This window comes from Streptantibioticus cattleyicolor NRRL 8057 = DSM 46488, assembly GCF_000240165.1.
GTDB lineage: Bacteria > Actinomycetota > Actinomycetes > Streptomycetales > Streptomycetaceae > Streptantibioticus > Streptantibioticus cattleyicolor.
On record NC_017586.1, the window covers coordinates 964,730 to 1,021,106 of the forward strand.

The 56,377-nt window shown below is 73.5% G+C and carries 53 protein-coding genes and 2 pseudogenes (2 of these 55 cut by a window edge); 23 read left to right on the plus strand and 32 right to left on the minus strand.

The window, feature by feature from the left end:
- Positions 1-213: the 5' end (the start) of a nitrate- and nitrite sensing domain-containing protein gene (locus SCATT_RS03975; protein WP_014141646.1), read on the minus strand. Its footprint begins 2,520 nt before the window's first position; only the first 213 of its 2,733 coding nucleotides appear in the window; the start codon lies at positions 211-213; the stop codon falls past the left edge of the window.
- A gap of 864 nt (positions 214-1,077) precedes the next feature.
- On the opposite strand from SCATT_RS03975, the gene SCATT_RS03980 reads away from it, so the two are divergent.
- The gene (locus SCATT_RS03980) at positions 1,078-1,506 is read left to right on the plus strand and encodes a PPOX class F420-dependent oxidoreductase (RefSeq protein ID WP_041824409.1); all 429 of its coding nucleotides are present in this window, start codon (positions 1,078-1,080) and stop codon (positions 1,504-1,506) included.
- Positions 1,507-1,587: 81 nt separating this feature from the next.
- Here the strand turns inward: SCATT_RS03980 and SCATT_RS03985 are convergent, their stop codons facing one another.
- Positions 1,588-1,923 (minus strand): YnfA family protein, encoded by a 336-nt coding sequence (locus SCATT_RS03985; RefSeq protein ID WP_014141648.1) that lies wholly within the window; start codon positions 1,921-1,923, stop codon positions 1,588-1,590.
- A 72-nt stretch (positions 1,924-1,995) separates the two neighbouring features.
- Here SCATT_RS03985 and SCATT_RS03990 point away from each other — a divergent pair, with 72 nt between their 5' ends.
- A complete protein-coding gene (locus SCATT_RS03990) occupies positions 1,996-2,601 on the plus strand; it encodes a class I SAM-dependent methyltransferase (RefSeq protein WP_014141649.1) in 606 nt (201 codons plus the stop codon).
- Here the strand turns inward: SCATT_RS03990 and SCATT_RS03995 are convergent.
- Positions 2,568-3,403 (minus strand): annotated as a pseudogene (locus SCATT_RS03995) (alpha/beta fold hydrolase). The gene SCATT_RS03990 and the pseudogene SCATT_RS03995 sit on opposite strands and share 34 nt — an antisense overlap.
- Before the next feature lie 191 nt (positions 3,404-3,594).
- On the opposite strand from SCATT_RS03995, the gene SCATT_RS04000 reads away from it, so the two are divergent.
- Positions 3,595-4,140 carry a PadR family transcriptional regulator gene (locus SCATT_RS04000; protein WP_173405622.1) on the plus strand — a complete coding sequence of 182 codons (546 nt, stop codon included), beginning with the start codon at positions 3,595-3,597 and terminating at the stop codon, positions 4,138-4,140.
- Positions 4,141-4,212: 72 nt separating this feature from the next.
- Here SCATT_RS04000 and SCATT_RS04005 read toward each other — a convergent pair whose 3' ends face one another.
- Positions 4,213-5,580: an FAD-dependent oxidoreductase gene (locus SCATT_RS04005; RefSeq protein ID WP_014141652.1), complete on the minus strand. Its 1,368-nt coding sequence runs from the start codon at positions 5,578-5,580 to the stop codon at positions 4,213-4,215.
- Between the two features lie 158 nt (positions 5,581-5,738).
- Here SCATT_RS04005 and SCATT_RS04010 point away from each other — a divergent pair, with 158 nt between their 5' ends.
- Positions 5,739-6,170, plus strand: coding sequence for a hypothetical protein (locus tag SCATT_RS04010; protein WP_014141653.1), 432 nt, complete (start codon positions 5,739-5,741; stop codon positions 6,168-6,170).
- Between the two features lie 206 nt (positions 6,171-6,376).
- A complete protein-coding gene (locus tag SCATT_RS04015) occupies positions 6,377-6,826 on the plus strand; it encodes a guanyl-specific ribonuclease (protein WP_202446603.1) in 450 nt (149 codons plus the stop codon).
- Positions 6,827-6,881: 55 nt separating this feature from the next.
- Here the strand turns inward: SCATT_RS04015 and dmpI are convergent, their stop codons facing one another.
- Together dmpI and SCATT_RS04025 are read right to left on the minus strand one after the other, a co-directional pair.
- Complete coding sequence (gene dmpI / locus SCATT_RS04020; RefSeq protein WP_014141655.1) at positions 6,882-7,064, minus strand: 4-oxalocrotonate tautomerase DmpI; 183 nt, start codon at positions 7,062-7,064, stop codon at positions 6,882-6,884.
- 113 nt (positions 7,065-7,177) lie between these two features.
- The gene (locus SCATT_RS04025) at positions 7,178-8,101 is read right to left on the minus strand and encodes a LysR family transcriptional regulator (protein ID WP_014141656.1); all 924 of its coding nucleotides are present in this window, start codon (positions 8,099-8,101) and stop codon (positions 7,178-7,180) included.
- A gap of 112 nt (positions 8,102-8,213) precedes the next feature.
- Between SCATT_RS04025 and SCATT_RS04030 the strand changes: the two genes are divergently transcribed.
- Positions 8,214-8,729 carry an NUDIX domain-containing protein gene (locus tag SCATT_RS04030; protein WP_014141657.1) on the plus strand — a complete coding sequence of 172 codons (516 nt, stop codon included), beginning with the start codon at positions 8,214-8,216 and terminating at the stop codon, positions 8,727-8,729.
- A gap of 42 nt (positions 8,730-8,771) precedes the next feature.
- On the opposite strand, the gene nicT is transcribed toward SCATT_RS04030, so the two are convergent.
- Both nicT and SCATT_RS04040 read right to left on the minus strand, forming a co-directional pair.
- Positions 8,772-9,899 carry a Nickel transporter NicT gene (gene nicT / locus SCATT_RS04035; protein WP_014141658.1) on the minus strand — a complete coding sequence of 376 codons (1,128 nt, stop codon included), beginning with the start codon at positions 9,897-9,899 and terminating at the stop codon, positions 8,772-8,774.
- 124 nt (positions 9,900-10,023) lie between these two features.
- A complete protein-coding gene (locus SCATT_RS04040) occupies positions 10,024-10,743 on the minus strand; it encodes a FadR/GntR family transcriptional regulator (RefSeq protein WP_014141659.1) in 720 nt (239 codons plus the stop codon).
- A gap of 115 nt (positions 10,744-10,858) precedes the next feature.
- Here SCATT_RS04040 and SCATT_RS04045 point away from each other — a divergent pair, with 115 nt between their 5' ends.
- Positions 10,859-11,419 (plus strand): gluconokinase, encoded by a 561-nt coding sequence (locus SCATT_RS04045; protein ID WP_014141660.1) that lies wholly within the window; start codon positions 10,859-10,861, stop codon positions 11,417-11,419.
- Positions 11,420-11,563: 144 nt separating this feature from the next.
- Positions 11,564-12,964 (plus strand): GntT/GntP/DsdX family permease, encoded by a 1,401-nt coding sequence (locus SCATT_RS04050; protein WP_014141661.1) that lies wholly within the window; start codon positions 11,564-11,566, stop codon positions 12,962-12,964.
- A 37-nt stretch (positions 12,965-13,001) separates the two neighbouring features.
- On the opposite strand, the gene SCATT_RS04055 is transcribed toward SCATT_RS04050, so the two are convergent.
- Positions 13,002-14,288, minus strand: coding sequence for an enolase C-terminal domain-like protein (locus tag SCATT_RS04055; protein WP_014141662.1), 1,287 nt, complete (start codon positions 14,286-14,288; stop codon positions 13,002-13,004).
- 32 nt (positions 14,289-14,320) lie between these two features.
- Complete coding sequence (locus SCATT_RS04060) at positions 14,321-15,085, minus strand: SDR family NAD(P)-dependent oxidoreductase (protein WP_041824412.1); 765 nt, start codon at positions 15,083-15,085, stop codon at positions 14,321-14,323.
- Between the two features lie 182 nt (positions 15,086-15,267).
- Between SCATT_RS04060 and SCATT_RS04065 the strand changes: the two genes are divergently transcribed.
- Complete coding sequence (locus SCATT_RS04065; RefSeq protein WP_014141664.1) at positions 15,268-16,341, plus strand: phosphotransferase family protein; 1,074 nt, start codon at positions 15,268-15,270, stop codon at positions 16,339-16,341.
- Between the two features lie 4 nt (positions 16,342-16,345).
- The gene (locus SCATT_RS04070) at positions 16,346-17,554 is read left to right on the plus strand and encodes an acyl-CoA dehydrogenase family protein (protein WP_014141665.1); all 1,209 of its coding nucleotides are present in this window, start codon (positions 16,346-16,348) and stop codon (positions 17,552-17,554) included.
- Between the two features lie 65 nt (positions 17,555-17,619).
- Here SCATT_RS04070 and SCATT_RS04075 read toward each other — a convergent pair whose 3' ends face one another.
- The 4 genes from SCATT_RS04075 to SCATT_RS04090 all read right to left on the minus strand — a co-directional run bounded on the left by SCATT_RS04075 (position 17,620) and on the right by SCATT_RS04090 (position 22,074).
- Positions 17,620-18,603, minus strand: coding sequence for an NADPH:quinone oxidoreductase family protein (locus SCATT_RS04075; protein ID WP_014627472.1), 984 nt, complete (start codon positions 18,601-18,603; stop codon positions 17,620-17,622).
- A 16-nt stretch (positions 18,604-18,619) separates the two neighbouring features.
- Positions 18,620-19,219 carry a TetR/AcrR family transcriptional regulator gene (locus SCATT_RS04080; RefSeq protein ID WP_014141667.1) on the minus strand — a complete coding sequence of 200 codons (600 nt, stop codon included), beginning with the start codon at positions 19,217-19,219 and terminating at the stop codon, positions 18,620-18,622.
- Positions 19,220-19,511: 292 nt separating this feature from the next.
- Positions 19,512-21,185: a long-chain-fatty-acid--CoA ligase gene (locus tag SCATT_RS04085; protein WP_014141668.1), complete on the minus strand. Its 1,674-nt coding sequence runs from the start codon at positions 21,183-21,185 to the stop codon at positions 19,512-19,514.
- A gap of 109 nt (positions 21,186-21,294) precedes the next feature.
- The gene (locus SCATT_RS04090) at positions 21,295-22,074 is read right to left on the minus strand and encodes an SDR family oxidoreductase (protein WP_014141669.1); all 780 of its coding nucleotides are present in this window, start codon (positions 22,072-22,074) and stop codon (positions 21,295-21,297) included.
- A gap of 224 nt (positions 22,075-22,298) precedes the next feature.
- Here SCATT_RS04090 and SCATT_RS04095 point away from each other — a divergent pair, with 224 nt between their 5' ends.
- The 4 genes from SCATT_RS04095 to cutA all read left to right on the plus strand — a co-directional run bounded on the left by SCATT_RS04095 (position 22,299) and on the right by cutA (position 26,602).
- Positions 22,299-23,633 (plus strand): alpha/beta hydrolase family protein, encoded by a 1,335-nt coding sequence (locus SCATT_RS04095; protein WP_014141670.1) that lies wholly within the window; start codon positions 22,299-22,301, stop codon positions 23,631-23,633.
- 384 nt (positions 23,634-24,017) lie between these two features.
- On the plus strand, positions 24,018-24,854 hold the full coding sequence (locus tag SCATT_RS04105; RefSeq protein WP_014141671.1) for a tRNA-dependent cyclodipeptide synthase: 837 nt from the start codon (positions 24,018-24,020) through the stop codon (positions 24,852-24,854).
- A gap of 70 nt (positions 24,855-24,924) precedes the next feature.
- Positions 24,925-26,226 carry an MFS transporter gene (locus tag SCATT_RS04110; RefSeq protein WP_014141672.1) on the plus strand — a complete coding sequence of 434 codons (1,302 nt, stop codon included), beginning with the start codon at positions 24,925-24,927 and terminating at the stop codon, positions 26,224-26,226.
- Between the two features lie 46 nt (positions 26,227-26,272).
- Complete coding sequence (gene cutA / locus SCATT_RS04115; RefSeq protein ID WP_014141673.1) at positions 26,273-26,602, plus strand: divalent-cation tolerance protein CutA; 330 nt, start codon at positions 26,273-26,275, stop codon at positions 26,600-26,602.
- A gap of 74 nt (positions 26,603-26,676) precedes the next feature.
- Here cutA and SCATT_RS04120 read toward each other — a convergent pair whose 3' ends face one another.
- The 3 genes from SCATT_RS04120 to SCATT_RS40565 form a co-directional block, all read right to left on the minus strand.
- Entirely contained in the window at positions 26,677-27,252 is a 576-nt protein-coding gene (locus tag SCATT_RS04120) for an HD domain-containing protein (protein WP_014141674.1), read from the minus strand.
- Positions 27,253-27,374: 122 nt separating this feature from the next.
- Entirely contained in the window at positions 27,375-28,151 is a 777-nt protein-coding gene (locus SCATT_RS40560; protein WP_014141675.1) for a hypothetical protein, read from the minus strand.
- 8 nt (positions 28,152-28,159) lie between these two features.
- Positions 28,160-28,717 carry a hypothetical protein gene (locus SCATT_RS40565; protein ID WP_322973105.1) on the minus strand — a complete coding sequence of 186 codons (558 nt, stop codon included), beginning with the start codon at positions 28,715-28,717 and terminating at the stop codon, positions 28,160-28,162.
- Positions 28,718-28,938: 221 nt separating this feature from the next.
- Between SCATT_RS40565 and SCATT_RS04130 the strand changes: the two genes are divergently transcribed.
- Positions 28,939-29,712, plus strand: a complete 774-nt coding sequence (locus tag SCATT_RS04130) for an ATP-binding protein (protein WP_014141677.1) — start codon at positions 28,939-28,941, stop codon at positions 29,710-29,712.
- Positions 29,713-29,758: 46 nt separating this feature from the next.
- On the opposite strand, the gene SCATT_RS04135 is transcribed toward SCATT_RS04130, so the two are convergent.
- Positions 29,759-32,572, minus strand: coding sequence for a penicillin acylase family protein (locus SCATT_RS04135; protein WP_014627476.1), 2,814 nt, complete (start codon positions 32,570-32,572; stop codon positions 29,759-29,761).
- 186 nt (positions 32,573-32,758) lie between these two features.
- Between SCATT_RS04135 and SCATT_RS04140 the strand changes: the two genes are divergently transcribed.
- Entirely contained in the window at positions 32,759-33,358 is a 600-nt protein-coding gene (locus SCATT_RS04140) for a hypothetical protein (RefSeq protein WP_014141679.1), read from the plus strand.
- A gap of 84 nt (positions 33,359-33,442) precedes the next feature.
- Positions 33,443-33,904: a MaoC family dehydratase gene (locus SCATT_RS04145; RefSeq protein WP_014141680.1), complete on the plus strand. Its 462-nt coding sequence runs from the start codon at positions 33,443-33,445 to the stop codon at positions 33,902-33,904.
- 9 nt (positions 33,905-33,913) lie between these two features.
- Here SCATT_RS04145 and SCATT_RS04150 read toward each other — a convergent pair whose 3' ends face one another.
- Both SCATT_RS04150 and SCATT_RS04155 read right to left on the minus strand, forming a co-directional pair.
- Positions 33,914-34,546, minus strand: coding sequence for a TetR/AcrR family transcriptional regulator (locus tag SCATT_RS04150; protein ID WP_014141681.1), 633 nt, complete (start codon positions 34,544-34,546; stop codon positions 33,914-33,916).
- Positions 34,547-34,601: 55 nt separating this feature from the next.
- Positions 34,602-35,753: an acyl-CoA dehydrogenase family protein gene (locus tag SCATT_RS04155; protein WP_014141682.1), complete on the minus strand. Its 1,152-nt coding sequence runs from the start codon at positions 35,751-35,753 to the stop codon at positions 34,602-34,604.
- A 71-nt stretch (positions 35,754-35,824) separates the two neighbouring features.
- On the opposite strand from SCATT_RS04155, the gene SCATT_RS04160 reads away from it, so the two are divergent.
- Both SCATT_RS04160 and SCATT_RS04165 read left to right on the plus strand, forming a co-directional pair.
- Complete coding sequence (locus SCATT_RS04160; RefSeq protein WP_014141683.1) at positions 35,825-36,487, plus strand: TetR/AcrR family transcriptional regulator; 663 nt, start codon at positions 35,825-35,827, stop codon at positions 36,485-36,487.
- 37 nt (positions 36,488-36,524) lie between these two features.
- Entirely contained in the window at positions 36,525-37,439 is a 915-nt protein-coding gene (locus SCATT_RS04165; protein ID WP_014141684.1) for an urea transporter, read from the plus strand.
- A gap of 12 nt (positions 37,440-37,451) precedes the next feature.
- Here the strand turns inward: SCATT_RS04165 and SCATT_RS04170 are convergent, their stop codons facing one another.
- Entirely contained in the window at positions 37,452-38,534 is a 1,083-nt protein-coding gene (locus SCATT_RS04170) for a zinc-binding dehydrogenase (RefSeq protein ID WP_014141685.1), read from the minus strand.
- A 53-nt stretch (positions 38,535-38,587) separates the two neighbouring features.
- A complete protein-coding gene (locus SCATT_RS04175) occupies positions 38,588-40,006 on the minus strand; it encodes an aldehyde dehydrogenase family protein (RefSeq protein WP_014141686.1) in 1,419 nt (472 codons plus the stop codon).
- A gap of 178 nt (positions 40,007-40,184) precedes the next feature.
- Between SCATT_RS04175 and hmgA the strand changes: the two genes are divergently transcribed.
- From hmgA to SCATT_RS04190, 3 genes are all read left to right on the plus strand, one after another.
- Positions 40,185-41,528 (plus strand): homogentisate 1,2-dioxygenase, encoded by a 1,344-nt coding sequence (gene hmgA / locus SCATT_RS04180; RefSeq protein WP_014141687.1) that lies wholly within the window; start codon positions 40,185-40,187, stop codon positions 41,526-41,528.
- Positions 41,529-41,589: 61 nt separating this feature from the next.
- Entirely contained in the window at positions 41,590-42,336 is a 747-nt protein-coding gene (locus tag SCATT_RS04185; RefSeq protein ID WP_014141688.1) for a GntR family transcriptional regulator, read from the plus strand.
- A gap of 239 nt (positions 42,337-42,575) precedes the next feature.
- On the plus strand, positions 42,576-43,763 hold the full coding sequence (locus tag SCATT_RS04190) for a type ISP restriction/modification enzyme (RefSeq protein ID WP_014141689.1): 1,188 nt from the start codon (positions 42,576-42,578) through the stop codon (positions 43,761-43,763).
- Positions 43,764-43,889: 126 nt separating this feature from the next.
- Here the strand turns inward: SCATT_RS04190 and SCATT_RS04195 are convergent, their stop codons facing one another.
- The gene (locus SCATT_RS04195; RefSeq protein ID WP_086010084.1) at positions 43,890-44,150 is read right to left on the minus strand and encodes a hypothetical protein; all 261 of its coding nucleotides are present in this window, start codon (positions 44,148-44,150) and stop codon (positions 43,890-43,892) included.
- 235 nt (positions 44,151-44,385) lie between these two features.
- Between SCATT_RS04195 and SCATT_RS39335 the strand changes: the two are divergent.
- Positions 44,386-45,165, plus strand: a pseudogene (locus tag SCATT_RS39335) (serine/threonine-protein kinase); the annotation flags it as partial.
- Positions 45,166-45,792: 627 nt separating this feature from the next.
- Here the strand turns inward: SCATT_RS39335 and SCATT_RS04210 are convergent.
- The 9 genes from SCATT_RS04210 to SCATT_RS04250 all read right to left on the minus strand — a co-directional run.
- Entirely contained in the window at positions 45,793-46,593 is an 801-nt protein-coding gene (locus tag SCATT_RS04210; protein WP_014141691.1) for an SGNH/GDSL hydrolase family protein, read from the minus strand.
- Between the two features lie 264 nt (positions 46,594-46,857).
- Positions 46,858-47,232, minus strand: coding sequence for a GntR family transcriptional regulator (locus tag SCATT_RS04215; RefSeq protein ID WP_014141692.1), 375 nt, complete (start codon positions 47,230-47,232; stop codon positions 46,858-46,860).
- Between the two features lie 151 nt (positions 47,233-47,383).
- The gene (locus tag SCATT_RS04220) at positions 47,384-48,259 is read right to left on the minus strand and encodes an esterase/lipase family protein (protein ID WP_014141693.1); all 876 of its coding nucleotides are present in this window, start codon (positions 48,257-48,259) and stop codon (positions 47,384-47,386) included.
- A 179-nt stretch (positions 48,260-48,438) separates the two neighbouring features.
- Positions 48,439-49,443 carry a DNA polymerase Y family protein gene (locus SCATT_RS04225; protein WP_014141694.1) on the minus strand — a complete coding sequence of 335 codons (1,005 nt, stop codon included), beginning with the start codon at positions 49,441-49,443 and terminating at the stop codon, positions 48,439-48,441.
- A complete protein-coding gene (locus SCATT_RS04230) occupies positions 49,440-52,880 on the minus strand; it encodes a DNA polymerase III subunit alpha (protein WP_014141695.1) in 3,441 nt (1,146 codons plus the stop codon). The genes SCATT_RS04225 and SCATT_RS04230 overlap by 4 nt, the downstream gene beginning before the upstream one ends.
- A gap of 657 nt (positions 52,881-53,537) precedes the next feature.
- A complete protein-coding gene (locus tag SCATT_RS04235; RefSeq protein WP_014627479.1) occupies positions 53,538-54,662 on the minus strand; it encodes a S1 family peptidase in 1,125 nt (374 codons plus the stop codon).
- Between the two features lie 307 nt (positions 54,663-54,969).
- The gene (locus tag SCATT_RS04240) at positions 54,970-55,323 is read right to left on the minus strand and encodes a hypothetical protein (RefSeq protein WP_014627480.1); all 354 of its coding nucleotides are present in this window, start codon (positions 55,321-55,323) and stop codon (positions 54,970-54,972) included.
- Complete coding sequence (locus SCATT_RS04245; protein ID WP_042507554.1) at positions 55,277-56,140, minus strand: slipin family protein; 864 nt, start codon at positions 56,138-56,140, stop codon at positions 55,277-55,279. Before SCATT_RS04245 ends, SCATT_RS04240 begins: the two co-directional genes overlap by 47 nt.
- A 161-nt stretch (positions 56,141-56,301) precedes the next feature.
- Positions 56,302-56,377, minus strand: partial view of a S1 family peptidase gene (locus SCATT_RS04250; protein WP_014141698.1) — the 3' portion only. It continues 986 nt past the right edge of the window; the window shows 76 of its 1,062 coding nt (coding positions 987-1,062); the start codon falls outside the window, past its right edge; its stop codon occupies positions 56,302-56,304.

Below are 56,377 nucleotides of genomic sequence, written 5' to 3' on the forward strand. Positions count from 1 at the left end.
CTCGACGGCGGCGAGGCGTTCTTGTTGCAGGGCCATGGTCAGCTCGTCGACGGGGGTGCCGTAGCGGTGGTAGGTGCCGGTGAGTCTGATGAGGGCGAACGCGCCGCGCACGGTGGTGTAGGAGCTGTAGGTCCACAGTGCGGCCAGGGTGACCATCGGGACGAGCAGCAGGGCGAGGAGCTGCGTACGGATGGTGCGGGGGCGCAGGTGCATGGGCTGGCGGGTCCTCGGTCGTTGGCGGAACGCGGCGGCAGGGGAAGCCGGTTCGCCCACGGGTCGGTGCGGGGTCCGCACAGTCTGGTACGGCTGGCGGCCTGGCGGTAGTGGTTGTGACGGTTCGGAGAAAGAGACGGTGGTCACCACGGTCGCCGGTGGCGGGCGGAAGTCGTCGGCGTCGGGCGGTCGGCCGTCGCCGTCGGGGCGGGTGCATGACGCCGGTGTCGGGGCTGCCGGGGCGGACGGCGGGGGGCGTGGCGGGTTGCGGTCCCGGCGGCGGGGCGACTCCCCCGTTGGCCCAGGGCGGGGTGAACGAGGGCGGGCCGGTCGTCCACCCGCCGTCGGCAGCGGACGGTGGAGTGCGCCAACGCCGGCCGTGCTGACACGGCCCCCCGGCGCGTCGGCTTCCGGCCCGTCCGCGCCCCTCGCGAGGCCCGCTGTCCCGGCACCGGCCCGCGGCCCGCCTGGGCTGCCGCCTTGCGCTCCGCGCCCGTCGCGCGGCCCGCTGTCCCGTGGATGCCGCCGCCTCGCTTCCGCTTGCCCCGATCCCGCCGCTTCTCCGGCCCCCGCTTCCGGGCAGCACCCGTCACCGTCACAACTGCCGCGCCGCCGGCTCCCGCCTCCGCCTCGGCTCCTCCGGCTCCCCTCCCTGCCAACCCCGGCTTCAGCCTGCTCCGCCCGTACCTCGCTCGCCTCCGCCCCCTCCCGCACCCCATCCCCCGGCCACGCCCAGGGCTCAGCCCCCGGGGTCCGCGCCCGCACCGACCCCGACCGGCGCCGTACTCCGCGCGGGGCACTCCGGCGGAGGCTCGGTGGGCGTTCCCGGGGGCGTGAACGGGGGGTGGCGCGCACCATGGGGGCATGGCAGAGACGATGACCGACGCGCAATGGCGAGCTTTCGTCACGGAGGGCACCAGGACCGGGAAGGTGTCGACCGTGCGGGCGGACGGTGGACCGCATGTCGCCCCGGTGTGGTTCCTGCTCGACGGGGACGACGTGGTCTTCACGACCGACAAGCGGTCGGTGAAGGGGCGGAACCTGGCGCGGGACGGGCGGGTGGCGTTGTGCGTGGACGACGACCGTCCGCCGTACGCCTTCGCGGTGCTGCACGGGCGGGCGGTGCTCAGTGAGGATCCGGGGGAGCTGCGGGCGTGGGCCACCCGGATCGCCGCCCGCTACATGGGTGAGGAGAAGGCGGTGGAGTACGGGGAACGCAACGGTGTGCCGGGCGAGGTCCTGGTGCGGGTGCGGGTCGACAAGGTGACGGCGGTCGGTGGCGTGGCGGTTTGACGGGCCGGCCGGTCCTCACCGGCATCCGGTGGTCGTCCGACGCACGGCGCTTTGTCGACACGTCGATGGACGGCCCGGGGGTCAGCCGTTGCGGGGGGCGTACATGATGACGGCGACGCCGGCCAGGCAGATCAGGGCGCCCGCGATGTCGTACCGGTCGGGGCGGAAGCCGTCGGCGAGGACGCCCCAGAGCAGCGAGCCGGCGACGAAGACACCGCCGTAGGCGGCGAGGATGCGGCCGAAGGAGGCGTCGGGTTGGAGGGTGGCGACGAAGCCGTAGACACCGAGGGCGACCACCCCGGCGGCGGCCCAGGGCCAGCCGCGGTGTTCGCGGACCGCCTGCCAGATCAGCCAGGCGCCGCCGATCTCGCAGAGCGCGGCGAGGACGAACAGGGCGGCGGAGCGAAGGGTGATCATGCGACCATGATGCCCGCCGCGGGGCCGGCCCGGTCGTGCGGTCCGCGATCAGCGCAGGAAGGGGAGCCGCGAGTGAGGAACGACGATCCGGCGAGCGTCCGCGAGTTCTTCGCCGCCCGGGCGGACACCTGGGACACCAAGTATCCGGACGACACCCCGGCGTACGAGGCGGCCGTGGCCGAACTCGGGCTGCGGGCCGGGGAGTCGGCGCTCGACGCGGGGTGCGGCACGGGGCGGGCGCTGCCGGCGTTGCGGGCGGCGGTCGGAGCCTCGGGGCGGGTGATCGGGGCGGATCTGACCCCGGAGATGTTGCGGGTGGCGGCCAGGGCGGGGCGGGACCGGGCGGCGTTGCTGGTGGAGGCGGAGGCGGGGCGGCTGCCGTTGCGGGCGCGTTCGGTGGACGCCGTCTTCGCCGCCGGGCTGGTCCATCACCTGCCGGATCCGGCGGCCGGGTTGCGGGAGTTCGCGCGCGTGGCCCGGCCGGGGGCGCGGCTGGCCCTGTTCCATCCGCTGGGCCGGGCCGCGCTCGCCGCGCGGCGCGGTTACACGCTCACGCCGGACGACGTGCGGGACGAGCCCAATCTCCGTCCACTGCTGACCGGTTCGGGGTGGGAATTGAGCGTCTTCGACGACGGAGACGACCGTTACCTGGCGCTCGCGGTGCGGACCGCGGACTGAACGGACCGCGCGGACTGAACGGACCGCGCGGCGCCGTCCTCCGCCGCGTCAGCGATGGCGTGCACGAACGCCTCGGGGTTGTCGAACATCATGCAGTGTCCGGCCTCCGGAACGGTCTCCACCACCACGCCGGCCGCGCGGAGTCCGGTGGCGCCGGTGAGCGGTCCGCTCAGGGCGCCTTGGAGGTAGCGTCGCGGGATCTCCAGGTCGAGCAGGAGCCGGCGCATGGTGGGGTCGGTGGCACGGACCAGGTGGACCGCGGAACGGTGCAGCGCCACCGGGTCGGCGAGGCGCATCGTGGCCCGCCACCGCGGCCCGACGCCGGTCAGCACCGCGTCGAGTCCGGGGCCGCGGACGAACTCCTCCTCGCTCCACCGCGCGATGCCGGAGCTGCCGGGGCGCGGCGGGGTGCCGACGAGCCGGTCGAGGTTGGCCTCGGCCAGGACGAGCCGGCCCACCAGTGCGGGGTGGCGTGCCGCGAGCACGATGGCCACCGCGCCGCCCATGCTGTGGGCCACCAGTTCGGCGTTCCCGGCGCCGGCCGTGACCAGTGCGGCGGCCAGCGCGTCGGCGTGTTCCTCCAGGGTGTAGCCGAAGTCCCGGGGCCGGTCGCTGATCCCGAAGCCGGGCAGGTCGACGAAGACGACCGGCGGCCGGAGAGTGCCGGGTGGGCGGCGATGTGCGCGAAGTAGGGGGCGGACGCGGCCCCGAGTCCGTGGACGTAGACCCGGGCGGGCCCCTCCCCCGGCGCCTCGGTCCAGCGGATCCGGTCGCCCTGCTCGGTGAACGGCGTGTCGTACACGGTTCCTCCCCTTCCACCGGCGCCGGTTCCCGGTACGCGGCTCACGGACGTGAACGCGGGCAGGCCGGCGTCCGCGCCGAGCGATCCGCGCGTCCGGCGGGAAACCCACGCCTCGAAGACCCCTCGAATATACCTCGTCATCGATGTACCAACGTAGCGATGCATCAAAGCGATGCGACACAATGACCGGCGTGCTGGAGCTCGCGATTCTCGGATTCCTCTACGACGCCTCACTCCACGGGTACGACCTGCGGCGCCGTATCACGGCGCTGACCGGGCACGTCCGTCCGATCTCGGAGGGCACGCTGTATCCGGCGATCAAGCGGCTGGAGAAGGCGGGGCTGCTCCGGCGGGAGACGCAGCCGGGCGCCGCCGCGGCGCCCCGGCACATGCTGACGCTGACTCCGGCCGGACGCGCCGAACTACGGCACCGGCTCGCCGAACCCGTCGAGCAGGACATCACCGACGAGAACCGCTGGTTCGTCGTCCTGGCCTTCCTGCGCCACCTCGACGACGCCGCCGCGCAGGCGGCCGTGCTCCGCCGCCGGCTGGCCTTCCTGGAGCAGCCCAGCAGTTACTTCTACGAGGGCGGCCGGCCGCAGAACGCGGAGGAGTTCGACGACCCGTTCCGGCGCGGGGTGCTCGTCATCGCCCGCGCCACCTCGCAGACCGAACTGCGGTGGCTGCGCTCGACCATCGAGGAACTGGACGCCCAGGCCCCGCCCACGACCCCCTGACCCACGGCCCGTTCACGCGGGCCTCGGCCTCGTCCACGCAAGCCACGCCCCCCTCACGGCACGCCCCGCCCGCTACCGCACCGCCCCCGCCGCCTTCCGCGCCGCCACCAGCACCGGGTCCCACACCGGCGAGAACGGCGGGGCGTACCCCAGGTCCAGCGCCGTCATCTGCTCGACCGTCATGCCCGCCGTCAGCGCCACCGCGGCGACGTCGACCCGCTTGGCCGCGCCCTCGCGGCCCACGATCTGGACGCCGAGCAGCCTGCCGCTGCCGCGTTCGGCGAGCATCTTGACGGTCATCGGCGCCGCGCCCGGGTAGTAGCCGGCCCGGCTGGTGGATTCCACGACCGCGGTGACGTACCGCAGTCCGGCCGCCCGGGCCTGCGACTCCTTCAGCCCGGAGCGGGCGATCTCCACGTCGCAGACCTTGCTGACCGCGGTGCCCACCACCCCGGGGAACGTGGCGTAGTCGCCGCCGATGTTGGCCCCGATGACCAGGCCGTGCTTGTTGGCGTGGGTGCCGAGGGCGATGTGCTGGAGAGCGCCGGAGACGAGGTTGAGCACCTCGACGCAGTCGCCGCCGGCCCAGATCCCCTCGTGGCCGCGGACGCGTTGGGCACGGTCGGTGAGCAGGCCCCCCGCGTCGCCCAGCGGAAGTCCGGCGGCGCGGGCGAGTTCGGTGTCGGGACGGACGCCGAGGCCCAGGACGACGAGGTCGGCGGGGCGTTCGCCGGTGTCGGTGGCCACCGCGCGGACGCGTCCGTCGGGACCGGTGAGCACGGCGCGGGCCTCGGCGCCGGTGACCACCTCGATGCCCATGCCCTCCATGGCCTTGCGCACCAGCAGCCCCATGTCCGGGTCGAGGGTGGACATCGGCTGCTCGCCCCGGTCGAGGAGGGTCACCGACAGCCCCCGGCGGAGCATCGCCTCGGCCATCTCGACGCCGATGTAGCCGCCGCCGACCACCACCGCGCGGCGCACCCCGTCCCGTTCCAGGCCGCGCAGCACCGCCTCGCCGTCGCCCAGGGTCTGCACCCCGTACACGCCGGGCGCGTCGATGCCGGAGACCGGCGGGCGCACCGGCACCGCGCCGGTGGCGATGACGAGCTGGTCGAAGCGGTGCCACGCCTCGCCGCCGCCGTCCGCGTCCCGGGTGCGTACCCGGCGGCCGGCCACGTCGATCTCCGTGACCTCGGTGCCCAGCCGCAGGTCGATGCCACGGGACCGGTGTTCCTGCGCGGTACGGGCGACGAGGGCGTCGGCGCCGGAGACCTGGCCGCTGATCCAGTAGGGGATGCCGCAGGCGGAGTAGGAGGTGTGCCGGCCGCGTTCGAAGACCACGATCTCCAGGTCGTCCGGCCCTCTGCGGCGGCGTGCCTGGGAGGCGGCCGACATCCCTGTCGCGTCCGCCCCGATCACCACGAGTCGTTCCGCCGCCATCGGCCGTCTCCCCTCGTCCCGCCGCGAGGCGGTCGTCCGCCACCGCGCGCCCCTGTCGTACGCCTTCCGCCGCCACCCTGCCGCAACCGGGGCGCCGCGCGCGACGTGACAACCGGTGACACGCCTTCACGGCATCGGTACCGACGTCAGGAGCAACCGTGTTCCGTACCGTTCTCCGCACCTGCGCCGCGGTCGCCGCGGCCGGGGCGCTCGCGTGCGCCGCGCCGGCCGCCACCGCCGCGCCCCGGGCCGGGCAGGGCTCGCCGCAGTACACCGCCGCCGAGGTCCACCGGTTCCTTACCGGCTTCTACGGGCAGCACGGCCCCAGCGCGTACCGGCGGATCCATCAGGTGACCCCGGAGCTGCGGCGCCGGGCCGCCGGGACGACCGGGTACGACCTGCTGCTGTGCGCGCAGAACACGCCGCGCGGCATCGGTGTCGGCGAGGTCACCACCGCGGCGTCGGCGGGGCAGGGCTGGGCGACGGTGACCACGCGGTGGTCGGGTGGCGCGCGCCGTTCCTTCACCGCGTACGTGGGGCTGGACCGGCGGCAGCCGCTGCGGCTGAGCGGGATCGACTGCCGGCCGTGACGCCCGCGCCGAGCCGTCCGCCCCGCGTCCCCCGCCCGGCGGACGGCCCGGGCGCCCCCTACATCCTCGCCGCGAACGCCCCGACTCGCCCGCATACACCGGGACTTCACACATCCGCCAACCCGTGCGCTTGTCAGGTAAACGTCAAGTGAAGCCTCGTCGCAAGCCCTTCTGCCATCCGGTGCGCCGCCTTCACACTGACGGACATGCGACTGAATCTACGCGCGTGGCGCTCCCGTGGTCCGGCGGTGCTCCTCGCCGGGGCGATCGCCCTCGGCCCCGCCACCGTGCTGGCCGCCACGGCTCAGGCAGCCACCCCCACGACAGCCTCCTCCGCCGCCCTGCGCCCGGCGGTGACCGTCCACCCCGCCTCCGTCGGCAGCGTCTGCCAGTCGGCGCTGCCCAGCCAGGCGGACGACACCCTCGACCTGATCGCCCAGGGCGGACCGTTCCCGTACGCCAAGGACGGCGAGGTCTTCTACAACAACGAGGACGTGCTCCCCAGCGAGCCGACCGGCTACTACCACGCCTACACGGTGAAGACCCCCGGCGTGAGCACGCGCGGCGCCCGCCGGATCGTCACCGCCGACGACGGCACGGACTACTACACCGCCGACCACTACTCGACGTTCCAGGTGATCGACTTCAGCTGCTGAGCCCGTCTCGGCCCGCCGCGGCGGGGTGCCCCGCCGGGCACCCCGCCGTCGCCGTTCACCGGTCGGCGACGAGCTTGCCGGCCACGCCCCAGCTCTCGGCCGGGGTCTCCTGGAACCACACGTAGACGGTCTCGGCCGGGATCTGGTACGCGTCCACGAAGGCGTCGGTGATCCGGCGGACCAGGTCGCGCTTGAGCTCGACGGTGCGCGGACCCTGCTGGATGGTGACGTTCGGCATGGTGTCCTCCCAACTCCCCGGCGGCTCCCGGCGGTTCCGGGCCGCTCACCGGCATGACCCAAGTCCATCGCGGCCGGCCCGGACGGCCAAGGCGCATCCGGCTCTCGCAGCGATCAGCCGAGGTGATCGCCGAGGGCGGCCAGGGCACCCCCGGCGCGGACGTCGGCGCACGCGGCCAGCAGCTCCCGGGTCCCCGGGGCCGGATCGGCGCGGTGCACCGCGAGCGCCGTGGTGATGGTGAGCCCGGGCGGGCCGAACGGTACGAAGGCCACCCGGGAGACCCGCAGCCGGGCGGCGTGGGCGGCGTAGACCACCGTCCACATCGGGGTGCCGGCGCCGATCGCGGCGAGGGTGTCCTCCAGCGTGCTGGCCGGCGGGCCGGGGATCGGCTCGAACCCGGCCTCCCGGCAGGCGGTGAGCACCAGGTCGACCAGCGGCGGGTTGTTGCGGCGCGGCGTCAACCGCAGCGGCAGCGCGGCCAGTTCGGCGAGGGACACCCGCGCGCGGCCGGCCACCGGGTGCCCGGCCGGCACCACGGCCACCAGCGGCTCCTGCCAGACCGGCACCACGCGCAGCCGCGGGTCCTCGTCCTGCTCACCGCGGACGAAGGCGGCGTCGAGGCGGCCGGTGGCGACCTGTTCGAGCCGGTCTCGGGTGGGCGGATGGACCAGCTCCACCCCGGTGTCCGGGGCGTGCCGGGAGAGCGCGTCCAGCACGGCGTCGAGGTGGCCGCCCATGCCCGTGCTGGTGCCGACGCGCAGCGTACGGCCCGGCCCGGCGGCCTGGCGGGTGACGACGGCGCGGGCCCGTTCGGCGGCGGCCAGTACGGCGCGGGCCTCGGGGAGCAGCCGTTCGCCGGCCGGGGTGAGGCGCACATGACGCGGTGAACGGTCGAAGAGGTCGACGCCCAGCTCCCGTTCCAGCCGCCGTATCACCTGGCTGACCGCGGGCTGGCCGATGTGCAGCCGCTCGGCGGCCCGGCCGAAGTGGAGTTCTTCGGCGACGGCGGTGAAGTACGCGAACTGGCGCAGTTCCACGGGGGTTTCCTCGGCCTTCCTGCGGTACGGGCACGGTGCCCTGGCACGGTACGCGGCGGCCGGACGCCATGGTGGTGCGGGGCGGTCGGCGCGGGTCTGCTTGGATGGCGCCATGGCTGCCCAAGGACGCTCGGCGGACGAGCTGCTGGACATCGTGGACGAACACGACCGCGTCATCGGCCAGGCGCCGCGCGGTGAGGCGTACGCCCGACGGCTGCGCCACCGCTCGGTGTTCGTGCTGGCCCGGGACCCCGAGGGCCGGATCTTCGTGCACCGGCGCACCGCGGAGAAACTGGTCTTCCCCTCGCGTTACGACATGTTCGTCGGCGGGGTGGTCGGCGCCGGCGAGGGGTACGACGAGGCGGCGCTGCGCGAGGCCGAGGAGGAACTGGGCGTCACCGGGCTCCCGCGGCCCGTCCCGGTGCTGTCGTTCCTGTACGAGTCCTCGGAGCACTCCTGGTGGTCGCGGGTGTACGAGGTGGAGTGCGCGCTGCCGGTGCGTCCGCAGGTGGAGGAGGTCGCCTGGCACGCCTTCCTCACCGAGGAGGAGCTGGCGGGCAGGCTGGACGAGTGGCCGTGGGTGCCGGACGGGCTGGAGGCGTACCGGCGGCTGCGGGAGCTGCGCTGAGGCCGACGCGAACGTGTGACGCCACGCCGGCCCCGGTGACGGTCAGCCGGCGGACTCCTCCGCGGCGCGCAGCCCGTGGTCCCACTTCTCCTCGATGCGGGCGAACTTCCACACCGCGAGCGCCACGATCCAGGTGACGGCGAAGAGTCCGACGATCCAGAAGCCGACGGTGTTGAGGTCGACGCCGGAGACCGCGTCCCAGAATCCGCCGGTGAGCGAGAGCTTGTCGGCGAGGATGCCGAGGAGTTCGATGCCGCCGATGATCAGGGCCACCGCGATCGACAGCCCGGTGATGGTGAGGTTGTAGTAGACCTTGCGCACCGGCTTGGAGAACGCCCAGCCGTAGGCGAAGTTCATGAACGAGCCGTCGATGGTGTCCAGCAGCGACATGCCCGCGGCGAAGAGCACCGGCAGGCACAGGATGGCGTACCAGGGCAGGCCGGAGGCGACCGATCCGGCGGCCAGCACCAGCAGGCTGATCTCGGTGACGGTGTCGAAGCCGAGGCCGAACAGGATGCCGAGCGGGTACATCTGCCAGGGCTTGCGGATGGCGCGGGTGGCCCGGCCGAGGACGCGGTTGAGCAGGCCGCGGCTGTTGAGCTGCTCCTCCAGGGCGGCCTCGTCGTACTCGCCGCGCCGCATGTCGCGGAAGACCTTGAGCAGGTTGCCGAGGATGACGAGGTTGATGGCGGCGATCAGGACGAGGAAGCAGCCGGAGACCAGGGTGCCGATGAGGCCGCCGACCTGGTGGAGCCGGGAGTTGTCGTCGGACAGCCCGGTGCCGACCGCCTTGACCCCGAGGGCCAGCAGGAAGGTGAGGCCGAAGACCACCGAGGAGTGGCCCAGGGAGAACCAGAAGCCGACCGACAGCGGTCGCTTGCCGTCGCTCATCAGCTTGCGGGTGGTGTTGTCGATGGCCGCGATGTGGTCGGCGTCGAAGGCGTGCCGCATCCCGAGGGTGTAGGCGGTCAGCCCGGTGCCGAAGCCGAACGCCCCGCCGGACAGGCGGTAGTGCCCGGGGACGACCAGCAGCCCGAGGATGCCGAAGCCGACCACGTGCAGCAGTGCGATGAAGGCGCCCATGCCGCCGAGGCGTCCCCACTCGGCGCGCGTCAGGGAGCGGCGTTTCCGGTCGGCGGCCGGCGTGCTCGGTGCTTCGGTCACAGCCACGGGCGGGCTCCCCCTGGGTCGTACGGGCAGTTGTTCGTAATTGCACTTTACTCGCAACAGCGAGCCGCCCGCACCCCCGCGTACTCCGCCGATCGCCCAGGTCACGGCGGTGGCGCCGGTTGCGTCAGGGGGCCAGGACGTCCAGCTCGCGCAGGGCGCCCACGCAGATCTCGCGCATCAGCCGCTCGGCCCCGCCGGCGTCCCGGGCCCGTACGGCCTCGGCCACCCGGACGTGCAGGGTGACCGCCTCGGGGTCGGGGGCGCTGAACATCACGTGGTGCTCGGTGCGGCCGGTGAGCACCTCGGCGACCACGTCACCGAGGCGGGCGAACATCTCGTTCCCCGACGCGGCGAGCATCAGGCGGTGGAACGCCACGTCGTGCACGAGGTATTCGGCGAGGTCGGCGGCGCGGGCGGCGGCGGCCATCTCGGCGGCGAGCACGGTGAGCCGGGCGCACTGCTCGGGCGCGGCGGCACCGGCGGCGAGCCCGGCGGCCACCGGCTCGACGGCGGTGCGCAGCATGGTCAGCGAACGCAGCTGCCGCGGCCGGTCGGCGCCGGCCAGCCGCCAGCGGATGACGGCCGGGTCGAAGACGTTCCACTCCTCGGTGCGCCGCACCCGTACCCCGACCCGGCGGCGGCTCTCCACCAGGTGCATCGCCTCCAGCACCCGGACCGCCTCGCGGACGACGGTGCGCGAGACGCCGTAGTGGCGCTCCAACTCGTCGATCCGCAGGATGGCGCCCGGAGGGTACTCGCCGGAGGCGATGGCGGGGCCGAGTTCCGCCAGCACACGGGCGTGGAGGCCGCCGGAGGGGGCAGCTGGGTCTTCGGGCACGGGCATGGACGACAGCCTATGCGCAGGGCATGTCGTATGACTTTTATGTCACAAGCTCTTGAATAAGTAGTACCTATGACGTTTATTGAGTGCGTCGTTCGGACGAGGAGGTACCAACGCCATGACCGCGGAAGATCCGCAGCCCGAATCCGGTTCCCCGGCCGCCTCCGGCCCCCGGCCGCGCTCCACCGCCCCGGTGGTCGTGGTGATGGGGGTCTCCGGTTCGGGGAAGTCCACGGTGGGCGGGCTGCTGGCGGAGCGGCTCGGCGTGCCGTACGCCGAGGCGGACGACTTCCACCCGCCGGCCAACATCGCCAAGATGTCGGCCGGTCACCCGCTGGACGACGCCGACCGGGCGCCGTGGCTCAACTCCATCGCGGAGTGGATCGCCCGGCACAACGGTGACGGCGGCGTGGTCACCTGCTCGGCGCTGAAGCGGCGCTACCGGGACCGGCTGCGCGAGGCCGCGCCCGGGCTGTTCTTCCTCCACCTCGACGGCTCGGCCGAGCTGATAGCGGCCCGCCTCCAGGCGCGGATGGAGCACTTCATGCCGCCGGAGCTGCTGCGTTCGCAGTTGGACGCGCTGGAGCCGCTGGAGCCGGACGAGGCCGGGGCCGTCATCCCGATCGACGGCGGCCCGCGGGAGACCACCGACCGGGCGCTGGCCGCCCTGCCGCGCTGACCCCGGCCCGCCACCACCCGTCCACCCGTCCGCCTCGTCCGCCCGGCGGCCCCGGCACCGGCGCCGGCCCGGCCGCCGGAGCGGACGTGACCGCACCCGTCCCGGTGCGTCCTCACCCACCCCCCTCACCCACGGAGTTGTGACATGCCCGCACTCAGCGTCGAGCTGCTGGCCGCCGCCCCGGCACCACCACCGATCACCCACGCCGGTGATCTCCAGCTGGGCATCGCCGCGCTGGTCGGGATCGCCGTCATCGTGCTGCTGATCACCCGCTGGAAGATGCACGCCTTCCTGGCGCTGACGATCGGCTCCGGGGTGCTCGGCGTCGTCGCGGGTGCCCCGCTGGCGGCCACCATCACCAGCTTCACCACCGGGCTGGGCTCCACGGTGGCCGGGGTGGGCGTGCTCATCGCGCTCGGCGCGATCCTGGGCAAGCTGCTCGCCGACTCCGGGGGCGCCGACCAGATCGTGGACACCATCCTGGCCCGCGCCGGGGAGCGCCGACTGCCGTGGGCGATGACGCTGATCGCGGCGCTCATCGGGCTGCCGCTCTTCTTCGAGGTCGGCATCGTGCTGCTGATCCCGGTGGTGCTGCTGGCGGCCCGGCGCGGCAACCAGTCGCTGATGCGGATCGGAGTGCCGGCGCTGGCCGGGCTGTCGGTGATGCACGGCCTCGTCCCGCCGCACCCGGGGCCGCTGGCGGCGGTGGCCGCGATCCACGCCAACCTGGGGACCACGCTCGCGCTGGGGGTGCTGGTGGCGATCCCGACGGTGATCATCGCCGGTCCGCTCTACGGGCGGATCGCGGACCGGTGGGTCAAGGTGACCCCGCCGGACCGGATGACCCCGGCGCGTGCCTCCGACGACCTCCAGCGGCGTCCGGGGTTCGCGGCCACCGTCGCCACGGTGCTGCTGCCGGTGGTGATGATGCTCGCCAAGGCGCTGGTGGACGTCCTGGTCAAGGATGAACACAGCACCGTCTACCGGGTCTTCGACGTGATCGGCACGCCGGTGGTGGCGCTGCTGGCGGCGGTGGTCGTCGCGATGTTCACGCTGGGCCGGCCGGCCGGCTTCGGCAAGGAGCGGATCTCCTCGACGGTGGAGGCGGCGCTGGGGCCGATCGCCGGGATCGTGCTGATCGTGGGCGCGGGCGGCGGCTTCAAGCAGGTGCTGGTGGACGCAGGGGTAGGCCGGATGATCCTGGGCTGGTCGCACGGGTGGCACATCTCGCCGCTGCTGCTGGCGTGGCTGATCGCGGTGCTGATCCGGGTGGCCACCGGTTCGGCGACGGTGGCCACCATCTCGGCGGCCGGACTGGTGGCCCCGCTGGCGGCCGACATGAGCACCACGCACAGCGCGCTGCTGGTGCTGGCGGTGGGCACCGGCTCGCTCTTCTTCTCGCACGTCAACGACGCCGGGTTCTGGCTGGTCCAGGAGTACTTCGGGATGTCGGTCCCGCAGACCCTGAAGTCCTGGTCGGTGATGGAGACGGTGATCTCGGTGGTGGGCCTGGTGTTCATCATGGGGCTGTCGCTGGTGCTGTGAGGCGGACGGTGACCGCGGTGGGTGCCGCCCGCCGCGGTCACCAGCGCGGCAGGTCCGGTACGGCCCAGCCGGGGTCCGCGGCCCGCATCGCGGCGGCGTCGTCCCGGTCGCGCAGGGTGCCGTCGTCGGCGAGCCACCGCCGGTGCAGGGCGGCGAGAGCGGCGCGGTCGAGGTCGACGCCGAGCCCGGGGGCGTCGCCGACGGTGAGCGCTCCGCCGGTGAAGACGTGGCGTTCGGTGACGACGTCCTCGGTGAGCCACGGGTAGTGCGTGTCGCAGGAGTGGTCCAGGCCGGGCAGGGTCGCGGCGACGTGGGTCGTCGCGGCCAGGCTGATGCCCAGGTGGGTGTTGGAGTGCATGGACACCCCGACGCCGTGGGTGCGGCAGATCGCGGCCAGGTGCTGGGTGTTGCGCAGGCCGCCCCAGTAGTGGTGGTCGCACAGGACGATCGCCACCGCCCGGCGGGCGAACGCCTCGGGGATCTCGGCGAACGTGGTGACGCACATGTTGGTGGCCAGCGGCACCTCGGTGGCCGCGGCCACCCGCGCCATCCGTTCCGTGGTGTCCGTCGGGTCCTCCAGGTACTCCAGGACCCCGGCCAGCTCCCGGGCCACCCGCAGCGACGTCTCCACCGACCAGGCGCCGTTGGGGTCCAGCCGCAGCGGGCTGCCGGGGAACGCCTCGGCGAGCGCGCGGACCGCGGCGACCTCCCGGTCGGGCGGGAGGACGCCGCCCTTGAGCTTGAACGAGGTGAAGCCGTGGTCGCGGACGAACCGGCGGGCCTGGGCGACGATCCCGGCCGGGTCGAGGGCGGCACCCCAGTCGTCCACCGGGCCGCCGCCGGGGTGCCCGGCCCACCGGTGGAACAGGTAGGCGCTGTAGTCGACGGTGTCGCGGACCTTGCCGCCGAGCAGCGCGTGCACCGGCAGCCCCACCGTGCGGCCCAGCGCGTCGAGCAGGGCCACCTCGAAGGCGGAGACCACCGACAGGCGCAGCTTGCCGGCCGTGCGCACGCCGCGCAGTCCGCCGCCGCCCGCCCCGTCCGCCGCCCCGCCGCACACCCGCTCGGCGAGCCCGGCGAGCCCGTTCACCTCGGTGACCGGCCGCCCGCGCAGCGTCCGGGCCAGCGGTCGCGCCGCCGCCAGATACCCGCGGTCCCCGTACGTCTCCCCCAGGCCGCTCACCCCGTCCTCGGTCACCACCTCCACCACCAGCCGTGGTGTGTACGGCTGGTGGACCCCCTGGACGTTGAGGAGCGGCGCGTCGGCGACGAGCACCGGCGTCAGCCGTACCTCGGCGATGGTCACACCCCGCGGTGCCCGCACGGGATCCCGCCTCTCGGGTCGGTGGTGGACGGTCACATGTGCGTGCCGCCGTCGATGCGGATCTCGGTGCCGGTGATGAAGGCGCCGTCGTCGGAGGCGAGCATGGCGACCACGCCGGCCACGGTCTGCGGCGGGGCGAAGCCGTCGCCGATCGCCGGGGCGAGTTTGGCCAGCAGGGACCAGTCGGCGTCGGCGGGGAGTTTGGGGTCGGCGGTCATGGCCGACCGGATGGAGCCCGGCGCGACGCAGGCGGCCCGCAGGCCCTGCTTGCTGTACTCCAGGGCGAGGGCGTGGGTGAAGGACTGGATGCCGCCCTTGCTGGCGGAGTAGGCGGCCATGTAGGGGTGGGCGAAGGAGGCCGAGGTGGAGCTGAAGTTGACCACCACGCCGCGTCCGGTCTCCAGCAGGGCGGGCAGCGCGGCCCGGGTGACCAGGAAGGTGCCGGTGAGGTTGGTGCCGATGATCGTGTTCCACAGCTCCAGCGACGTCTCGTGGGTGTGCGAGCCGCGCAGGATCCCGGCCGCGTTCACCAGGACGTCCAGCCCGCCGAGGCCGGGTATCGCCGCGCCGACGACCTCCTGGACGGAGCGTTCGTCGGAGACGTCGAGGACGGCGGTGGTCAGGCGGGCGGCGTGGCCGGCGTCGGCGGCGCGGGCCGCGGTCGCCTTGAGGCCGTCCTCGTCGATGTCGGCGCCGACGACGACGGCGCCCTCGTCGAGCAGCCGTGCCACGGTGGCCTGCCCGATGCCCGAGCCCGCCCCGGTGACCAGCGCCTTGCGCCCGTCGAAACGGTTCATCACGCTCCCATTCCTCCAGTATTGTGCCGATCTTGGTGAGCGGCCGTGACGAAGGTAGCGGATACCGCCGCGACTGAGAACACGTTCCAGGAATGTTCCCGGCGGCGGCGCCCTCTGGACGGCATACCGACTGGTCGGCATGATGGCCTGGTGAACGCGATCCGAGCTCTGAGGAGCAGCGCATGGAGGACACCGTGAAGCCGGCCCCGGGCGCGGCCGGGCAGCCCGTACCGGACGGCGGCGACCCGCCGGGGCTCGACCTGGTCCGGCTCCGCGCCCACCTGGACGCCGAGCGCCCCGGACTGGTCGCCGGGGAGCTGACCGCCCGGCTGATCGAGGGCGGCCGGTCCAACCTCACGTACGCGGTGACCGACGGCACCGCGCGCTGGGTGGTCCGCCGCCCGCCGCTGGGCCACGTCCTGGCCACCGCGCACGACATGGGCCGCGAGTTCACGGTCATCAGCGCGCTCCACCCGACCGCCGTCCCGGTCCCCGAGCCGGTGCTGCTCTGCCAGGACGAGGAGGTGCTCGGCGCGCCGTTCTACGTCATGGAGTTCGTGGACGGCACCGCCTACCGCACCGCCGGCCAGCTCGCCGCCCTCGGCCCGGAGCGCACCCGGGAGGTGGTGCTGGGGCTGGTGGACACCCTGGTGGAGCTGCACGCGGTGGCTCCGGAGGCGGCCGGGCTGGCCGGCTTCGGACGCCCGGAGGGCTTCCTGGAGCGGCAGTTGCGGCGCTGGGGCAAGCAACTGGCCGCCTCCCGCAGCCGCGACCTGCCCGGCATCGACGCGCTCCAGGCCGCGCTCGGCGCCGCGCTGCCCGCCTCCCCCGAGCCCACCGTGGTGCACGGCGACTACCGGCTGGACAACGTGCTGATCGGCACCGACGGCGCGGTGCGGGCGGTGCTCGACTGGGAGATGTCCACCCTCGGCGACCCCCTCACCGACCTGGGCCTGCTGGCCATGTACAGCGCGCCGCTGCCGATCGCGGACTCCCCGGTCTCCACCGCGGGCGACGCCCCCGGCCACCCCTCGCCGGCCGAGCTGGTCGAGCGCTACGCGGAGCGTTCCGGCCGCGACACCTCGGCGATCTCCTGGTACACCGCCTTCGCCTACTTCAAGCTCGCGGTGATCCTGGAGGGCATCCACTACCGCTTCACCCTCGGCCGGACCGTGGGCGCCGGCTTCGACCGGATCGGGCAGCTCGTCCCGGTCTTCATCGAGCGCGGCCTGACCATCCTCGACAAGGAGCTGTGACGCCATGGAGTTCGGATACGACGCCCGTACCGAGGAGTTGCGCGGCAGGCTGCTGGCCTTCATGGACGAGCACGTGCTGCCGGCCGAGCCGGTCTTCGCCGAGCAGCGGGCCGCGGCGGCCGACCCCTGGTCGCCGCCGCCGGTGGTCGAGGAGCTGAAGGCCGAGGCCCGGTCGCGGGGCCTGTGGAACCTGTTCCTGCCCGGTGAACGGGGGGCCGGGCTGACCAATCTCCAGTACGCACCGCTCGCCGAGATCACCGGCCGCAGCCCGCATCTGGCGCCGCCCGCCCTCAACTGCGCGGCGCCGGACACCGGGAACATGGAGGTGCTCAACGAGTTCGGCACCGAGGCGCAGCGCAAGCAGTGGCTCAACCCGCTGCTGGCCGGGGAGATCCGCTCCGCGTTCGCCATGACCGAGCCCGACGTGGCCTCCTCGGACGCCACCAACATCGAGACCCGGATCGAGCGCGACGGCGACTCCTACGTCATCAACGGTCGCAAGTGGTACATCTCGGGCGCGATGAACCCGGCCTGCGCGATCTTCATCGTGATGGGCAAGACCGATCCGTCGGCCGAACGCCACCGGCAGCAGAGCATGGTGCTGGTCCCCCGTGACACCCCCGGGGTCGAAGTCCGGCGCGGGATGCGGGTGTTCGGGTACGACGACGGCGACCACGGGGGCCACGCCGAGGTGGTCTTCACCGACGTGCGGGTGCCGGTGGAGAACCTGATCGGCGAGGAGGGCGGCGGCTTCGCCATCGCGCAGGCCAGGCTCGGGCCGGGCCGCATCCACCACTGCATGCGGCTGCTGGGGATGGCCGAGCGGGCGCTGGAGCTGATGTGCCGGCGGGTGGTGGCGCGTACCGCGTTCGGCAGGCCGCTGGCGGCGCAGGGCGTGATCCGGGAGTGGATCGCCGAGGCCCGGGTGGAGATCGAGCAGTTGCGGCTGCTGGTGCTGAAGACCGCGTGGCTGATGGACACCGTCGGCAACCGCGGCGCGCACACCGAGATCCAGGCCATCAAGATCGCTACCCCGGCCGCGGTGCAGCGCATCATCGACCGGGCGATCCAGGCGCACGGCGCCGGCGGGGTCAGCCAGGACTTCCCGCTGGCCGAACTGTGGGCGGCGGCCCGCACGTTGCGCCTGGCGGACGGCCCGGACGAGGTGCACAAGCGCTCGCTGGCCCGCCGCGAACTGCGCAAGTACGCCTGACCCGGCGGCGATACGGAAGGCGCCCGGCCCGCACCACGCGGACCGGGCGCCGTTTTCGCGTCCCGTCAGGGGACCACGACGAGGCGGCCGGTGGTGGTCCCGTCCGCCACACGCTGCACCGCCTCGGCGGCCTGGTCGAACGGCACCCGCTCGCTCACCAGCGGCTTGACGGCGCCCTGGGCGGCGAGCCGGGTGAGTTCCGCGTGGCAGGCGCGGACGGCGGCCGGGTCGTGGGTGTTGTACAGCCCCCAGTGCAGCCCGAGGATCGAGTAGTTCTTGACCAGGGCGTGGTTGAGGCCGGGGGCGGGGATGGTGCCGCTGGTGAAGCCGACGACCACGATGCGCCCCTCGAAGGCGACGCACTTGGTGGACCTGGTGTACGCCTCGCCGCCCACCGGGTCGTAGACCACGTCGGCGCCCCGGCCGCCGGTGGCCTCCTTGACCACGGCGACGAAGTCCTCGCGGTGGCGGTCGACCACGATGTCGCAGCCGAGCTTGAGTGCCTGGTCCGCCTTCTCCGGGCCGCCGGCCACGCCGATCACGGTGGCCCCGGCCGCCTTGCCGAGCTGGACGGCGGCGCTGCCGACCCCGCCGGCCGCGGCGTGCACCAGCAGCGTCTCGCCGGCCTGGAGCGCGGCCCGCCGGTGGAGCCCGAACCAGCCGGTCTGGTAGCCGATGTGCAAGGCGGCGGCCTCGGCGTCGTCCAGCGCCGGCGGCGCGGGGAAGACCCCGGTGGCCGGGACGACGGCCAACTCGGCGAAGGCACCGCCGGGCAGCGCGGCCGGCGTGATCACCCGCTCACCCACCGCCGGGGCGGCCACGCCCTCGCCCGTCGCCACGACCTCACCGCACAGCTCCACCCCCGGGGTGAACGGCAGCGGCGGACGCACCTGGTACTGGCCGCGGCACAACAGCGCGTCGGGGAAGTTGACCCCGGCCGCCCGTACCCGCAGCAGCACCTCACCGGGGCCGGGGACGGGGTCGGCCACCTGATCGAGGCGCATCGCCTCGCGCGGCTCCCCGGTCTCGTGCACGCGCCATGCCTTCACAACGTTCTCCGTGGGTTCAGGGCCGCCGTACCGAATACAGCAGCAGATCGGCGAATTCCGTGGCGACCTGATCGGCGGTGAGCGGTCCGTCCGCGCGGTACCAGGTGCCCAGGTGGTGCACCGAGCCGAAGAAGAAGTCCACCACCAGGTCGGGACGGAGCTGCGACCGGAAGACACCGGTGCACTGTCCCTCCTCGACCAGCGCGCGGAACCGCTCGTGGTAGCGGCGGCGTTCGGCGCGGACGGCCTTCTGCTTCTCGGGGCTGAGCTGGTGCATCGAGCGGAAGAAGATCTTGGTGTCGTCCAGGTTCTCGATGCTGGTGACGACGACGTCGGCGGCGGCCCGGTGGAGGCGTCCGGCGACGTCGTCGGCGCCCGCCGCGATCTGCTCCAGGCGTTCGGTCTGGAGCCGCAGGACGCGGGCGTAGACCTCGTACAGCAGATCGTCCTTGCTGCCGAAGTAGTGGTAGAGCGCGCCCTTGGTCACCCCGGCGGCCTCCACGATCTCCTGGACCGAGGTGCGGTCGAACCCGCGCTCCGCGAAGAGCCGGGTGGCCTCGGCGAGCAGCCGCCGGGGAACCGCGGCCGTCGCCTTCGTCGTACTGGCCTGTGCCATGGCCGGTGCCTTTCCTCGCGTGCCGGTTCTCACGCGGTGCCTTGTGTGCCGGATCGCCGGACAGGATACCGACCGGTAGGCATCTGGGTCCTGTCGTCAAAAGATCGCCGGGCCGCCCGGAGGGCGGTGCCCCGCGGGGTCTACGGGGGTCCCCCCAGGCGAAGCTCTGGGGGCGTGTGATCGCAAGGCGGAGGGAGGAGAGCGCAGCGGGCTGCGCCGACGACCGACAACGCCGCGAGCGCGCGTGCCGGACCCCGCGGGGCAGGCGAGATTTTGACGACAGGGCCCAGGATCAGTTCACGGCGTCCCCGCCGGCCGCCGCGGCGCGCAGTTCGCGGCGCAGGATCTTGCCGGTGGTGGTCTTCGGCAGTTCCGGCACCACCTCGACGGAGCGCGGGTACTTGTAGGCGGCGAGCCGGTCCTTGCAGTACGCGATGATCTCGTCCGGCGACGCCTCGGTGCCGGGGCGCAGGCTCACGTAGGCCCGTACCGTCTCGCCGCGGTAGGGGTCGGGGACGCCGACGACCGCGGCCTCCCGGACGGCGGGGTGGGTGTAGAGGACGTCCTCCACCTCGCGCGGCCAGACCTTGAAGCCGGAGGCGTTGATCATGTCCTTCTTGCGGTCGATCACGTAGAGCCAGCCGGCGGTGTCCATGAAGCCGATGTCGCCGGTGCGCAGTTCGCCGTCGGGCATGGTGGCCGTGGACTCCTCGGGGCGCCGCCAGTAGCCGGGGACGACCATCGGGCCGCGCACCGCGATCTCCCCCGGCTCGCCGAACGGGACGTCCCGCCCCGCGTCGTCCACGATGCGCACCACCGTGTCGGGGCCGGGGATGCCGACGGCCAGGGTGCCGGAGACCGGGTCCACCGGGGCTTCCAGGCCCGGCGGGACGCTGGCGCAGGGCGCGGTGCACTCGGTGAGCCCGTAGCCGTTGCGGATGTAGTGGCCGAAGCGCTCGCGGAACCGCTCGACCACGGCGGGCGGCAGCGGGGCGCCGCCCGAGCTGAGCATCCGGAACGAGGCGAAGTCCTCGGCGGTGGCGTCCGGGCGGGCCATCAGCGCCATGTAGGCGGTGGACGGCCCGACCATGTAGGCCGGGCGGTGCTCCCGGATCGCGTCGAGCACCACGCCGGGCTCGAAGCGGTAGGCCAACACGATGCTGTTGCCGCCGGTGAGCGCGGCCATCAACTGGCAGACCATGCCGGTGATGTGGAACAGCGGGGCCAGCGCGAAGATCGCCGAGTCGTCCGGCAGGGCGAGCAGCCGCGCCTGGCGGTAGGCGTTGTAGACGATGTTGCCGTGGGTGTTGGTGGCGCCCTTGGGCACCCCGGAGGTGCCGGAGGTGTAGCTGATCAGGGCGATGTCGTCCGCCGTGAGGTCGCGGCCGGCGGGCGGCGGGCCGGCGGCGGCGCGGGCCACCGTGAGCAGGTCGTCGGCGTCGGTGGCACGCACCCGGCCGAGGTCGCGCAGGACCCGTTCGTCGTTGCGGGTCTGGAGGTCCAGTTCGCTCGCGGTGAGCGCGATGCGCACCGGTGAGCCCTCGGTGGTCTTGCGGAGGTAGGACTCCCAGGCCCGTTCGTGGCAGACGATCGCGGTGACCTCGGCATCGGTGAGCACGTGGGTGATCTCGCGCTCCTTGTACATGGGGTTGACCGGCACCACGATGCCGCCGGCCTTCCACGCGCCGAGCACGGCGAGCACGAACTGCGGGGTGTTCTGGAGCACCACGGCGATCCGGTCGCCGCGCTGGAAGCCGCGCCCGGCCAGATGGCGGGCGAGGCCGTCGGTCAGCTCGCCGACCTGACGGTATGTCAACTTGCCGTCGAAGTAGGCGATCGCGACCCGCTCGGGGGCCGCGGCGGCCGACGCGCGGAAGGCGTGCAGCGGGGTGGGCGGCGGCGCCGCCAGGGCGAGTTGGTCGGCGTCCCAGTGCTGCAGCCAGGGCTTGTCCTCGTAGCGCATCATCGCGCCCTTCCTCGCTCGTCCGTTTCGCTGCCGGTGCGCTCGTCCGTTTCGCCGCCGCTCCGGTGGCGGGCCGCCTTCGGCCGCCGCGCGGGTGCGACGGTGCGCCCGGTCACCGTCCGTCCTCCACCTTGCGCTGGAGCTTGTTCATGCCCGCGAGCCACGCGTCCGGATCCGTGGCCCGGGCCGTGTAGTAACCGGCGACCTCGGGGTGGGGCAGGATCAGGAAGCGTTCGGCGGCGATGCCGTCCAGGACCGCGTCGGCGACCCGTTCCGGCTCGATGGCGCCGGGGGCGAGCACGATCTGCCCGGTCTGCCCGGTGGCGGCGAGCATGTCGGTGCGCACCCCCTGCGGGCAGACGGCGTGCGCCGCGATGCCGCGGTGCCGGTAGGTGACCGAGAGCCATTCGGCGTGGGCGAGCGCGGCGTGCTTGGTCACCGAGTAGGGCGCGGCGCCGACCATGGTGAGCAGACCGGCCGCGGAGACGGTGGCCACGAACCGGCCGCCGCCGCGTTCCAGCCAGCGCGGCACCAGCACCCGCGCGGCCCGCACGTGGGCCATCACGTTGACCTCCCAGGCCAGCGCCCAGTCGGCCTCCGGGGCCTCCGGTCCGCCGCCGGTGCCCACCCCGGCGTTGGCGCAGTAGACGTCGATGCCGCCGCCGAGGTCGTGTTCGGCCCGGTCGATCAGCGCGGCAACCTCGTCGGGCGCGGCGGCGTCGCCGGGCAGGGCGAGACCGCCGCTCTCCTTGGCGGTGCGCTGGGCCGCGTCCGCGTCGAGGTCGTTGACGGCGACGGCGGCCCCCTCGGCGGCGAACCGGCGGGCGAGGGCGGCGCCGATGCCGCGCCCCGCTCCGGTGACGAAGACCCGTCTGTCCTGGTACGCGCCCACGCTGGCGTCCCTCCGCTCGGCATCGGCCCCCGTGGTCTGCACTGCCGGCCGCGCCCCACCCCGCGAACGCCCGGTCCGCGCGGGGATTCGCCGCCCGCTCGGCATACTAAGCGGTTGGTAAGCGTTGCGGAAGGCCCCGGCGCACCGGAAACCGCAACCGGCACCCTGGCCGCCGTCGTCTCCTTCGGTGATGATGTCCACCCCAGGCTTCGAAGGGACCGGCCATGACGGGAATCGGGGTGGATCCGTACTGGGAACTCTCCTTCGGCACCGACGCGCGCCCGGATCCGGGCCAGCGCGACCGGCTGCTGCGCGGGGTGGCGACGACCGGGGTCACCGATCTGATCGTCTTCGCCCACGGCTGGAACAACGACCACTCCTCCGCGACCCGGCTGCACCGGCGCTTCTTCACCCCCTTCCCGGCCCTGCTGGAACGAGCCCCCGCGCACGCCCGGGCGGCCGGCCGCCCCGCCCCCCGGGTCGGCTACACCGGGGTCTTCTGGCCCGCCCTGCGCTTCGCCGACGAGCCCATCCCCGACCACACCCCGACCCGGCTCAGTGAGCAGACCGCGCGCCTGGCCATCCAGCGCGGTCTGGACAAGGTCACCCTCGACGCGCTGCTGGCGTTCTTCCCGGAGGCGGTGCGCGATCTGCACCGGATGGCGATACTGCTGCGCGAACGCGCCGAGAGCACCGAGCGGCTGGCCGAGTTCTGCACCCTGGCCCGGCGGCTGGCGGACGCCGGCGACCACGTGGCCGCCGCCGACCGGCGGGCCAGCGGCGCCCGTCCGGTGCTGCTGGACGGCGCCCCGGTCACCGTGTGCACCCGGCTCGCCGACGCGCTGGAGTCCACCGGCGCCGAGACCGTCCCGTCGGCCGCCCCGGAACCCGACGAGGAGGCCGACTCCGAACCCGGCGACGGCCCGCCCCCGTTCGTCCGGCTGTGGAGCGGCGCCCGCGAACTGCTGCGGCAGGCCACGTACCACCGTACGAAGGGGTACGCGCGCGCGGTCGGCGAGTCGGGGCTCGCCCCGGTGCTGGCCCGGCTGGCCACCGCCGCCCCCGGCACCCGGATCCACCTGGTGGGCCACAGCTACGGCGCCCGGCTGGTGTGCTTCGCGCAGCGCGCGCTGCCGGCCGCGGCGCCGGCCACCGGTTCGCTGGTGCTCCTCCAAGGCGCCCTGTCCGTCTCGGCGTTCGGCCCCGACGGCGTGCTGCGCGGACTGCACCGGCGGGTGGACGGTCCGCTGGTGGCCTGCCACTCCACGTACGACGACGCGCTCGGCACGCTGTACCCGGCGGCCTCCCGGCTGCCCGGCGAGCCCGAGCCGCCCGGCGCCGTCGGCCACGAGGGGCTGCGGGAGGGACCGGCCGGGGTACGGCTCACCCTGGCCGAGACCGCGCCCCGCTCGGGCCGGCCGTTCCCGGCGCGCGGTCACGTCAGCGTGGACGCCGGCGCGGTGGTGCGGCGCGGCCACCCGCCGATCGGCGCGCACATGGACATCTGCCACGCGGAGTTGGCGAGGGTGGTGTTGCGGGCGGGGCACATCCTCCCGTGAGGGGGCCTCCGGGGCGGGGGCGCGCCCCCGAGGGGGGACCCCGGTGGGTCGGGCGCCGGGGGTCGAGACCCCGGGGCGCCGGGACCCCAGGGGCGCGACGGCCCTGGGGGGCAGGGCACCGGGGCGGGGACGCCAGCGGCCCCGGGGGCGCGGGACGCCCGGGGGCGCCAGGGACCCGGAGAGGTCAGGGACCCGGAGGGGTCAAGGGACCCGGGGCCGGGACGGCGCTGGTCAACGGTGGCCTTGTCATATGGTCGGCCGAGTCATTCGCGCCGGGGCGTGCCCCTACGCGCCCTCAAGGTGACGATGCGCCACCGCGGCTCCGGGGAAGCACTCGGGGGACCGCCGAGGTTCGCGCGGTCGAGTGCACAGAGGGGCAAGAGCATGCACGACAACGGTCATCGGCCCACCGCCGCCGGCGTCCGGCCGGGGACGGTCCAGGCGCGGCCGGCGGCCGGGACGGCCTCGCTCACCGCGCCGGCCCCTGCCCCTGCCCCCGCCCCGGAGCCCGCCCCCGCGACCGCCCCGGTGCCCGCGATGCGCTCCGGCGACTTCAACTGCCGCCCCCTGACCCCCAACTGCGCCCGGGTCGTCGACGCCGGCGAACACGCCGTGGTCGGCGTCAGCCTCGGCAACAGCTACTTCCGCGGCGACATACTGCGCGCCCTGCTGCGCTGGCTCAGCGGACGGTTCGCCCAGCTCGACGTGGTGATCCCGGACTCCTCCTACCGCGACAACCTGCTGGCCGCGGGGTACCAACCGGCGCACGCGGACGGCAAGGCGCACCGCGAGGCGGCCACCGCCCGCAGCCGCGTCCTGCGTTCATGGCGGGAGGCCGGCGTACCGCTCTCCGGCGACGCCCACGTCCACCTGCTCTCCGACCTCACCGCCAACCCGGCCTACCGCGCGCTGCGGCTGCGGGTGGAGCACGCGCTCCGCCTCGACCCCGAGTTGTACGCCGAGTGCCTGGCGATGAGCCGCGCGGCGCTGCGTTCCCAGCTCAAGGGGGTCACCCCGTCCGCCGCCCAGGCCGAGGCCGGGATCCAGTACCTCACCGCCGAACTCCCCTTCTTCATCGGCTCCGCCGAGCTGTTCGGGGTCTCCTCGTCGCTGTGCTTCTACCACAAGCCGGTGCCCGTCGCCGATCTGCTCTTCACCCGCCCCGGCCCGCTGCGCCCGCCACGCGAGCAGGGGTACGCCCTGATCCAGCCGGTGACGTAACGTCCAGCCCGCGAGACAACGCGTCCCACCCATTGACTACCCGGCGCACCCCCGTGAGAGTGTGCCCAGCGTGATCGAGGACGTTGCACCCCAGGAAGCGGCGACCGGCGGGGCGGAGAGCCTGCGACGGGTGGCGGTGGCCAGTTTCGTCGGAACCGCCATCGAATTCTACGATTTCTACATCTACGGCACCGCTGCCGCCCTCGTACTCAACCACGCCTTCTTCCCCAACCTCTCGCCGCTCAACGCCACGCTCGCCTCGTTCTCCACCTACGCGGTGGCGTTCGTCGCGCGGCCGGTGGGGTCGGTGCTCTTCGGACACTTCGGGGACCGGGTGGGACGCAAGTCGGTGCTGGTCGTCTCGCTGCTGCTGATGGGGCTGTCCACCGCGCTGGTGGGGGCGCTGCCCGGGTACGGGACGTGGGGGGCGGCGGCGCCGGTGCTGCTGGTGGTGCTCCGGTTCACCCAGGGGATCGGGCTGGGCGGCGAGTGGGGCGGTGCCGCGCTGCTGGCGGTGGAGCACGCGCCGGGCCGCCGCCGCGGACTGTACGCGGCCTTCCCGCAACTGGGGCCCTCCGTCGGCTTCTTCGCGGCCACCGGGATCTTCTGGGTGCTCTCCGGCTGCCTCAGCGACGCCGCGTTCACCTCGTGGGGGTGGCGGATCCCCTTCCTGCTCTCCTTCGTCCTGGTCGCGGTGGGGCTCTTCGTACGGCTGAAGATCAGCGAGACACCGGTCTTCGCCCGGGCCATGGCGGCCAACGAGGCGGGCCGCGTGCCGGTGGCCGACGTACTCCGCCGCCACCCGCGTGAACTCCTGCTGGGCGCCGGCGGCATGGTGGTGGCCTACGGCCTGTTCTACACCGCCACCACCTACTGCCTGGCCTACGCCACCGGAACGCTGAAGCTGGCGCGCGGCACGATGCTCGGGCTGTCCATGGTCGCCTGCGTCTTCCTGGCCGCCGGCACCTGGCTGGCCGCCACCCGCTCCGACCGCGCCGGCCGACGCACCCTGGTCCTCGCCGGCTCCGGCGCGGCGGCCATCTGGGGCCTCGTCCTCTTCCCCCTCCTCGACACCAAGCAACCCCTGCTCGTCGCCGTGGCCATCGGCGGCGCCCTCTTCCTCATGGGCGTGATCTACGGCCCGATGGGCGCCTTCCTCCCCGAACTCTTCTCCACCCACGTCCGCTACTCCGGCGCCTCCCTCGCCTACAACCTCGGCGGCGTCCTCGGAGGCTCGGTGGCCCCCCTGGTCTCCACCCGCCTCCAAGCCGCCTACGGCTCCCACGCGGTGGGGTGGTACCTGACGGCGATGGCGCTGGTGTCGGTGGGGTGTGTGCTGGCGCTGCCGGAAACCCGGGAACGGGAGCTGTAGGCACCGCTCGCGGTACCGTCACAACCTCCGACCGAGGAAGGTGACCATGCCGCGAGACGACGACTACCTCGCCGTTCTGACCACGACGGACACCGAGGACCGGGCCCGCGAACTGGCCGCGACCGCCGTCGACGAGCGCCTCGCCGCCTGCGCCCAGATCGACGGCCCGATCCGCAGCCTCTACCGCTGGGACGGCAAGGTCCAGGACGACCAGGAATGGCGGGTGCTCTACAAGACTTCGACCGACCGCTACCCGGAGCTTGAGGCGCATATCAAGAGCGTGCACACCTACGACACCCCCGAGATCATCGCCGTGCCGATCACGGAAGGCAGCGGCGAGTACCTGTCATGGCTGCGCGCCGAGACGAGGCCGTGAGCTGAGGCCTCGCGGAGCAGTCGGGCTTTGCCATTGCCGACCCGGCCCGGGCCTGCCTCCGCTGCTGTGTCAGCTCAGGCGAGGTAAGTCTGCTGCCACTGAATGGAGTCCATGCACAGGGCGGCCTCCGCCAGTGCCTGGGCCGAGGCCGTCTTGAGCGTGGCAAGACTGCTGTCGATCCATGGCTGTACGTTCGCGCAGCCTTGCTCCCGGTACTCGACGGCCTGCAAGAGGCATTCGAGCTTGTCGGCGTCATGGGCCACGATGACTTCGAGCGAGTCGCCGGTCTCGTACTCGTTGACCACTTGCTGTACGCCCGCCTTCACCGCGGGATGCGCCGCGGAGACCTGGTCGGCCGTGACCCGCTCGTTCGACGCCGCTTGCAGATAGCGGCGCCCGATGTGCGGGATGTCTCCGATCCGCGTCTCCTGGGTGTCGTGGAACAGGCAGAGCAACGCCACCTTCGCCGGGTCCGCCCCCTCCATCATGGCGAGCACCGCGCCGATCACGCCGGTCCGGAAGCTGTGCTCAGCGATGGTCTCGGGGTCCTTCACCCCAGCAATCCACCAGCCCGACCGCTTGGCCCGCTTCAGCATCCCCATTTCCAGCAGGAATCCGGCAGTCCCGGCGGCTTCCTCGTTCTTCGGCACGACGCCTCCAGTCGGTTCCGTCTGTCAATCGCTTACCAGGAGTTGCCGCACCTCGGCGGAGGTCACGCCAAGACTGTAGTTGAGCCCCTACCGCGGCAGTCGGGGCCCAACTGGTGCCGAAATTAAGCTGCCGCGACTTCCGGCAACGCCTTCAAGCGATCACGGAACTCCCGGACGGCGGGTACCTTCTTATAGCTGCCGAGCTTGCTGGAAAAGGCTGCAAGGCACTCAACTGCCCTCGCGGAGGACACTCGTTCTTCAAGCAGAGCAAGCCCGCGGTTGGCCGCGTCGAGGGCACCATGCAGATCCTTGCCCTCCAACCGGGCTTGCGCCAGGCGACCCGAGCGTACGGCTTGGTCCCGAGGAACCGCCTTCTCGATCGAGTCAGCAAGAGCGCGCGTTGCCTTGTCCACCTGCCCCGAGCGCAAAAGAACCTTGCCGCGACTGGAAGCGATCTGCCCTTCGCCATACCAGCTCAGCCAGTCCGAACGGTGTCCGTTCGACCGGTCCCAGCTTGTCTCGGAGAGGTGCAGTGCTGCCGCTGCCCGACGGTGGTCCCCCTGCCGTGACAGAGCCACGGCCCTGTGCAGGTGCAGGAACGAGCAAGTGGAGGACGGCAGCTTGGCCGGTCCCTTGCTCAAGGCGGTTTCGACCAACGTCACGCGTTCGCCATCCTGCCCTGTTTCCGAGATGTGCACGCCCATCTCCGCCAGGACGAAGGCACCGAGATCGTCATCGCCAGACGCTTGAGCCGATCGCAGAGCGGCAACGTAGTGCTGTTGTCCGGCGGACTTGAGGCCGGCGTCATAGGCCATCCAGCCGGTCAAGTACGCGACTTGTGCAGCGAGCCAGTGCAGTCGCGTGCCCACCGCATCCGAGTAACGAGCGTTCTTGAGCAAGGCAGTGATCAGTTCGAGGTCGCTGCGCGACGACTCCAGCAGCCGCGCTCCCCCATCTGATCATCCAACGTTCGCAGCGTGACGACACGCTGCTCGATGGTGGTCACCATGGCGTCTGTCACCCGGTCACCCTTGGCGGCAGCGGCAAAGGCTGAGGGCGCCTCGGCCCAGCTCGCCGCCAGCGTTGCGAGTGCGCTTCCAGTGATGGTGAGGAAACCCCTCCGGTCCATGTGGCCGCTCCCGACGAGATCCGTTAGTACCTCCACGGTACCCGCGGGAGTCCATGGCGCGTCCAGACAAGTTACACCGAACACCGGGAGCCACTTTGGCCACGCCTTTGGATCAACCTGGTCCAAAGGCACTCCGATCATGCGTGCGATGGCTCGTTGGGCCCTGGCTTCAGGCCGCCTACCGTAACGCTTCCACTTGTATACGTTCGGGTAGGACGTCTGGATCGGTTCACCCAGCTCGTCGGCAGCTTTGACTAGCAGCTTTGTGAACTCGACAGGCTTCCAGTTGTACATCTCACGGAGACAGGTTAACGGGTGAGACCACTGTGTCTGCATCAAGCCCTCCGTTTCGCCAGCCCGTTCGAAACTAGCTGCATCCGCTCGGATCAATGAGCGCACGAGCCAAATGGCAACATCGGGCAATATTCCCCTCCCCCCTAATCCCCCGCAACGCTTCTTCCCGCCGGAGTCCACTCCGGCGGGAAGCGAGCGCAACCGTACGTCCGTACGAAGCTGAACTGTGTTTGCCTCCTCCAATGCAAGTGTCAGGAGCCGACATGACCTACGTAGTCAGTACGCGCTTCTCCATCCCCGCGGACCTCACCTGTATCAAGGCAGCCCGTAACCACATCGTCCGCATGGTCGCCGACTGGAATGGACTTGATGTGACGGCTCTCGGCGACCTCCGCTCGGTGGCCTCGGAGTTGCTGGCCAACGGGGTCGAGCACGCTCGTGGAACACCACTGACGATCCGTCTGCGTCAGCGGGACCGGCGGCTCCTGCTCGAAGTCTTCGACGGCAGCCCGGATGCTCCGCGACCCCGCTGCGTTCCCGCCGGGGCCGAACGCGGACGGGGCCTGGTCGTCATCGCCGCCCTGGCGGAGGAGTGGGGATGGGAACCGATCGGCGCCGGGAAGAGGGTGTGGGTCACGATGAAGCTGCCGGAGCCGGACGATAGCCCAGGCGTCAGCGGCGAAGACGCCTTACTTCCCCGCCGTACCGGAACGCGGTTGCCGATGAAGCTCGTGCCAGGGATGGGGCGGTACGGTCGAAGCGAGCCCGTCGAGGACGAGCAGACCGAGGACTTCCGGGCCCGCCACCTCGCCCCCGTTGCGGCAGCCGTGCTCTTCACTCTCTACGCCACCGTGCTCCATCCAGGAGCCCTCACCATGCGCCGCCCCGGGCGGGAACGACGGAGGTCACGAAGCCGGCCGACGAGGATGCACCGGCGGTTGGCCGGGCGGGGCCCTGACGAGTTGTGGCTCGCGGCGATGGTGGCGGCGGCTCGGGCGTGGGCGGGGTACCGGGGCGTGGGTGAGGCGAGCCGGTGAGCTCCGGCGGGGGGCGTCGGGGCTCAGCGGCTCGCGCTCACGGCGGTCAGCGGTGGCTGGGGAATTCGACGACCTGTTGGTAGGTCGGGCGGTTCTGCCAGGAGATGCGGTCGTCGGTGACGCCGCCGAGGGGGCGTTGGACGATGGAGTCGGCGCACCATTGGTCGCCGGCCGCGCAGCCGCCGGAGTCGCCGGGGTAGAGCTGGGTGGCCGGGGTGGCGGCGGCCTGTTCGAGGGTGGTGAGCAGGACGGACCGGCAGGCGGTGAGGTCGCCGTCGCCGCAGTAGGTGCGGGCGAGGCCGCCGTTCACGGGGCGGCCGAGGACCGCGCGGAGGTCCTTGTCGAGGTAGGACCACCAGCCGAACTGGAAGGAGCTGCCGGCGTGCGAGCCGGTGGGGCCGTGGCCGGCCGAGGGGGATTCGTCGATGGTGAGGTTGTCGGTGAGGGCGGTGTAGAGCGGGTCGCCGAGGCCGGGTTGGAAGACGGCCTTGACCAGCAGGGGCCACCAGGCGTCCATGACGCGGACGGCGTCGGCGTCGCCGTAGGTGTGGGAGCCGGGTGAGGTCTCGCGGCGCTTGGTGCCGTCGCCGGCCCAGTTGGCGAGTTGCTGGACGGTGGTGGCGAGCTGGGGGTCGGTGATGGGTTCGCCGCGCAGTACGGCGAGGAGTTCGGGCAGGACGTCCTCGCCGCGCAGGTCGGTGACGGCGGCGTCGGCCATGGCCTGGGTGAGCGAGGCGCGGGTGACGCCGCCCTGGCGTACCAGCCGCTTGACGCGGTCGTCCAGGAGGTTGGCGCGGTGCACCGAGCCGTCGCCGAAGCCGGCCGCGGTGTAGCCGGGGGCCTGCTTGTTGTTCCAGGAGATGTAGTAGTCCTGGTCGACGGATTGCGGGTGCTGTTGCGGCGGGGTGTAGTCGGCGGTGTTGGTGTCGGGGTCGAACCCGCGCCATTCGTAGGCGGGTTGGGCGAGCACCGGCAGTGAGGGGTCGACGCCCGGGGCGCGGACCGGGTTGCTGCCGGAGTTGTAGTAGGCGATCTGTCGGGAGTCGGCGTAGAACCAGTTGAAGGTGTAGTTGATGTGCTGGGCGGCCTGCTGGAAGGTGGCGGCGTCGTGCACGAAGCCGGGGTCGTTGAGCATCTGGAAGCCGATGATGGAGTCGGCCTCGTGCTGGTAGGAGCTGCGCAGCGTGGTGTAGGCGTAGGGCTTGCCGCCGATGGTGGCGCGGTATTGCACGGGGCCGTACTTGGTGCGGTACACCTGCATGCGGTAGGAGCCCTTGGCGGTGGAGTCGGCGAGCGTCGGGGACCAGGAGTCGGTGCGCTCCAGTTTCTCCATCGGTACGCAGCTGCCGTGCCAGAGGTAGGAGGTGGCGTCCTCGGCCGGGGTGCCGCCGCTGGGGTCGCAGAGCTGGACGGCGTAGGTGTCGGTGACGTCCTGGCCGGCGCTGGTGGCGCTCCAGGAGTAGTCCTGGCCGCGGCCGAGTTCGACGTAGAGGCTGAGGCCGGCGAAGGCTGCGCCGCGGGCGCTGATGCCGGGGCCCTGGAGTTCTTCCAGCATCAGCAGTTGTGGCGCGAAGTAGCCGGTCTGCGGTCCGAAGACGGCCACCGGGTGGCCGGAGGCGGTGTACTTGCCGGAGACCAGCAGCGCGTTGGACATGCCCTTCTTCGGGCTGTGGAAGAGGTTGGCCGGCAGTACGCCGTGGTCGAAGACGCCTTGCAGCGGCTTGAGCCTGGCCGGTGCCTTCACCGGGGTGCGTGCCGGGGTGGCGGAGGCGGCCGAGCCGGTGCGGTCGTAGACCAGCGGTTCCTCGGTGACCGAGCCGGGGTCCGGCATGGCGGTGCCCTGGGCGTCGGCGGGCTTGCCGGCGTAGGGGAAGGAGTGGCCGTCGTGCACGGTGAGGACGGCCTCGGGGTCGTCGCGTTCCCGGAACGACTCCCACACCTTGGTGCCCTCCACCACGCCGTACCGCGCCTGCGCGGCCTGGAGGGAGAGCGCGGCCTGCACCTCGCCGCCGCCGCCCGAGCCGAACAGGGCTCCGATCACCGAGGCGAGGGCGATGAGGTCGGTGAGCTTGAACGGTTCGATGGTGCCGGCGTTGGTGATCGGGTCGATGTGGCCGGTGAGGTCGTACTCGCCGGGGAAGTAGCGGCCGGGTTTGGCCTTGGCGATGTAGGCGTTGATGCCGGCCACGTAGTCCTGGGCGTCGGCGAGCGCCTGCTTGCCGCGGTCGCCGTTGGTGGTGGACAGCCGGTCGATCTGGTGTTGCAGGTCGTCCTCGGTGTAGGGGGCGGCCCGCCAGAACTCCTGCTCCAGGCCCTGGTTGGCGGGGGCTCCGCCGGCGAACGAGGTGAGCTGGCCTCGTCCGACGTGGCGGAAGAGGTCCATCAGCCACAGCCGGTCCTGGGCGGCGGCGTATCCGGCGCCGAACTCGGTGCCGGACCGGGTGGTGCCCTGGATGTGCGGTACCCCGGTGGCCTTGTCGCGGGTGATGGTCACGTCCGCGCGGGGGGTGTCCACCGAGGCGATCCGGTCCTGGGGCACGCCGAAGGAGGCGTCGTCGAAGAAGTCGCCGAGGGATGAGTCGGTCAGGGCGGGGTAGCCGCCGTTCAGGGCGGCGTAGGGGGCGAGTTGGTCGTCGGTGTGGGCGGGTCGGGTGCCGAGGGCACGGTTGGCGAGGATGTCGGCCAGGGTGGCGTTGCCGTTCTCGCCGGGCGGCAGGATGTCGTGGCATTGCCCCTGGCAGTAGTCGGTGCCGGTGCCGTCGGCGAGGGCCTGCTGCGGAAGGGCCGCCGTGAGTCCGGCGCCGAGCGCGAGCAACGCGGTGGCCGCGGCTGCTCTGAGAGTGAGGGAGCGTCGTCGCATACCCGAACCTCCTGGAAGGCAGTGCGACGGACGTTACCGCCGGTACACCCGGAGGTGAAGATGAGCAGTCGTCATGTTCACCGGTTGTTCGGGTACTTCGCGGCCCAGGGAGCCGGAACGCGGTCTGGTACGTCCCATTGGCGTCCGCGATCGTTGAGTCGTCGGTTCCGCCCAAGAGGGGATGAGATGGCCGGGTTCCGGAGTCTTGCCAGACAGGTACGCGATCCTCGACTGCTCGGCGCGCAGCAGCGCAGTTCGCTGCGGCGCTGCCTGGAGCACTTCGCCCCGTACGGACACCGGGCGACCTGGCGCCACCTGTGCGAGCACCACGGCTTCCACCCCGACGACCGACATCCGCCGCAGAGCCGGCTGGTGGCGGCGCTGGAGGAGCTGGAGGAGGCGCGCACCGTGTGGCTGGGGTACGAGGCGGAGTTCGCCGCCCGCCGCAAGCGGGAGAAGTACCAGGGGGTGCGCCGGCCGACCACGCTGGACGACTGGCACCGGCGCACCTGGGGCGGCTTCGGGGTCGCCTGGTGCGACGACCCGGCGGTGCACCCGGCCGGGCGCCTCGCCGAGGTGCTGCGGCGGCTGGTCACCGCGCTGGACGGTGAGCCCGGCGACGTCTGCCCGGTCTGCGGCGGCGGGCGTGTGGTGTGGCGGGAGGGGCTGCACCACGACCCGGCGGCGGGGCCGGTCTGCCTGGGGTGCGGGATCGTGGTGCCGGTCCCGGCGCTCAGCGAGCGGGCGCTGGCCGCGGCACGGGAGGCCCGGTACGCGCTGCGTTGACACGGCCACGGCGGCGGGACGATGCTGAGCAAGCGCTTGTACAGCAACGTCGGGCAGTGTCGTACGGACAGCGGGAGGCAGCAGATGGCGCACGTCAGGGTCTTCGCTTCGGTGGAGGAGTTGCGGGCCGCGGTCGGCGAGGACCTGGGGCCCTCCCCGTGGCTGCCGGTCGAGCAGAAGCGGGTCGACCTGTTCGCCGAGGCCACCGGGGACCACCAGTGGATCCATGTGGACCCGGAGAAGGCGGCGCGGGGGCCGTTCGGCGGCACCATCGCGCACGGCTATCTGACGCTCTCGCTGATCCCCGCGCTGATGCCCGAGCTGATGCGGGTCGAGGGGGTCAGGATGGGGGTCAACTACGGGGTGAACAAGGTGCGTTTCCCCGCCCCCGTCCCGGTCGGCTCGCATCTGCGCGCCTCGGCGCGGATCTCCGAGGTGACCGAGGTGGACGGCGGCGTCCAGCTGGTCACCCAGGTCACCATCGAGCGCGAGGGCGGCACCAAGCCGGTGTGCGTGGCCGAGACGGTGGCCCGCTTCTACCTGTGACCCGGTGACCTACCGGTCCCGGCGGCCCTCCTGGCCGACCATGCGCAGGACGAGGTCGGCGTAGAGCCCGCCGATCTCGTCCGGGGTGCGTCGGCCGCCGGGGTTGAACCACCGGGCGACGTCGATGCAGAGCGAGAGCACCGCGAGCGTGGTACCGGAGACATCGGGCACGTCGAAGTCGCCGGAGTCGACCCCCGCCGAGATCACCTCGCGGATCACCGCCTCGCTGCGGCGGCGCAGCGCGACGATCTCGGTGTAGTGGTCGGCGGCGAGGGCGCCGAGTTCGTACTGGACCACGCGTCCGGTGGTGTGGTGTTCGGCGTGCCAGCGGACGAAGGAGCGGACGGCGGCGGCCAGCCGCTCGGCGGGGGTGCCGCCGGCGTCCCGGGCCGCCTCCAGCAGGGCCAGGGAGCGCAGATGGCCGACCCGGCTGATCTGGTAGAGCAGCTCTTCCTTGGTCTTGTAGTGGATGTAGAGCGCGGCCGGGCTCATCCCGGCCCGCCCGGCGATGTCCCGGGTGGTGGTGGCGTGGTAGCCGCGCTCGGCGAACGCCTCGACGGCGGCGACCACCAGCCGGCGGGCCGCCTCCGGGGTGACGTCGGCCCACGCCTCGCTGGTCGTCGTTGTCGCCTCGGCATCCATGGCGCACACCCTACAACGACCCTGAGCAAGCGCTTAGAGCCGGGCGGCGACCGGGTCAGAACGCGGAGACCCCGGTCAGCGCGCGGCCGATCAGCAGCTTGTGGATCTGGCTGGTGCCCTCGTACAGCGTCATCACCCGGGCGTCCCGCAGCAGCTTGCCCACCGGGTACTCGTCGATGTAGCCGTAGCCGCCGAAGACCTGGAGGGCGTTGTTGGCGCAGCGCACCGCGGCCTCGGAGGCGTGGAGCTTGGCGACCGACGCCTCGGTGGCGAACGGCAGTCCGCGCTCGATGTGGTCGGCCACCCGCCAGGTGAGCAGCCGGGCGGCGTCCACGTCCACCGCGATGTCGGCCAGCAGCTCCTGGACGAGCTGGTGGTGGGCGATGGTGCGGCCGAACTGCTCGCGCTGACCGGCGTAGTCCACCGCCGCCTCCAGGCACGCCTGGGCGATGCCGACGCACCCCGCGGCCACCGACATCCGCCCCTTGGCCAGCGCGGACATGGCCACCGAGAACCCCTTGCCCTCCGGGGCGATCATCGCGGTCGCGGGGACGCGCACCCCGTCGAGGACCAGCTCGGCGGTGGCCTGGCCACGCAGCCCGAGCTTGCCGTGGATGGCGCAACGCTCCAGGCCGGGGGTGTCGGTGGGCACCAGGAAGGCGGAGACGCCCTTGTGCCCGGGGGCGTCGCCGGTGCGGGCGAAGAGCAGCACGACGTCGGCCCAGGTGCCGTTGGTGATGAACGTCTTGGCGCCGTCGATCACCCAGTCGCCGCCGTCGCGGACCGCCCGGGTGGTGAGGTTGGCCGCGTCGGACCCGGTGCCGGGTTCGGTCAGGCCGAAGCAGCCGACCGCCTCGCCGGAGCAGAGCCGGGGCAGCCAGGTGCGCTTGTGCTCCTCGCTCCCCCAGGCGGCGATGGACTTGGCGACCAGGCCGAGGGAGACCGACAGGATGCCGCGCACCGCGGAGTCGGCCCGCCCGAGTTCCTCGGTGACCAGGCAGTAGGCCAGGTGGTCGCCGCCGCTGCCGCCGTACGCCTCGTCGATGGTGAGCCCGAGGAAGCCGAGGTCGCCGAGTTTGCCGACGATCGCCCGGTCCACGGCCTCGGCGCGGTCCCAGGCGGTGGCGTTGGGGATGATCTCGCGGTCCGCGAACTGCCTGGCGAGTCGGCGGACGGCGGTCTGCTCCTCGGTGAGTTCCAGGTTCACGGTGGCGACCCCTCGCTGTCGGCTTTAATTACCACTGCTAGTTTTCGATGGCCGCAACTACTATGTGCCGCATGGCCCGTCCCCGCAAGCCCCTGCTCAGCCGCGACCGGATCGTCACCGCCGCGCTGGCCCTCGTCGACGCCGAGGGGCTGGCGGCCGTCTCGACCCGCCGGCTCGCGGCCGAACTCGGCGTCAGCGGGCCGTCGTTGTACAACCACTTCCGCACCAAGGACGAGATCCTGGACGCGGTCGCGGACACCGTGGTCGGCCAGGTGGACCTGTCGATGTTCGCCACGGCCGACGGCGACCGGCCCGACTGGCCCGAGGCGCTGCTGGCCTGGGGCCGCTCCTACCGCGCGGCGCTCACCGCGCACCCCAACATCGTGCCGTTCCTCGCCCAGGGCCCCGGGCGCCGTCCGGCGGGGCTGCGCCAGGCCGACGCGGTCTTCGGCGGCATGGTGGAGGCCGGCTGGCCGCCCGCGCACGCCACCCGGATCGGGGCGATGATGCGGTACTTCGTGGCCGGCTCCGCGCTCGGCTCGTTCGCCCGCGGCTTCGTCGGCGACCCCGGGGTGTACGACCCGGCCGACTACCCGCACCTGGGCCAGGCCCATCTGCTCCCCGAGCACCAGCGCCGGGTGGACGAGGGCGCCTTCGAGGCGGGGCTGCGGGCGCTGGTCGACGGGCTGGCGCTCCAGTACCAGCGGCTGCGCGACGGCGAACCGGTGACCTGACCGCGGCCCGGTCCGGGGCCCGCACCATACTGTCGAGGTGCTGCGACGAGCCGCGATACCCCGATTCCCGTTCGCCGTCCGCGTGTTGCGGGGGCAGGCCCAGGTCACCTTCCTGCCCAGCGCGGTGACCGGTGCCTTCTTCAGCGCGGCGCTCTTCACCGCCGGCTGGGTCCCCGGGCTCTACGCGCTGCTGGGCACCGCCGTCGGCACCGCCACCGCGCGTGCGCTGGGCGTCGGACGCGACCGCCTCGACGCCGGGCTGGAGGGGTTCAACGCCTGCCTGGTGGCGGCCGGTTGCGCGGTGCTGCTGGACGGCACCCGGCCGGTCACCGCGGTGGTGGCGGCCTTCGGCGCGGTGGTGGTCACCGTGGTCACCGCCGCGCTGCGCACCGTGCTGGCGGGTCGGGGGATCCCCACGTTCACCACGCCGTTCTGCGCGGTGGCGACGGTGATCGCGCTGGCCGCCCCCGGGGCGCACCACCCCGCCGTGCCGCCGGCCGGCCCCGCCACGGCCACCTTCACCGAGCTGTGGCACGCCTTCTTCGCCAACGTCGGGCAGATCTTCTTCCTGCCCCGGTGGTACGCCGGCGCGCTCTGCCTGGCGGGGATCTGGTGGGCCGACCGCAGGGCGGGCGCCGCCGCCTGCCTGGGCAGCCTCACCGCGATCGGCACCGCCCGCCTGCTCGGCTCGCCCGCCGCCGCGGTCGGCCAGGGGCTGCTGGGCTACAACGCGGTGCTCACCGCCATGGCGCTGTACGGGGTCTTCCTCGCCGCCGACCGGTGGAGCCTGGGGTACGCGGTGACCGGCGCGGTGGCGGCCACCGGGCTGACCCCGGCGGTCACCGCGTTCCTCGCGCCCTACGGCGGCCACGCGTTCACCTGGCCGTTCGTGGTCACCGCCACGGTGTTCACGGCGGCGGCGCAGGCGTTCCCGCGGCTGCGCCCGAGGTGAGCGGCGGGCGGGTCAGAAGACCACCAGCGCCCGGCCGCCCCGTCCGGCCTGCATCGCCTCGAACGCCGCGGGGATGCCGGCCAGTCCGATGCGGTCGGTGACCATCGCGCCCAGGTCGAGCCGGCCGGCCAGCACGTGTCCGGCGAGCACCGGCAGATCGGCGGCCGGGTCGCTGTTGCCGTAGACGCAGCCGGAGAGCGTGCGGCCGAAGTGGAACAGCTCCAGCGCGCTGAAGGAGACCCGGTCCTCCTTGCCGCCGATGCCGACCACCGTGGTCCGCCCGCCGCGCCGGGTGGACGACCAGGCGGTACGGATGGTGGCGGCCCGGCCCACGCACTCGACGGCCACGTCGGCGCCGTGGCCGCCGGTCAGCTCGCGGATCCGCCGCGCGGTGTCCTCCCCGGCCAGGACGAATTCGGTGGCGCCGGCGGCCCGGGCCAGGCCCTCCTTGTGCGGGGAGACGTCCACCGCGAGGATCGGTCCGGCCCCGGCCAGCCGTGCCGCCTGGAGCACCGACAGCCCCACGCCGCCGGCCCCGAAGACCACGACCGACTCCCCCGGCCGCACCCGCGCCGCGTGGTGCACGGCTCCGTACCCGGTCAGCACCGCGCAGCCGAGCAGCGCGGCCTCGGTGGCCGGCACCCCGTCCGGCAGCGGCAGCACGGCGCCGGCGGCCACCACGGTCTCCTCGGCGAAGACCGCGGTGCCCAGGCCCGCGTGGAGTTCGGTGCCGTCGTCGGCCCGCCGGGCGTACGGCACGGCGGCGCCGGCCGCGGCGTTGGCGCACAGCCACGGCTCACCGAGCCCGCAGTAGTGGCAACGGCCGCAGGACGGCGCCCAGTTGAGCACCACGCGGTCGCCCGGGGCCACCGTGGTGACCCCGTCGCCCACCTCGGTGACCGTGCCCGCCCCCTCGTGGCCGAGGACCGCGGGCACCGGCTGGCGCAGCGTGCCGTTGGACAGCGACAGGTCGGAGTGGCACACCCCGGCGGCGGCCAGCCGGATGCGCACCTGGCCGGGGCCCGGCCGGGGCAGGTCGATCTCGGTGATCTCCAGCGGGGCTCCCACGGCGGGCAGGACGGCGGCACGGACCACGGACGGCTCCTCGATGCTCGGACGGCTTGCGGGGCTTGGCGTTCGGGGGTACGTCAGAACTGGAGCGACTTGGTCTGGAGGAACTCCTCCAGGCCGTGGACGCCGAGTTCGCGCCCGTTGCCCGACTGCTTGTAACCGCCGAACGGGGCCAGCGGGTTGAAGCGTCCGCCGTTGATGTCGACCTGGCCGGTGAGCATCCGGCGGGCGAAGGCGACCGCCTTCTCCTCGTCGGCGCACCACACGGCGCCGGCCAGCCCGTACACCGTGCCGTTGGCGATGGCCAGCGCCTCCTCCTCGTCCCGGTAGCCCATGACCGCCAGCACCGGGCCGAAGATCTCCTCCTGGGCGATGGTCATCTCCGGCGTGACGTCGGCGAAGACGGTGGGGCGCACGTAGTAGCCCTTCTCCAGGCCCTCGGGGGGCCGCGGGCCGCCGGCCACCAGGCGGGCGCCCTCCTCGACGCCCTTGGCGATGTAGCCGCGTACCCGGTCCCGTTGGCGCGCGCTGACCAGCGGGCCGAGCCGGGTGCCGGGCACCGTCGGGTCGCCGGGGACGTACTTGGCGGTGGCGGCCACGGCGAGGGCGACCGCCTCGTCGTACTGGTCGGCGTGGACCAGCATGCGGGTCCAGGCGCTGCACGTCTGGCCGGAGTTGGCGAAGACGTTGGCGACGCCGACGGCGACCGCGCGGCCGAGGTCGGCGCCGGGGAGGACGACGTTGGCCGACTTGCCGCCCAGTTCGAGGGCGACCCGCTTGACCGCGCCGCCGGCGAGCCGCGCGAGGTGCCGGCCGACGGCGGTGGAGCCGGTGAAGGAGACCATGTCGACCTCGTCGTGTCCGGCGAGCGCCTCGCCGGCGACGGGTCCGGTGCCGGTGACCACGTTGCAGACCCCGGGCGGGAAGCCGGCCTCGTGGACCGCTTCGGCGAAGACCCGGGCGACCAGCGGGGTGTCCTCGGCGGGCTTGAGGACCACGGTGCATCCGGCGGCGAGCGCGGGGACCACCTTGGCGGTGATCTGGTGCAGCGGGTAGTTCCACGGGGTGATCGCGGCGACCACGCCGACCGGTTCGCGCAGCACGGTGGAGTTGCCGGTGCGCGTGGTGAACTCGTAGCCGGCCAGCAGCGTGGCGTAGGACTCGGTGACGGTCACCGGCAGCTTGGCGCTGACCGCCTCGCTGAAGGCGAGCGGTGAGCCCAGTTCGGCGGTGACGGTGGCGGCGATCTCGTCGTGGCGGGCGCGCAGCGCGGCGGCGAGGGCGGAGATCCGGGCGGCCCGTTCGGCCGGGTCGGTGGCGGACCAGCGGGGGAAGGCGGCGCGGGCGGCGCGCACCGCGGCGTCCACGTCCCGGGCGTCCCCGGCCGGGACGGTGGCGATGACCTGTTCGTCGGCGGGGTTGACCACCTCGATCACCCCGGTGCCGGCGGCCGGCCGCCACCGCCCGTCGATGTACATCCCCTCGTGGGCCTTCACCTGTCGTCCTCCCGGGCCGGTTGGCTGAGCGCCCGCTCAAACTAGCGCTGCTAATAAGCGGTACGCCAGGAGACGTCCGCGTGCCGTGGGTCACTCGCGGTACCCGTTCCCCGTTGACGTGGCACGGATCCATTCCTACGGTTGAGCATAGGATTCCTTCCGGTGACGGGGAGCGACGATGAGCAGGACGCGACAGGGCGGCGGCGACGGGCCGGAGGCGACGCGCAAGACCGCCGCCGGCCTGGAGTACTCCTCCGGATTCGGCAACGAGCACGTGAGCGAGGCGGTACCCGGCGCGCTGCCGGTCGGCCGCAACTCCCCGCAGCGCCCGCCCCTCGGCCTCTACGCCGAGCAGCTCTCCGGCAGCGCCTTCACCGAGCCCCGGCACCACAACCGGCGCTCCTGGCTCTACCGGATCCGCCCCTCCGCCGCCCACCCGCCGTTCCGCCGGATCGACAACAAGCTGCTGCGCAGCGCCCCCTTCACCGAGACCGAGCCCGACCCCAACCGGCTGCGCTGGAGCCCGCCGCCGGCCCCCGAGGGCCCCACCGACTTCGTGGACGGCCTGGTGACCGTGGGCGGCAACGGCGACGTGCTGCAACGCACCGGCATCGGCATCCACTGGTACGTCGCCAACCGCTCGATGACCCGCCGGGTCTTCGGCGACTCCGACGGCGAGCTGCTGATCGTCCCCCAGCACGGCGGGCTGCTGCTCCGCACCGAACTGGGGCTGCTGGCCGCCGGGCCCGGCGAGGTGGCGCTGATCCCGCGCGGGGTGCGGTTCCGGGTGGAGCTGCTGGAGGCCGAGGCGCGCGGCTACGTCTGCGAGAACTACGGCCAGCCCTTCCGCCTGCCCGACCTCGGCCCGATCGGCGCCAACGGGCTCGCCAACCCCCGTGACTTCCTCGCCCCGACCGCGGCCTACGAGGACGTCGAGGAGCAGGTGGAGGTGGTCAACAAGTTCGGCGGCAACCTGTGGGCGGCCGACTACGACCACTCGCCGCTGGACGTGGTGGCCTGGCACGGCAACCACGTGCCGTACGTGTACGACCTGCGCCGCTTCAACGTGCTGGGCACCATCTCCTACGACCACCCGGATCCGTCGATCTTCACCGTGCTCACCTCGCCGTCGAACACCCCGGGGCTGGCCGGCGCCGACTTCGTGGTCTTCGCCCCGCGCTGGCTGGTCGGCGAGGACACCTTCCGGCCGCCGTACTTCCACCGCAACGTGATGAGCGAGTTCATGGGGCTGATCGAGGGCGCCTACGACGCCAAGGCCGAGGGGTTCGTGCCCGGTGGCGCCTCGCTGCACAACATGATGTCGGCGCACGGCCCGGACCGGGAGACCTTCGACCGGGCCAGCGCCGCCGAGTTGAAGCCGCACAAGGTGGACGACGGGCTGGCCTTCATGTTCGAGACCCGGTGGCCGGTGGTGCCCACCGCGCAGGCGCTGGCCGCACCGTTCCGGCAGCCGGAGTACGACGCGGTGTGGCAGGGTCTGGAGCGGCACTTCGACCGCTGAGGGGCCGGCTCAGGCGGGCGGCGGGGCGCCCGCAGACCGTCCGACCGATCCGGAGCACCGTGTGACCGCCTTCGTCCCCGATCCGCTCACCCTGAACCGCAGGCTTCCGCTGTGGTACCAGGTGTCGCAGTCGCTGCGCGCCTCGATACTGGGGCGCCCGGCCGACGCCCCGCTGCGGCTGCCCACCGAGGACGACCTGGCCGGCCACTACGGGGTCAGCGTGCTCACCATGCGGCAGGCGCTGAAGTCGCTGGAGGACGAGGGGCTGATCAGCCGGCACCGCAGGCGGGGCACGTTCATCGAGCCGGGGGCGCGCCGGGCGGCCCCGGTCCGGCTGCTGGGCTCGGTGGACGCCATCGTGGCCCAGCAGTCCGGACAGCGCACCACCGTGCTCGGCCACGGCCGGGTGCCGGTCCCCGCCGACCTCGCCGAGTACTTCCCGGGCGCCGCCGAGGTGGCCGTCTTCCGCCGGCTGCGCCACGACGAGGGCGGCGAGGCCACCAACTGGGCGGAGAACCACGTCGCCGCCGACCTCGCCGACCGCGTCGACCTGGCCGATCTGGAACGCTGGCCGATGACCAAGGTGCTGCGCGACCGTCTGAAGGTCGACATCAGCCGCATCACCGACACCGTCGAGGCCCGGCTGGCCGACCCGCGCACCGCCGAACTCCTCGGGGTCCCGCTGCTCAGCCCGATCCTCCACTACACCGGCGTCACCTACGACGACACCGGCCGGGTGGTCGACGTGGCCCGGATCCACTACCGCGGGGACCGGTTCGCCTTCTCGGTGACGATGGAAGCCCGTTAGGTGGGATCGGCGGGCTTGGGCGGGGCGGACGGGGGGCCACCAGTGCCGCGTCAGCCAGGGTTTGCCCGGTGAGGAGCGGCGTCCGGTGCGGTGGATCGCAAGGCGCCGGATCGGCCTCTCCCCCTGCTCCGCGGGGGTACCCCCGGGGTCTACTCGGCTGGTCCGGCAACGCCGCGAGGCACCGTGCCGGGCGTCGCGACGGGGCGAACCCTGGCTGACGCGGCACTAGGATGCGTGCGGTGAGCGACGACGTGCTCTTGCTCGACGACGTGCTGCCCTGGTCGGTCGAGCGGTTGCGGCTGGGGCGCGAGTGGGTGGCCGGACCGTGCGGCACGGCGCTCAAGGAGCGCTGGGAGGCGCTGGTGCGCGCCGGTGACGAGGCGGAGCGGGCCGCGCTCTTCGTCCCCACCCGGGCGCGTGATCCCTACCGCGGGGTGGCGCAGTTGCCGGGTCATCCGGTGGGCACCGGGCCGATCGCCGAGGAGCGCGGCCGGGCCCCGGAGCCGGTACGGGTGGTGCACGCCCCCTTCGACCACCAGTGGCTCATCCCGGACCACCGGCTGATCGACGTGGCGCGGCCGGAGTTGTGGCGGGTCGCCGACGACCGGCAGCTGTTCGTGGTGGAGCCGTCGTACGGGCCGCGGGCGGAGCCGGATCCGGTGCCGACGGTGACCGCGCTGCTGCCCAGCGGGCCGTGGCCGCCGGGCCGGATCCGTCCGCTCTACCGGCGCCCCGGCGGGCTGGACCCCAACGTCACGCCGGGGCTGGCCGATTGGCTGGCCGGGCGGTGGGGGCGGCCGGTCGGGGCGGAGGACCTGCTGGCGTGGATCGCCGCGGCGGCCCGTCCGGTGGCGGGCGGCTGCGCGGTGCCGTTGCCGTCCTCGCCGGCACTGCTGGACGAGGGGCTGGCGCTGGGCCGGCGGACGGTCTGGCTGCTCACCCGGGGCGCGGCCGGCAGCGGCGGACCCGGCGCGGGGCGCCCCCGGCTGCCCGGCGGACGCCGCCCGTACGTACGCGCCGCGCTGCCCGCGCGGGTCCCGATGCCCGATTACGACCCGCGGGAGGAGGCGCTGCTGATCGGCACCGGCCGGATCGCCCCGGTGCCGTGCGGGGCCTGGGAGTTCGAGATGGGCGGCGAGCCGGTGATCGAGGCGTGGTTCGCCCGCCGGGTGGAACGGATCCCGCGTACCGGGTGGCCGCAGGGGTGGACCTCGGAGCTGCTGGAGCTGATCACGATCCTGGCGCTGCTCGACGAACTCCTGGTGGAGCGGGCCGGGTTCACCACGCGGCTGGCCGCCGAGGACCACATCGGCCGGGCCGAACTGCGCCGCGCCGGGATCCTGCCGGTGCCCGCCTCGGCCCGCCGTCCGGCCTCGGTCCTGGATCACCAGGAGGAAGGCCCGGGAGGCCAGTTCGCGCTGTTGTGAGGGGGGCGGTCGCCGGGTGCGGAACGGGGGCGGGACGAGCGGGCCGGGCTCGTTGCGGGGATGGGGGTGCGCCGGGCGGACCGAGGGGCCGTTGGGGTCCCGTCGGTCCGGCTCGGCGGCAATGGATCAGCCGCGGCTGCCGAACAGCGAACGACGCAGCCGACGCAGCGGGGCGAAGAGCGAGACGCGAGCGCCCCGGTTCTCCCTGCCGTGCACGGTGTTGCGCGTCGTCAGCTCGCGCATCAGCAGCGTCGCCTCCACGGTCTCGCGCTGCGGGACGGCGGGGCCGCCGAGCACCGCGAGATGGCGGTCGAGGCGCGCGCTGGACGCACCGCTCCCGCAGGTGATGGCAGGCACACGCGCCCTGCTGCGCACTATTTGTTCCATAGATACTCCCCACCCGTACGAGGGCACCCGGCCCGGGCAGCGTAACCTTATCGCCCCCTGGCGTCACCCGCGTATCCACGGCCCCGGATTCACCTGCCCGGCAAGGGCGTTGACACGGTGGCGACGGGGTGGCGAAAGGGTCGGGCACGGCCGCCGGCGGGTACGTAACCAGACGAAACACCCCGTCCGCGACTCACCGGACGGGGTGGGCGAGCCGTCGCCGAGGAGGGCCCCGATGAGCGAACGCGCGGTCAGGGGAGGCCGCAGCGGACGGCTGCTGGCCGGGCGTTACCGGTTGCTCGACGGCGTCGGCCGGGGCGGCATGGGCGTGGTGTGGCGGGCCCGGGACGAACTCCTGGCGCGTGAGGTGGCGGTCAAGGAGGTACGGCCGCCGGCCGGTGTCGAGGAGCCCGGGGCCCGGCGGTTGTACGCCCGGCTGGAACAGGAGGCGCGCGCCGCGGCCCGGGTGCACCACCCCAACGCCATCACGGTCTTCGACGTCACCACCGACGGCGGCCGGCCGTGGATCGTGATGGAACTGGTGCACGGCCCCTCGCTCGCCGAGGTGCTGGCCGCCGAGGGCCGGCTCGATCCGGAGCGGGCGGCCCGGATCGGCGCGCGGGTGCTCGGCGCGTTGCGCACGGCGCACGCCGCCGGGGTGCTGCACCGGGACGTCAAGCCGGGCAACGTGCTGCTGGACGGCGGCGGCCGGGTGGTGCTCACCGACTTCGGGCTGGCCGCCGTCGAGGGGGCGGCGGCGCTCACCCCGATCGGGGAGTTGCTGGGCTCCCCCGACTACCTGGCCCCCGAGCGCGCGGTGGGGCGGCGGCCCGGTCCGCCGTGCGACCTGTGGTCGCTGGGGGTAACGCTCTACCTGGCGGTGGAGGGGCTGCTGCCGTTCCACCGCGACACCCCGCTGGACACCCTGCGGGCCGTGGTGGACGAGGACTATCCGCCGCCGCGCCGGGCCGACGGGCTCGGTCCGGTGCTGGAGGGACTGCTGCGCAAGGATCCGGCGGCCCGGATGGACGGCTGGCAGGCGCAGCGGCTGCTGGACGCGGTGGCGTCGCGGCGGGCCGGGCCGCCGGTGCCGGCCGGTGCCCGGGGGTCCGGCGCCCCGGTGCCGTTGCCGGTGCCGGTGCAAGTGCCGGCGCCGGTGTTCCGGGACGAACCGCGGCCGGTGCGGCCGGTGCGGCGGGCGGCGACGCTGGCCGCGGCGCTGACGCTGGCGGGGTGCGGGATGGCGTGGACGCTACTGTGGCCGGCCGGGTCGCCGGCGCCGCCCGTCGTGGTCAGCGTGCGGCTGACGGCGGTGCGGGACCGGTACGCCGGGGGGTGTCCGCCGTCGGCGGCGCGGGCGCCGGAGTTCGCGGCGGTGGTGCGGGTGGGCGCGGGGCCGCCCCGGATGGTCTACCGGTGGACGACGGACCGCGGGCCGGCCACCGGGTGGCGGGCCGCCGCGCTCCCCCCGGGCGGCGTGCGGCAGTTGACGCTGCGCCAGGCCGTGGCGGTCGCCGGGGGGCGGACGGGGTGGGTGGCGGTGCAGGTGCGCGAGCCGGTGGCGTACACCTCGGGGCGGGCCGCGTTCACCGTGGCGTGCGCGGGGGCGCCCGGTCCGGCGGCGGAACGGGCGCCCGGCGGCTCAGCCGGCCGCGGCGGTGAACACCGGCAGGTAACCGCCGGACTGGCCGGCGGCGGTGGGGTGGTAGGACTCGGAGACCGGGTAGGTCAGGCTGTGCAGCCACCAGACGCCGCTGGAGCAGATCTCGTGGGGCGCGAAGGCGGCGCGCACGTCGCCGAAGGTGAAGCCGTGGTCGGCGGCGCGCTTGGCGATGACCCCGTCGAGCAGGTCGGCGGCGTCGTCGATGGCCTGCCGCTTGGTGTCGCTCAGGCCCAGCAGGCAGTCGCCGTCGATCTGGTAGAAGCGCGGGTAGCCGAGGACGACGACGTGGGCGGCGGGGGACTTGGCGCTGATCGCCGAGTAGACGTTGTCGAGCAGTGCGGGCAGGGTGTTCTGGGCGTATGCGCGTGCCTGGTCGATGCGGTTGACGCAGGTGCTGTCGGAGCCGGTGACGCAGGTGGTCATCACGTCGGAGAAGCCGGCGTCGTTGCCGCCGATGGTGATGCTGACCAGGCCGGTGGTGGGGGTGAGCGAGGAGAGCTGGCTCTTCAGGACGTCGCCGGTCTTGGCACCGCCGCACGCGGCGAACGCGAAGGACGAGGGGGCGTGCGCCGCCGCCCACAGGTAGGGGTACGCCTTCGTGCTGCGCGAACAGCTGCCGCTGGAGCCGATGTAGCTGCCGGCGCCGACGCCTGCCGAGTAGGAGTCGCCGAGAGCGACGTAACCGGGCCCCGCCGCGCCCGCGGTGCCCGTCTGGAACAGGGCGAAGCAGCAGGCGAGAAGGAACGCGGACGCGGCGGCGACAATTCGGGGCAATCTCATGGAACCTCCCTTAGCAGAAGTTCTGCCACACCTGTGGTAGCAGCACGCCGCGTCAGCAGGAAGTGTCCATGCCAAAAATTCCTCCGTTCGGGCGCCTTCGCCAGGGTGTCGGCATCCGTTCCCACCAGGGCGGTTGACGGCGCACGCGCCGGCGCCCGGCGGTGGCGGGTGGTCAACCGGCGCGGCCGGACGCGCACTTGAGCGGCGCGGGGCGCGGAACGCGCACGGAGGAGGAGAGTTGAGCGCCTACGTCCCGGTACCGGGTCAGTCGTCGTAGGCGGCGCGCAGCGCCTCGTGGACGGCGGCGAGCGCGGCCTGCTGGTCCAGGCCGAGCCGGCGGGCGCGCTGGGCGTAACCGGCGGCGGCGAGCGCGGCCTCGCGGGCGGCGGTGTCACCGGCCGGGGCGATCAGCGTGCCGTTGCGACCGTGGGTCTCGATCACGCCGTCCGCCTCCAGCGCCCGGTACGCCTTGGCCACCGTGTTGGCCGCCAGCCCCAGTTCGGCGGCGAGGCCGCGCACCGTCGGCATCCGGTACCCCACCGGCAGCGCACCGCTCCTGGCCTGGTCGGCGACCTGCTCACGCAGTTGCTCGAAGGGGGCGGTGGCCGACCCGGGGTCGATGGTGATCTTCAGGCTCACGTACGGTCTCCCGCTGACAGCGGCGGCCGGCCCGGATGACCGGGGCCGCCGGATGGCTCGCTCTCATTGTGCGCCACCCGGGCCGGCGGGAGGCGGCGGGGAGGCGCGCACGGCGGCGCCGGGACGGTTCGCCCGGCGCCGCCCGTCCGGCTCAGAGCGCGTCGGCGCAGCTGGTCGGGGTGGCGTGGGCGGGGTCGAGGGCGTTGCCGACCTCGTGGTAGGCGACGCGGTCGGTCAGTCCGATGGTCACATGCTCGGAGACGTCGACCGGACACAGGTCCTGGAGGAGCACGTTGTGCACGTCCGGGCCGGAGAGGAACTGCGAGGAGACCGGGGTGACCACCTCGTCGTAGCGGGTGGCGATCACGGTGTAGTGGACGCCGGGGACGGTGTCGCCGCCCGCGTTGAGCCTGGTGATGAACGGCGAGCCGGCGATCTGGTCGGTCAGGCCGGGCGGCAGGGTCTTGTCGATCACCTCGGCGGCGCCGGGGAAGTACGGCAGCAGCTTGGTGAGGCCGTCCAGGGTGGTGCCGTGGTTGTCGGGGGCGATCCCGACGTAGGCGTTCACCTTGGGGGCGCCGCCGAGGAACTTCAGGTAGTAGCGGGGCATCATGCCGCCCTGGCTGTGGCCGACGATGTCGACCTTGGCGGCGCCGGTGGCCGCGAGGACCTTGTCGACCTCGTCGGACAGCTGCCGGGCGGAGTCGGCGATCGGGCCGAGACCGTCGAAGACCGGGACGCCGGGCAGTTGGCCGTAGTCGAAGGAGAAGACGCAGTAGCCGCGCTCGGCCAGGTAGGGCGCCAGGGCGAGCCAGTTGTCGGTGCCGTTGCCGAAGGTGCCGTGGACGAGGACCACGGGGTCGGGGTGGGCGGCCGACGGGGTGCAGGAGTAGTCGTTCCAGCCGCTGCTGGGGGTGGCGGCGTCGGCGGCCGTGGGGGTGGCCGCGAGCGTCGCCGCGCATACCAGGGCGGCCAGCAGGGCGAGTGGGCTGCGGGGGGCGGGAGAGCGGTTCCAGGGCAGCTTCATGGGGACTCCTCGCAGGTCAGGGATGAGCGAGGCCGGTGCGCCCTGAGATCCGGATCACAGGTTTGGCCGTGTCCCGTCAAGTTACGGTCGGGTAGCCCCGGGAGCCAGTTACTTGCCGGTAAAGGTTTGGCCATACGTCCGACACATGGCCGTTATATGACGCCCCCCGGACCGCGCCCTCACGCCACCCCGCGCAGCGACGCCGGACGGACCACATGGGCGCCGAACCTGGCCCGCGCCCGGTCGGCGGCCTCCTCGATCCGCCGCGCCTTGTCGTCGGCCGGGTCGAAGGTGAGCTGCCGGGTGGCGAGCGCGGCGGGCGTCAGCCCCTCGGCGCGCAGCCCGACCGCCCGCACCCGGGCCCGTTGCAGCCCGAGCGCCTCGTACATGCGGTACGCCGCCGCGGTGAGCGCCGTGGTATGGCCGGTCGGCTCGGGCAGCGCGCGGGTACGGACGGTGGCCGAGCGGTCGGCGTACCGCACGGTCAGGGTGAGCGAGCGGGCCGCCTGCCGTTCCCCGCGCAGCCGCAGCCCCAGCTCCTCGGTGAGCGACAGCAGCGCCTCCCGGTGGCGTCCCGGGTCCAACTCGTCGCGGTCGAAGCGGCGTTCCCCGGCGACCGAACGCGCCGGGGCGCCCGGGGCGACCGGGGTCGGATCGATGCCGTGCGCCCGCTCGTGCACCCGCCGTCCGGCGGCGGCCCCCAGGATCCGCTGGAGGGTGCCGAGCGGGGCCGCGGCGAGGCGGCCCACGCTGTCCAGCCCGTAACGGCACAGCGTGCGCGCGGTGGCCGGGCCCACCCCGGGCAGCGCCCCCACCGGCTTGCGGTCGAGGAACCGGGCGATCTCCGCCGCGTCCTCGGACAGGACGCGCACCGCGCCGGGCGGACCGTCGTAGGCGGCCATCCGGGCCAGCATGGGGTTGCCGGCCACCCCGACGGTGCAGTCCACGCCGTACCGGGCCAGCGCCCGCACCCTGATCAGCGCGGCCAGCTCCGCCGCCGGCCGGCCGAAGTACCGCAGGCTGCCGCGCACGTCGGCGAGGGCCGCGTCCGGCGGCAGCGCCTGGACCACCGGGGTCACCTCGCCGAGCAGGGCGAGCAGGGCGGCGTACGCCTCCTCGGCGGGCGGGGCGCCGTCGGCCGGGTGGAAGTGCACATGGAGCACGTGCGGTCCGGTGCCGGTCATCCCGCGCTCCCGGGGCTGGCGTGGTACAGCTTGCGGCCGGTGGCGGCGCCCTCGCCGGCCGGGCGCAGATCGGCCCACGGGTTGAGTTCGTAGCCGGTGGGCAGGTGGATGCGCCGGTCGGTGGCCGGGCCGGGCGCCTCGGGGTCGCCGGGCCGTTCGGCGAGCTGCGCGGCGACCGCCTCCAGGCCGCCGGTGCGGCGCAGTTCGGCCAGCTCGGCCAGGTTCCAGGCGGCCGAGCCCACCACGCTCAGGCTGCGCGGACCGCGCCGCTGCACCACCCCGCGCACCAGCAGCAGCCAGGAGTGGAAGACGGTGTGCGCGCAGGCGGCGTGGCTGTCGTCGAAGAACGCCAGGTCGACCAGGCCGGTGCCGTCGTCGAGGGTGGTGAAGACGACCCGGCGGCCGGAGCGGATCGGCGGGGTCTGGGTGGCCGCCTTCGCCCCGGCGACCAGGACGGTGGCGCCGTGCCGGACGGTACGCAGCCGGTCCGCCGGGACCACCCCCAACTCCTCCAGGAAGGCCCGGTGATCGGACATCAGGTGGCGGGAGGCGTCCATGCCGAGCACGTCGAGCTCGGCGCCGAGCCGTTCGCCGTCGTCCATCTCGGGCAGCCCGGCGGCCGGGACCTCCTCCCGGGTGGTCAGCGTGAGCTGGCCGTCGTGTCCGGCGGCGCGGCCCTGCCGGTGCAACTCCTCGACCTGGAGCAGCAGATCGCGCCGGTTGCCGCCGAAGACGTCCAACGCGCCGACCTGGACCAGGCGTTCGGCCACCGGCCGGCCCGGACGGGCGCGCCGCCACAGGTCCTGGAGCGAGGAGTAGGGCTGCCCGGCGACCAGTCGGGCGGTCTCCGCCTCGCTGATTCCGTGCACTTCGGACAGAGCGAGACGAAGCCCCCAGGTTTTGTCGGACACCAGTTCGATCCGATAGTCGGCGCCCGACCGGTTCACATCCAGCGGCAGCACCGGGACCCCGGCCCGGCGGGCGTCCGCCAGCAGCAGCCGCTTGGGGTACATCCCGGGGTCGTGGGTGAGCAGCCCGGCGTAGAAGGCCGCCGGATGGTGGGCCTTGAGCCAGGCGGACTGGTAGGTCGGCACCGCGAAGGCGACCGCGTGCGCCTTGCAGAAGCCGTAGGAGCCGAACGCCTCCAGGATCTCCCAGGCGTGCCGGATCACCTCCGCCGGGTAGCCCCGCCCACGGGCCAGCTCCCCGAACCAGGCGCGGACCCGGCCCTGCCGGTCGGGGTCGGAGAGCGCCCGCCGCGCCTCGTCGGCCATCGCGCGGTCCTCGCCGGTCATGACGTGGATGATCTCGATCACCTGCTCGTGGAAGACCACCACGCCGTAGGTCTCCTCCAGCGCCCGGGCCAGGTCCCGGTGCGGATAGCGCGGCGCCCTGCGGCCGTGCCGGGCGTCGATGAACGGGCGCACCATGTCCGCGGCCACCGGACCGGGCCGGAAGAGCGAGATGTCGACCACCAGGTCGTGGAAGGAGACCGGCTGCAACCGCCCCAGCAGGTCCCGCTGACCGGGCGACTCGATCTGGAAGCAGCCGAGCGTCTCGGTGGAACGGATCAGCTCGTACGTGGCCGGGTCGTCCGGCGGCAGCGCGTCCAGGTCGATCCGCTCGTCCGAGACCCGGGCCACCTCACGCACCGCGTGCGCCATGGCCGACTGCATCCGCACCCCCAGCACGTCCAGCTTGAGCAGGCCGAGGTCCTCCACGTCGTCCTTGTCGAACTGCGACATCGGGAAGCCCTCGCCGCTGGTGGGCATCACCGGCGTACGGTCCAGCAGCCCGGCGTCGGACAGCAGCACCCCGCACGGGTGCATGGCCACCCCGCGCGGCAGCCCGTCCAGCGCCTCCACCAGCTCCCACAGCCGGCCGCCCCACTCGGACGCCGCGGACTCCCGGGCCACCTCGCGCAGTTCGGGCAGCTCGGCCAGGGCTGCGCGCGCGTCCCGGGCCCGGATGTGCGGGAACGCCTTGGCCAGCCGGTCGACGAGGGCCGGGTCGAGGCCGAGGGCGGCCCCCACGTCCCGTACCGCGTGGCGGACCCGGTAGGTCTCGGGCATGGCGACGGTGGCCACCCGCTCGGCGCCGAACCGCTTGAAGATCGCCTGGTAGACCTCGAGCCGGCGGGCCGACTCCACGTCGATGTCGATGTCCGGCAGCGCCGCCCGCCGCTTGGACAGGAAGCGCTCCATCAGCAGCCCGTGATCGAGCGGGTCGGCGGTGGCGATGCCCAGCAGGTGGTTGACGAGGGAACCGGCGCCCGAACCCCGGGCGGCCACCCGGATGCCCAGCTCCCGGGTGTCCGCCACGACCCGGGCGACGGTCAGGAAGTAGCCGGCGAAGCCGTGGTGGCGGATGGCGTCCAGTTCGTGGTCGAGCCGGTGCCAGTGCGCGGCGCTGCGGTCGTATCCGCGCAGCACCATCGCGGTGGAGCAACGGGAACGCAGCACCCGGTCGGCACTCCGGCCGGCTGCCCCGACCAGTTCCGGCTCCGGGAAGTGCGCCCGGCCCAGGCCCAGGTCGTCCTCGGGGTCCACGACGCACCGGGCGGCGGTGCGGGCGGTCTCCTCCAGCAGCCGGTACGCCGCGTCACGCCGGAAACCGGCCGCCTCCGCGATCCGCTCGGCGGTACGGGCCATGGTGACGCCGTCCTTGAGCCACCGTTCGCCGCTGTCCAGCGCCTCCGGCCGTCTGGTGTCGATCGGCACCAGACGGCGGGCCGCGTCCAGCACGTCGGCGACCTCGCCGGCCCCGGGGTCGGCGTACCGGACGGCGTTGCTGAGCACCACGGGGACGCCCTGCTCGGCGGCGAAGCCGAGGGTACGGGCGGCCAGCCGCAGCGAGCCGGGACCGGTGCCGGGGCGGCCGTGGTGGACCACCTCCAGACGCAGCGCGTCACCGTACACCTCCCGCCAGGGAGCGAGCAGCCGCGCCGCCCGGTCCGGCCGCCCGGCGGCGAGCGCCCGGCCCACCTCGGAGTCGGCGCCGAGCAGGGCGAACACCCCGGCCCCGGTGAGGTCCTCCCAGCTCAGCCGGGGTGTGCCGGGGGCGCGGTGGGCTGCGCTCACCAGGCGGCACAGCGTGGCCCAGCCCGCCGCGCCGTCGCGTGCCAGGAAGAGCGCGCGCGGCGCGGACTCGTCGACGAAGGCGCCGCCCCGCACCGGGGTACGCCGCCGGACGGCCCTGGCCGCCCGCTCCACCCCGGCGGCCTCCGGTACGGCGAGGCCCACCCCGAACACCGGGCGCACCCCCGCGCCCCGGCACGCCTTGGCGAACCGCACCGCACCCGCGAGGGTGTCCCGGTCGGTCAGCGCCAGCGCGTCCATCCCCCGCTCGGCGGTGCGCTCGGCGAGGGTCTCGGGGTGCGATGCGCCGTACCGCGCGGAGAACCCGGAGACGGCGTGCAGATGCGTAAAGCCGCGCATACGCACCTCCCGATTCCCCGGAGCCTCCGGCCCCTCATACGCCCCCTCCCTCGTGGTTCGCCTCTCCTCCCACCATAGACCAGTTTCTCGAACCTCCGTTCGAACCACATCGCCAGCCCTACCCGGCGCCCCGTTCCCTCCGGTGGGTGGTTGGTGGGGTTTTGGTTTGGTTCGGCACCGGGTGGGTTCGCCTACGCCCCGTACGGGGTCGGGGGCGCGCCGGGGGTGACTCCTCGCTCCCCGTATCCCCCACCAGCTTGGCTCCGGCTACTGGGTCGCTGCGGGGACACTCCCGACACACCCCCTCCTGTCCGTTCGCGGGTGCCTCTCTTCGCGGGGGAGGGTGAGTAAGGAGGTTGGGCTCACCCCGATCTCCTTCTCACCCACCCCCGTGCCGCAGCGCGGAACGCAACAGAACGGGGGCGTGCAGGGGTGTCCCCGCAGCGACCCAGTAGCCGGAGCGCAACCGTGGCGGATACGGGGAGCGAGGAGTCACCCCGGAGGGCCCCCGGGAACCCAGGCAGACAGTGCGCATCCCGCACTGTACGAACACAGCCACGGGTGGGCGGGGGGAAACATCCGTGACGTCAACCACGACGAAAGGGAATCGGGCGCACCCCGAGGAGGTAATGGCTGACCGCCAGCGCGAGCGAGCCCTCAGGGGAGTTGCGCCCCCTCCGCCCGCAGCGCAGCCGGCACCGGCTGGTAGAACGTCTCGCCCCCCGCCGTACAGTCCCCGCTCCCCCCGGACGTCAGTCCGATCGCCGACGCCCCGTCGAACAACGACCCCCCGCTGTCGCCGGGCTCGGCGCACACGTTGGTGTCGATCAGCCCGGTGACCGTGCCCTCCTGGTAGTTGACCGTCGCGTCCAACCCGGTGACCTGGCCTTCGTGCACCTGCGAGGTGCTCCCGCTGCGGCGGACCCGCTCCCCCACCGTCGCCTCCGCCGCCTGGGTGATCTGCTGGGTACCGCCGCCGTACAGGTCGACCGTGCTGGGGTGCGCGGTGGACTGCGGGTCGTCGTACTTGACCAGGGCGAAGTCCGTTCCGGGGAACCGGGAGTCGACCGTGGTGGCGAACGGCTGGCCGGCCTGGGCGTCCGACCAGCTCGCCGCGACGTTGCCGCAGTGGCCGGCGGTGAGGAAGTAGGAGGCGCCGCCCTTGGTGACGTTGAAGCCGAGGGAGCAGCGGTAGACGCCGCCGTAGATGGCGTCGCCGCCGGCGATGAACGGGCGGAAGACCGCCTTGCCCTGCCGGAGCACGGCCTTCTCGCCGAGTTGGGCGACCGCCTGGTCGAGCTGGGTGCGCCGGGCCCCGGTGACCGTGGGGTCGGCGGTGATCACGACCTTGTTCCGGCGGGGGTCCACCGCCCACGCGGTGCCGGGGATGCGGGCCTGTTCGCCGAGGGTGACGGTGGCCTGGTGGAGCTGGGCGGTGGTGAACTTCACGGTGCGCGGCACGGCCCCGGCGGCGCGCACCGTGTCGGCGTTGGCCGGATCGGTGATGTTGACCACGAGCTGCCGTGCCGTGGCGTCGTAGTAGACGCCGGCCGCGCGGTCGCCCAGCCGGGCGGTGAGATCGGAGGCGATCTTGAGCGCGGCGGCCTGGGTGACCGGGGTCGGTTCGGGCGGGGCGGCGCCACGGGCCGGGTGGGCGGCGGGCAGCAGGGCGGCGGGCAGCGCCACGGCCGCCACCGCCAGCACGGCGGCCCCGGACCGGGCCGGACCGGCGCGCCGGACGGTCGGTACGGCACTCCGGACGAAGGCACGACGTTTCGTCAACTCGGTTACCTCCTGTGGGGGCGGGCCCGCCCGGTTGGAGCGGACCCGGCAGACGTGCGGTCAGGACACTTCCCCTCACAGAAGCCGTGCCCATGCCAATCGGCCCCGACGAGTCTCCCGGTACCGCTCGGAAGGGTGCAGGGTGTGGTCCGGTCGTACGACAGGTGAAAAACGAGCGCTGGTCGTGGACTTTACGCCCTTGATGTCCGTTTCGCCTCTTGAGTGCGGGCAGGCCGGCGCTCACCCCGGCGTACGGGCACGGCGCGCACGCCGGGGTGAGGGGGTGTCAGGCGCTGGGGCGGCGGGGTCAGTCGCGGTCGACGCCGGGTTCGGTGGGCTCGACCCGTTCCGGTCCGACCTCGTCCGCGAGTTCCGGCGGCACCGGCTCGGCCAGTTGTGCCGCCGGGTCGGTCAGCTCCGGGATCGGCAGGCCGCTGCCGGCGAGCGCGGCCGACGCGGGGGCGGCGGCGGGGTCGGCGAGCGCCGCGACCGCCGGGTCGTCGGAGTCCGCCAGGCCGGCCGGGGCGTCGGCCGCCTCCTGCGGCGGTACGGCCCCGGAATCCGGCTCCGGCCCGGCCTCGTCCGGCAGCGCCGGCTCCGTCCCGGTGGCCGCGTCACCGGCGGCGATCACCGGGCGCTCGACCACCGGCCGTTCGACCACCGGGGGGCTCCTCCACCTGTCCGGCCGCCCGGCCCGGCGTGCCCGGGGCCGTCGCGCCGTCCGCGTTCTGCGAGGCGCGTTCCAGGAACCGCAGCAGCTCCACCGGGAACGGGAAGACCAGCGTGGAGTTCTTCTCGGCGGCGACCGCGGTCACCGTCTGGAGCAGGCGCAGTTGCAGCGCGCCGGGGGTGTTGCCCATCACGGCGGCGGCCTGGGCGAGCTTCTTGGACGCCTGCAGCTCGGCGTCGGCGTTGATCACCCGGGCGCGGCGGTCCCGGGCCGCCTCGGCCTGCCGGGCCATCGAACGCTTCATCGTCTCGGGCAGCGAGACGTCCTTGATCTCCACCCGGTCGATCTGCACGCCCCAGCCGAGCGCCGGGCTGTCGATCATCAACGCCAGCCCCTCGTTGAGCTTCTCGCGGTTGGAGAGCAGGTCGTCCAGTTCGCTCTTGCCGATGATCGACCGCAGCGAGGTCTGCGCCACCTGGAGGACGGCGAAGCGGTAGTCCTCGACGTTGATGATGGCGTCCGCCGGGTGGACCACCTTGAAGTAGACGACGGCGTCGACCCGCACCGTGACGTTGTCCCGGGTGATGCCCTCCTGCGCGGGGATGGGCATCGTGACCACCTGCATGTTCACCTTGCGCAGCCGGTCGAGGGCGGGAACGATCATGGTGAAGCCGGGGGCCCGCACGTCGGGGCGGAGCCGGCCGAGGCGGAAGACGAGTCCGCGCTCGTACTGCTTGACCACCCGGGCCCCCGCCATCAGGTAGACCACGCCGAAGGACAGCACCGCCGCCACCAGATCAACGACCATCACGGCCCCCTGGAGTACGCGTCACGGGTCGCGCCGCACCCCACGGCGTGTGTGCGGCGGCACACGTGTTCTCCACTTCACGGTACGCCTCGGCCGCTCGCCCGTCAGGTGGCCGGAGCCGTGCCGTCCCCGGCCTCGCGGGGACGGCACGGGCGCCGGGGTCAGGGCAGGCTCACCCCGAAGTGGCTCAGGGCCGCCGTGACCGGCTGGAAGAAGGTGGTGCCGCCGGAGGTGCAG

Bases quoted from the DNA above. Each gene is read 5' to 3' on its own strand.
- SCATT_RS03980 (WP_041824409.1), top strand. From the start codon at position 1,078: ATGGCAGAGACGATGACCGACGCGCAATGGCGAGCTTTCGTCACGGAG.
- SCATT_RS03985 (WP_014141648.1), bottom strand. From the start codon at position 1,923: ATGATCACCCTTCGCTCCGCCGCCCTGTTCGTCCTCGCCGCGCTCTGC.
- SCATT_RS04005 (WP_014141652.1), bottom strand. From the start codon at position 5,580: ATGGCGGCGGAACGACTCGTGGTGATCGGGGCGGACGCGACAGGGATG.
- SCATT_RS04015 (WP_202446603.1), top strand. From the start codon at position 6,377: ATGCGACTGAATCTACGCGCGTGGCGCTCCCGTGGTCCGGCGGTGCTC.
- dmpI (WP_014141655.1), bottom strand. From the start codon at position 7,064: ATGCCGAACGTCACCATCCAGCAGGGTCCGCGCACCGTCGAGCTCAAG.
- SCATT_RS04030 (WP_014141657.1), top strand. From the start codon at position 8,214: ATGGCTGCCCAAGGACGCTCGGCGGACGAGCTGCTGGACATCGTGGAC.
- SCATT_RS04040 (WP_014141659.1), bottom strand. From the start codon at position 10,743: ATGCCCGTGCCCGAAGACCCAGCTGCCCCCTCCGGCGGCCTCCACGCC.
- SCATT_RS04045 (WP_014141660.1), top strand. From the start codon at position 10,859: ATGACCGCGGAAGATCCGCAGCCCGAATCCGGTTCCCCGGCCGCCTCC.
- SCATT_RS04050 (WP_014141661.1), top strand. From the start codon at position 11,564: ATGCCCGCACTCAGCGTCGAGCTGCTGGCCGCCGCCCCGGCACCACCA.
- SCATT_RS04060 (WP_041824412.1), bottom strand. From the start codon at position 15,085: ATGAACCGTTTCGACGGGCGCAAGGCGCTGGTCACCGGGGCGGGCTCG.
- SCATT_RS04065 (WP_014141664.1), top strand. From the start codon at position 15,268: ATGGAGGACACCGTGAAGCCGGCCCCGGGCGCGGCCGGGCAGCCCGTA.
- SCATT_RS04070 (WP_014141665.1), top strand. From the start codon at position 16,346: ATGGAGTTCGGATACGACGCCCGTACCGAGGAGTTGCGCGGCAGGCTG.
- SCATT_RS04080 (WP_014141667.1), bottom strand. From the start codon at position 19,219: ATGGCACAGGCCAGTACGACGAAGGCGACGGCCGCGGTTCCCCGGCGG.
- SCATT_RS04085 (WP_014141668.1), bottom strand. From the start codon at position 21,185: ATGATGCGCTACGAGGACAAGCCCTGGCTGCAGCACTGGGACGCCGAC.
- SCATT_RS04095 (WP_014141670.1), top strand. From the start codon at position 22,299: ATGACGGGAATCGGGGTGGATCCGTACTGGGAACTCTCCTTCGGCACC.
- SCATT_RS04105 (WP_014141671.1), top strand. From the start codon at position 24,018: ATGCACGACAACGGTCATCGGCCCACCGCCGCCGGCGTCCGGCCGGGG.
- cutA (WP_014141673.1), top strand. From the start codon at position 26,273: ATGCCGCGAGACGACGACTACCTCGCCGTTCTGACCACGACGGACACC.
- SCATT_RS40565 (WP_322973105.1), bottom strand. From the start codon at position 28,717: ATGCAGACACAGTGGTCTCACCCGTTAACCTGTCTCCGTGAGATGTAC.
- SCATT_RS04130 (WP_014141677.1), top strand. From the start codon at position 28,939: ATGACCTACGTAGTCAGTACGCGCTTCTCCATCCCCGCGGACCTCACC.
- SCATT_RS04135 (WP_014627476.1), bottom strand. From the start codon at position 32,572: ATGCGACGACGCTCCCTCACTCTCAGAGCAGCCGCGGCCACCGCGTTG.
- SCATT_RS04140 (WP_014141679.1), top strand. From the start codon at position 32,759: ATGGCCGGGTTCCGGAGTCTTGCCAGACAGGTACGCGATCCTCGACTG.
- SCATT_RS04145 (WP_014141680.1), top strand. From the start codon at position 33,443: ATGGCGCACGTCAGGGTCTTCGCTTCGGTGGAGGAGTTGCGGGCCGCG.
- SCATT_RS04150 (WP_014141681.1), bottom strand. From the start codon at position 34,546: ATGGATGCCGAGGCGACAACGACGACCAGCGAGGCGTGGGCCGACGTC.
- SCATT_RS04160 (WP_014141683.1), top strand. From the start codon at position 35,825: ATGGCCCGTCCCCGCAAGCCCCTGCTCAGCCGCGACCGGATCGTCACC.
- hmgA (WP_014141687.1), top strand. From the start codon at position 40,185: ATGAGCAGGACGCGACAGGGCGGCGGCGACGGGCCGGAGGCGACGCGC.
- SCATT_RS04195 (WP_086010084.1), bottom strand. From the start codon at position 44,150: ATGGAACAAATAGTGCGCAGCAGGGCGCGTGTGCCTGCCATCACCTGC.
- SCATT_RS04210 (WP_014141691.1), bottom strand. From the start codon at position 46,593: ATGAGATTGCCCCGAATTGTCGCCGCCGCGTCCGCGTTCCTTCTCGCC.
- SCATT_RS04220 (WP_014141693.1), bottom strand. From the start codon at position 48,259: ATGAAGCTGCCCTGGAACCGCTCTCCCGCCCCCCGCAGCCCACTCGCC.
- SCATT_RS04225 (WP_014141694.1), bottom strand. From the start codon at position 49,443: ATGACCGGCACCGGACCGCACGTGCTCCATGTGCACTTCCACCCGGCC.
- SCATT_RS04230 (WP_014141695.1), bottom strand. From the start codon at position 52,880: ATGCGCGGCTTTACGCATCTGCACGCCGTCTCCGGGTTCTCCGCGCGG.
- SCATT_RS04245 (WP_042507554.1), bottom strand. From the start codon at position 56,140: ATGGTCGTTGATCTGGTGGCGGCGGTGCTGTCCTTCGGCGTGGTCTAC.